This is a genomic window from Myxococcaceae bacterium JPH2 (assembly GCA_016458225.1).
GTDB lineage: Bacteria > Myxococcota > Myxococcia > Myxococcales > Myxococcaceae > Citreicoccus.
Genome location: JAEMGR010000040.1, coordinates 1 through 55,785, shown reverse-complemented (window position 1 = coordinate 55,785; position 55,785 = coordinate 1). Strand labels below are relative to the sequence as shown.

52 protein-coding genes and 1 pseudogene (1 of these 53 only partly in view) are annotated in these 55,785 nt (G+C 69.9%); 32 read left to right on the top strand and 21 right to left on the bottom strand.

The features are described 5' to 3' along the window. The 3 genes from JGU66_33755 to JGU66_33745 form a co-directional block, all read right to left on the bottom strand. Nucleotides 1–126, bottom strand: partial view of a 50S ribosomal protein L28 gene (locus tag JGU66_33755; GenBank protein MBJ6765747.1) — the 5' portion only. It extends 66 nt beyond the left edge of the window; the window shows 126 of its 192 coding nt (coding positions 1–126); it begins with the start codon at nt 124–126; its stop codon lies off the left edge, out of view. Between the two features lie 103 nt (nt 127–229). Continuing rightward, nucleotides 230–1,759 (bottom strand): desaturase, encoded by a 1,530-nt coding sequence (locus JGU66_33750; protein ID MBJ6765746.1) that lies wholly within the window; start codon nt 1,757–1,759, stop codon nt 230–232. Between the two features lie 92 nt (nt 1,760–1,851). Continuing rightward, a complete protein-coding gene (locus JGU66_33745; GenBank protein ID MBJ6765745.1) occupies nt 1,852–2,538 on the bottom strand; it encodes an HAD family phosphatase in 687 nt (228 codons plus the stop codon). An 82-nt stretch (nt 2,539–2,620) separates the two neighbouring features. Here JGU66_33745 and JGU66_33740 point away from each other — a divergent pair, with 82 nt between their 5' ends. Then, on the top strand, nt 2,621–3,700 hold the full coding sequence (locus JGU66_33740) for an enoyl-CoA hydratase/isomerase family protein (protein ID MBJ6765744.1): 1,080 nt from the start codon (nt 2,621–2,623) through the stop codon (nt 3,698–3,700). A gap of 3 nt (nt 3,701–3,703) precedes the next feature. Here the strand turns inward: JGU66_33740 and JGU66_33735 are convergent, their stop codons facing one another. The 3 genes from JGU66_33735 to JGU66_33725 are packed head-to-tail and all read right to left on the bottom strand — an operon-like array spanning nt 3,704 to nt 5,900. After that, a complete protein-coding gene (locus JGU66_33735; protein MBJ6765743.1) occupies nt 3,704–4,141 on the bottom strand; it encodes a DUF523 domain-containing protein in 438 nt (145 codons plus the stop codon). A 59-nt stretch (nt 4,142–4,200) separates the two neighbouring features. Next, entirely contained in the window at nt 4,201–4,866 is a 666-nt protein-coding gene (locus JGU66_33730; protein ID MBJ6765742.1) for a phosphoribosylglycinamide formyltransferase, read from the bottom strand. After that, nucleotides 4,863–5,900, bottom strand: a complete 1,038-nt coding sequence (locus JGU66_33725; GenBank protein ID MBJ6765741.1) for a phosphoribosylformylglycinamidine cyclo-ligase — start codon at nt 5,898–5,900, stop codon at nt 4,863–4,865. Before JGU66_33725 ends, JGU66_33730 begins: the two co-directional genes overlap by 4 nt. Before the next feature lie 73 nt (nt 5,901–5,973). On the opposite strand from JGU66_33725, the gene JGU66_33720 reads away from it, so the two are divergent. The 13 genes from JGU66_33720 (at nt 5,974) to JGU66_33660 (ending at nt 22,243) form a co-directional block, all read left to right on the top strand. Next, nucleotides 5,974–8,358: an adenylate/guanylate cyclase domain-containing protein gene (locus JGU66_33720; GenBank protein ID MBJ6765740.1), complete on the top strand. Its 2,385-nt coding sequence runs from the start codon at nt 5,974–5,976 to the stop codon at nt 8,356–8,358. Between the two features lie 79 nt (nt 8,359–8,437). Continuing rightward, on the top strand, nt 8,438–9,088 hold the full coding sequence (locus JGU66_33715; protein MBJ6765739.1) for a Crp/Fnr family transcriptional regulator: 651 nt from the start codon (nt 8,438–8,440) through the stop codon (nt 9,086–9,088). A 1-nt stretch (nt 9,089) separates the two neighbouring features. After that, on the top strand, nt 9,090–9,845 hold the full coding sequence (locus JGU66_33710) for a 3',5'-cyclic-nucleotide phosphodiesterase (protein MBJ6765738.1): 756 nt from the start codon (nt 9,090–9,092) through the stop codon (nt 9,843–9,845). A gap of 57 nt (nt 9,846–9,902) precedes the next feature. Continuing rightward, nucleotides 9,903–10,757 carry an acetyl-CoA carboxylase carboxyltransferase subunit beta gene (locus JGU66_33705; protein ID MBJ6765737.1) on the top strand — a complete coding sequence of 285 codons (855 nt, stop codon included), beginning with the start codon at nt 9,903–9,905 and terminating at the stop codon, nt 10,755–10,757. A 15-nt stretch (nt 10,758–10,772) separates the two neighbouring features. Then, complete coding sequence (locus JGU66_33700; GenBank protein MBJ6765736.1) at nt 10,773–12,080, top strand: bifunctional folylpolyglutamate synthase/dihydrofolate synthase; 1,308 nt, start codon at nt 10,773–10,775, stop codon at nt 12,078–12,080. A gap of 9 nt (nt 12,081–12,089) precedes the next feature. Then, nucleotides 12,090–13,361: an alpha/beta fold hydrolase gene (locus JGU66_33695; protein MBJ6765735.1), complete on the top strand. Its 1,272-nt coding sequence runs from the start codon at nt 12,090–12,092 to the stop codon at nt 13,359–13,361. A 91-nt stretch (nt 13,362–13,452) separates the two neighbouring features. After that, nucleotides 13,453–14,898, top strand: a complete 1,446-nt coding sequence (locus JGU66_33690; protein ID MBJ6765734.1) for an AMIN domain-containing protein — start codon at nt 13,453–13,455, stop codon at nt 14,896–14,898. 42 nt (nt 14,899–14,940) lie between these two features. After that, complete coding sequence (locus JGU66_33685) at nt 14,941–17,691, top strand: LPS-assembly protein LptD (GenBank protein MBJ6765733.1); 2,751 nt, start codon at nt 14,941–14,943, stop codon at nt 17,689–17,691. Between the two features lie 62 nt (nt 17,692–17,753). After that, nucleotides 17,754–18,104, top strand: a complete 351-nt coding sequence (locus JGU66_33680) for a helix-turn-helix transcriptional regulator (GenBank protein MBJ6765732.1) — start codon at nt 17,754–17,756, stop codon at nt 18,102–18,104. 147 nt (nt 18,105–18,251) lie between these two features. Continuing rightward, complete coding sequence (locus tag JGU66_33675; protein ID MBJ6765731.1) at nt 18,252–19,790, top strand: hypothetical protein; 1,539 nt, start codon at nt 18,252–18,254, stop codon at nt 19,788–19,790. An 86-nt stretch (nt 19,791–19,876) separates the two neighbouring features. Continuing rightward, on the top strand, nt 19,877–20,575 hold the full coding sequence (locus JGU66_33670) for a TetR/AcrR family transcriptional regulator (GenBank protein ID MBJ6765730.1): 699 nt from the start codon (nt 19,877–19,879) through the stop codon (nt 20,573–20,575). Beyond that, nucleotides 20,524–21,306, top strand: coding sequence for an enoyl-CoA hydratase/isomerase family protein (locus tag JGU66_33665; GenBank protein ID MBJ6765729.1), 783 nt, complete (start codon nt 20,524–20,526; stop codon nt 21,304–21,306). The genes JGU66_33670 and JGU66_33665 overlap by 52 nt, the downstream gene beginning before the upstream one ends. 43 nt (nt 21,307–21,349) lie before the next feature. Next, complete coding sequence (locus tag JGU66_33660) at nt 21,350–22,243, top strand: 3-keto-5-aminohexanoate cleavage protein (protein MBJ6765728.1); 894 nt, start codon at nt 21,350–21,352, stop codon at nt 22,241–22,243. Here the strand turns inward: JGU66_33660 and JGU66_33655 are convergent. Further along, complete coding sequence (locus tag JGU66_33655; GenBank protein MBJ6765727.1) at nt 22,220–23,209, bottom strand: M23 family metallopeptidase; 990 nt, start codon at nt 23,207–23,209, stop codon at nt 22,220–22,222. The two genes, JGU66_33660 and JGU66_33655, sit on opposite strands and share 24 nt — an antisense overlap. Nucleotides 23,210–23,435: 226 nt before the next feature. Between JGU66_33655 and JGU66_33650 the strand changes: the two genes are divergently transcribed. The 8 genes and pseudogenes from JGU66_33650 (at nt 23,436) to JGU66_33615 (ending at nt 27,687) form a co-directional block, all read left to right on the top strand. Continuing rightward, nucleotides 23,436–23,882 (top strand): hypothetical protein, encoded by a 447-nt coding sequence (locus tag JGU66_33650; GenBank protein ID MBJ6765726.1) that lies wholly within the window; start codon nt 23,436–23,438, stop codon nt 23,880–23,882. A gap of 16 nt (nt 23,883–23,898) precedes the next feature. Continuing rightward, on the top strand, nt 23,899–24,663 hold the full coding sequence (locus tag JGU66_33645) for an endonuclease/exonuclease/phosphatase family protein (GenBank protein ID MBJ6765725.1): 765 nt from the start codon (nt 23,899–23,901) through the stop codon (nt 24,661–24,663). 142 nt (nt 24,664–24,805) lie between these two features. Beyond that, the gene (locus tag JGU66_33640; protein ID MBJ6765724.1) at nt 24,806–25,282 is read left to right on the top strand and encodes a phage holin family protein; all 477 of its coding nucleotides are present in this window, start codon (nt 24,806–24,808) and stop codon (nt 25,280–25,282) included. Beyond that, entirely contained in the window at nt 25,272–25,505 is a 234-nt protein-coding gene (locus tag JGU66_33635; GenBank protein MBJ6765723.1) for a DUF3618 domain-containing protein, read from the top strand. Before JGU66_33640 ends, JGU66_33635 begins: the two co-directional genes overlap by 11 nt. 51 nt (nt 25,506–25,556) lie before the next feature. Then, a complete protein-coding gene (locus JGU66_33630) occupies nt 25,557–25,757 on the top strand; it encodes a hypothetical protein (GenBank protein ID MBJ6765722.1) in 201 nt (66 codons plus the stop codon). Nucleotides 25,758–25,771: 14 nt separating this feature from the next. Then, nucleotides 25,772–26,128, top strand: a pseudogene (locus JGU66_33625) (hypothetical protein). Nucleotides 26,129–26,240: 112 nt separating this feature from the next. Further along, nucleotides 26,241–26,540: a YtxH domain-containing protein gene (locus tag JGU66_33620; protein ID MBJ6765721.1), complete on the top strand. Its 300-nt coding sequence runs from the start codon at nt 26,241–26,243 to the stop codon at nt 26,538–26,540. A 214-nt stretch (nt 26,541–26,754) separates the two neighbouring features. After that, on the top strand, nt 26,755–27,687 hold the full coding sequence (locus JGU66_33615; protein ID MBJ6765720.1) for a hypothetical protein: 933 nt from the start codon (nt 26,755–26,757) through the stop codon (nt 27,685–27,687). Between the two features lie 166 nt (nt 27,688–27,853). On the opposite strand, the gene JGU66_33610 is transcribed toward JGU66_33615, so the two are convergent. Further along, nucleotides 27,854–28,723, bottom strand: coding sequence for a hypothetical protein (locus JGU66_33610; GenBank protein ID MBJ6765719.1), 870 nt, complete (start codon nt 28,721–28,723; stop codon nt 27,854–27,856). On the opposite strand from JGU66_33610, the gene JGU66_33605 reads away from it, so the two are divergent. After that, nucleotides 28,722–31,361, top strand: a complete 2,640-nt coding sequence (locus JGU66_33605) for an adenylate/guanylate cyclase domain-containing protein (GenBank protein MBJ6765718.1) — start codon at nt 28,722–28,724, stop codon at nt 31,359–31,361. The two genes, JGU66_33610 and JGU66_33605, sit on opposite strands and share 2 nt — an antisense overlap. Nucleotides 31,362–31,372: 11 nt before the next feature. On the opposite strand, the gene JGU66_33600 is transcribed toward JGU66_33605, so the two are convergent. The 7 genes from JGU66_33600 to JGU66_33570 form a co-directional block, all read right to left on the bottom strand. After that, entirely contained in the window at nt 31,373–31,738 is a 366-nt protein-coding gene (locus tag JGU66_33600) for a (2Fe-2S) ferredoxin domain-containing protein (GenBank protein ID MBJ6765717.1), read from the bottom strand. Nucleotides 31,739–31,962: 224 nt separating this feature from the next. Beyond that, on the bottom strand, nt 31,963–32,712 hold the full coding sequence (locus tag JGU66_33595) for an NADH-quinone oxidoreductase subunit I (GenBank protein MBJ6765716.1): 750 nt from the start codon (nt 32,710–32,712) through the stop codon (nt 31,963–31,965). Nucleotides 32,713–32,760: 48 nt separating this feature from the next. Continuing rightward, entirely contained in the window at nt 32,761–34,194 is a 1,434-nt protein-coding gene (locus JGU66_33590; protein MBJ6765715.1) for an NADH-quinone oxidoreductase subunit H, read from the bottom strand. Between the two features lie 2 nt (nt 34,195–34,196). Beyond that, the gene (locus tag JGU66_33585) at nt 34,197–35,963 is read right to left on the bottom strand and encodes a (2Fe-2S)-binding protein (GenBank protein ID MBJ6765714.1); all 1,767 of its coding nucleotides are present in this window, start codon (nt 35,961–35,963) and stop codon (nt 34,197–34,199) included. Further along, nucleotides 35,960–37,213 carry an NADH-quinone oxidoreductase subunit D gene (locus JGU66_33580; GenBank protein MBJ6765713.1) on the bottom strand — a complete coding sequence of 418 codons (1,254 nt, stop codon included), beginning with the start codon at nt 37,211–37,213 and terminating at the stop codon, nt 35,960–35,962. The genes JGU66_33585 and JGU66_33580 overlap by 4 nt, the downstream gene beginning before the upstream one ends. A 10-nt stretch (nt 37,214–37,223) precedes the next feature. Continuing rightward, on the bottom strand, nt 37,224–37,742 hold the full coding sequence (locus JGU66_33575; GenBank protein MBJ6765712.1) for an NADH-quinone oxidoreductase subunit C: 519 nt from the start codon (nt 37,740–37,742) through the stop codon (nt 37,224–37,226). Between the two features lie 176 nt (nt 37,743–37,918). Then, nucleotides 37,919–39,163 carry an adenylate/guanylate cyclase domain-containing protein gene (locus JGU66_33570; GenBank protein ID MBJ6765711.1) on the bottom strand — a complete coding sequence of 415 codons (1,245 nt, stop codon included), beginning with the start codon at nt 39,161–39,163 and terminating at the stop codon, nt 37,919–37,921. A gap of 127 nt (nt 39,164–39,290) precedes the next feature. On the opposite strand from JGU66_33570, the gene JGU66_33565 reads away from it, so the two are divergent. Next, complete coding sequence (locus tag JGU66_33565) at nt 39,291–41,429, top strand: sulfatase-like hydrolase/transferase (protein ID MBJ6765710.1); 2,139 nt, start codon at nt 39,291–39,293, stop codon at nt 41,427–41,429. Next, nucleotides 41,314–41,787: a PaaI family thioesterase gene (locus JGU66_33560; GenBank protein ID MBJ6765709.1), complete on the top strand. Its 474-nt coding sequence runs from the start codon at nt 41,314–41,316 to the stop codon at nt 41,785–41,787. Before JGU66_33565 ends, JGU66_33560 begins: the two co-directional genes overlap by 116 nt. Before the next feature lie 84 nt (nt 41,788–41,871). Here JGU66_33560 and JGU66_33555 read toward each other — a convergent pair whose 3' ends face one another. Both JGU66_33555 and JGU66_33550 read right to left on the bottom strand, forming a co-directional pair. After that, complete coding sequence (locus JGU66_33555; protein ID MBJ6765708.1) at nt 41,872–42,435, bottom strand: NADH-quinone oxidoreductase subunit B; 564 nt, start codon at nt 42,433–42,435, stop codon at nt 41,872–41,874. A gap of 6 nt (nt 42,436–42,441) precedes the next feature. Continuing rightward, entirely contained in the window at nt 42,442–42,810 is a 369-nt protein-coding gene (locus JGU66_33550; protein ID MBJ6765707.1) for an NADH-quinone oxidoreductase subunit A, read from the bottom strand. A gap of 245 nt (nt 42,811–43,055) precedes the next feature. Between JGU66_33550 and JGU66_33545 the strand changes: the two genes are divergently transcribed. From JGU66_33545 to JGU66_33530, 4 genes are all read left to right on the top strand, one after another. Then, a complete protein-coding gene (locus JGU66_33545; protein MBJ6765706.1) occupies nt 43,056–44,600 on the top strand; it encodes a HAMP domain-containing protein in 1,545 nt (514 codons plus the stop codon). 96 nt (nt 44,601–44,696) lie between these two features. Next, nucleotides 44,697–45,962 (top strand): ABC transporter substrate-binding protein, encoded by a 1,266-nt coding sequence (locus JGU66_33540; GenBank protein ID MBJ6765705.1) that lies wholly within the window; start codon nt 44,697–44,699, stop codon nt 45,960–45,962. Beyond that, nucleotides 45,956–46,873, top strand: a complete 918-nt coding sequence (locus JGU66_33535) for a sugar ABC transporter permease (protein ID MBJ6765704.1) — start codon at nt 45,956–45,958, stop codon at nt 46,871–46,873. Before JGU66_33540 ends, JGU66_33535 begins: the two co-directional genes overlap by 7 nt. Next, a complete protein-coding gene (locus JGU66_33530; protein ID MBJ6765703.1) occupies nt 46,870–47,697 on the top strand; it encodes a carbohydrate ABC transporter permease in 828 nt (275 codons plus the stop codon). The genes JGU66_33535 and JGU66_33530 overlap by 4 nt, the downstream gene beginning before the upstream one ends. Here JGU66_33530 and JGU66_33525 read toward each other — a convergent pair. Next, the gene (locus JGU66_33525; protein MBJ6765702.1) at nt 47,672–48,508 is read right to left on the bottom strand and encodes a PHP domain-containing protein; all 837 of its coding nucleotides are present in this window, start codon (nt 48,506–48,508) and stop codon (nt 47,672–47,674) included. The two genes, JGU66_33530 and JGU66_33525, sit on opposite strands and share 26 nt — an antisense overlap. A gap of 151 nt (nt 48,509–48,659) precedes the next feature. Between JGU66_33525 and JGU66_33520 the strand changes: the two genes are divergently transcribed. Next, complete coding sequence (locus tag JGU66_33520) at nt 48,660–49,883, top strand: deoxyhypusine synthase family protein (GenBank protein MBJ6765701.1); 1,224 nt, start codon at nt 48,660–48,662, stop codon at nt 49,881–49,883. A gap of 29 nt (nt 49,884–49,912) precedes the next feature. Continuing rightward, entirely contained in the window at nt 49,913–50,353 is a 441-nt protein-coding gene (locus JGU66_33515) for an OsmC family protein (GenBank protein ID MBJ6765700.1), read from the top strand. Nucleotides 50,354–50,447: 94 nt separating this feature from the next. On the opposite strand, the gene speA is transcribed toward JGU66_33515, so the two are convergent. Then, entirely contained in the window at nt 50,448–52,466 is a 2,019-nt protein-coding gene (gene speA, locus JGU66_33510) for a biosynthetic arginine decarboxylase (GenBank protein ID MBJ6765699.1), read from the bottom strand. A gap of 223 nt (nt 52,467–52,689) precedes the next feature. Between speA and clpX the strand changes: the two genes are divergently transcribed. Next, nucleotides 52,690–53,760, top strand: a complete 1,071-nt coding sequence (clpX, locus tag JGU66_33505) for an ATP-dependent Clp protease ATP-binding subunit ClpX (GenBank protein ID MBJ6765698.1) — start codon at nt 52,690–52,692, stop codon at nt 53,758–53,760. A 61-nt stretch (nt 53,761–53,821) separates the two neighbouring features. Here clpX and JGU66_33500 read toward each other — a convergent pair whose 3' ends face one another. Together JGU66_33500 and JGU66_33495 are read right to left on the bottom strand one after the other, a co-directional pair. Continuing rightward, complete coding sequence (locus tag JGU66_33500) at nt 53,822–54,571, bottom strand: CvpA family protein (protein MBJ6765697.1); 750 nt, start codon at nt 54,569–54,571, stop codon at nt 53,822–53,824. A gap of 29 nt (nt 54,572–54,600) precedes the next feature. Continuing rightward, nucleotides 54,601–55,422, bottom strand: a complete 822-nt coding sequence (locus tag JGU66_33495) for a DnaJ domain-containing protein (protein MBJ6765696.1) — start codon at nt 55,420–55,422, stop codon at nt 54,601–54,603. Nucleotides 55,423–55,785: the final 363 nt, after the last annotated feature.

The window sequence follows — 55,785 nt, the reverse complement described above, 5'->3', positions numbered from 1 at the left end:
GCCCTCGACGTTCGCCCGAAGCTTCTGCAGGTTCGGCAGGGTCCGCTTCTTCGTCTTGTTGTTCGCGTGGCTGACGTTGTTACCCACCAGCGGACGCTTCCCACAGATGTCGCACTTCCACGCCATGACTGCTAACTCCTTGAAAACTGGGGCGTTCGACGCCTGCCCATAAAAGAGCGGCGGAACCTACCAGAAACAATCCGAAAATCCAGCCGGATCCGTCCTGCGATCAGCCCTTGAGGGGATCTTTCTTCTTGAGCATCTCCTGGACGAGCCTCGCCGCTCGCATTCCCGCGAGCAGTTCGCCCTCCAGCCCCAGGCCCGGCAGCACCTCACGGCCCGCCAGGATCACATTCTTGGCGGGCGTGCGCTGCTTGAGGCCGGTGATGCCGAGGAACGCCTCGGTCTCGAACGCGTAGAGCGGATGGGGCATGAGCCGGCTGCCGCGCACGCCTCCGGCATCCAGGTAGGGCGCCGAGCGCAGGGCCCGGTGCTGGACGGTGAAGGGCATCAGGCGCTCCAGGTGCCCATCGATGCGTGCGGCGAGCCCCTGGAGGTGCTCCTCGCCCAGGTCGCGAGCCGAGGCCGGGACGAATGCGCCCGCGCAGATGACTCGCACGCCCTCGACGTCCTTGCTCTCCTTCGTGGCGCCGCCGGGCGCGGTGCGAGCGGGGTGCTGCTGGACGAGCAGTGGACCCAGCTCCGTGTCCTGCGTGTCCACGAGCGCGAGTTCACCCAGGCCTCGCGGCAGGGCGGCCTCGGGGACGACCCAGTTCACGGCGAAGAGGATGGACTTGGGCGTCGACTGATCCAGGTGCTCGAGCAGGGCGCGGTGGTGCTTCTTGTCCGTCACCAGCCGCCGCAGCGCGCCCGTGTCCGTGGCCGCCACCAGGCACGAGGCGCGGTACAGCGTGTCCGAGCGCATCAGCTTCACGCCCGCGAACTTGCTGCCGTCGAACGAGAGCTCCTCGACGATGAAGCCCGAGGCGTTGTCGCGGGAGAGCACGTCGCCGCCCAGCTCCGCGAGCCGCCGCGTGAGCGCCTCTCGCAGGGCGTCCATGCCTCCGGGGTACGTCGAGGGCGCGGTCAGCACCTGGGACAGCGGGCGGGTCTGCGCCAGCGGCGAGCTGGGCTTGTCCAGGTGGACGAGGAAGGGCAACAGCCCTCGGACCAGGGACACCGCCGGGTCGTCACCGCCCAGGCGAGGCGTGGCCTCCAGGCCGGGATGGTTCTTGATGAGGCTCTTGAGTCCCCAGGCCTCGAAGAATCCGTCGGGCGGGAGCTGGGGATTGGCCTTGAAGAAGGCGTCGGTGGCCTCGTGCTGCGCGGTGGCTCCGGCCAGCGCCCCCAGGACTCCCTCGGCCGTGTCTCCGAACTCGCGGGCCAGTTCGGCTCGACGCCGGTTGGGGTCCGCGGAGAGGTCCACGCGGTGCCGGGGCATGACGAGCTGAAGCTCGGGGACGTGCGGGCGCAGGGCTCGCCCGACATGGGTGGCGAGGCCCAGCTCGGTGAGGGCCTCCTCCACGGCGGGCATGGCCTTGAGCGGCGGCGCGACGAAGGGGGCGTACGGCAGGAGGAAGCCGTCGTGCTCGTAGCCCGGGCCCATGCCGTCGTGCTCCACCAGCAGCACGCGGTGGTTGCGCTTGGCGAGGAGGGCGGCGGTGAGCGCGCCCCCCAACTGGCTGCCCAGCACGATGACGTCGTACACGTGCCGAGAGGGGCCCGAGGAAAGCTTGAGTTTGGCTGTGGACGTCGCCATGGGGCGGGAACACTACACAACGTCCCGCGGTCTGGCGCCCTTTTGGCGCATCCCCCGCGCGGATCCATGCGCGGGGGAGGGGAGCCGGTCCGTCACCCTCGCGAGGCGAAGAGGCGCGCGAGCAGCGGCTCGGGCAGCGAGGCGAAGTCGGGGGCGGTGTACTGCGCCCCCGCGCGAAGGAGCTGCTCGGCGGAAGTCGTGGTGGTGATGCCCACCGTCACCATCCCGGCGGCTCGGGCGGACAGCACGCCGTTGATGGCGTCCTCGAAGGCAATGCACGACTCCGGGGGCACCGCGAGGGCCTTCGCCGCGGCGAGGAAGATGTCCGGCGCGGGCTTGCCCCGTGTGACCTCCTCGGCGCCCACCACCCGCTCGAAGCGGGCGCGGATGGCGAGCCCGTCCAGGACCAGCTCGCGGTTGCCCTGCGGCGCGGCGGTGGCCACGGCCAGACGGATTCCGGCCGCACTCAGCCGAGCGAGGAACGCGTCTGCCCCGACGTGCAGCGCGAGGTGGGGGCGGTACAGGGTGCGATAGTGGGACTCCTTCTCGTCGGCGAGCGAGGCCAGCTCCTCGGCTGAGAGCGGACGCCCGAGCAGCTCCGGGAGGATCTCCTCGTTCTTCTTGCCGGCGAACTCCGTCTGGAAGCGCTCGGCGGTGGTGTCGAGCCCCAGTCGCCGGGAGAGGGCCACCCAGGCGCGGTTGTGGAAGTCCATGTTGTCGATGAGCGTGCCGTCCATGTCGAAGACGGCGGCGCGCAAGGGGGCCGTGGCGAAGGTCATGGCCCTCCCATACCGCGTTCTCTCCCCGTGTCATCCCTGGAATGGCGGCCCCGGTTTCGCTCGGGCCTGATATCCCCGCGCCATGAGCGAGGACGTGCTGCTGGAGACGCGAGGCCCGGTGGGGCTCGTGACGCTGAACCGCCCCCAGGCGCTCAACGCGCTGAGCCTGGGGATGTGCCGAGCGATGGACCCCCAGCTCCGAGCCTGGGCCGCTGATGACCGAGTGCGCGCCGTGGTGATTCGCGGCGCGGGGGGACGGGCCTTCTGCGCGGGAGGAGACGTGCGCGCGGTCGCCGCCTCGCTCTCGGGGCCGTCGCCGGTGGAGGGTGAGCCGCTGTCGCGCGCGTTCTTCCGGGCTGAGTACGCCCTGAACCACCTCATCCACCACTACCCCAAGCCGTTCATCGCGCTGGTGGATGGCGTCTGCATGGGTGGAGGGCTGGGGCTGTCTGCGCATGGCGCGTTCCGCGTCGTCACGGAGCGGCTGATGCTGTCGATGCCCGAGACCGCGATCGGCCTGTTCCCCGACGTGGGCGGAAGCTGGTTCCTCCCGCGGTTCCCGAGCGAGATGGGGACGTATCTGGGGCTCACGGGCGCGCGCTGCGATGCGGCGGATGCGCGGTGGCTCGGCTATGCGACGCATCAGATTGCGGCCTCGCGGCTGGAGGGCGTGGTCGATGCGCTGGTGAGCGCCGACTGGAAGGGGCCCGCGATGGAGGTGACGTCGCGAGTGCTGACGGGCTTTGCCGCGGACTCGGGTGAGTCGCCCTTGAGCGCTCGGGCCGAGGCCATCGCGCGGTGCTTCGCGGCGGACCGTGTGGAGGACATCCTGCGCGCGCTGGAGGCGGAGCGCTCCGAGTGGGCGGAACAGACGCGGGCGACGCTCGCGCGCATGTGCCCGATGAGCCTCAAGGTCACGTTGCGGCAGCTTCGAATGGGCCGAGGCCGCGACTACGACGCGATGGTGCCCGTGGAGTACCGACTGAGTCAGACGCTGACGGCGCGAGCGGACTTTCGCGAAGGCATCCGCGCGGTGCTCATCGACAAGGACCAGAAGCCGCGCTGGAGCCCGGCCTCGCTCGATGCCGTGTCGGAGGATGCTGTGGACGCGTGTTTCGCGGCGGATCCGTCGGACTCGTTCGAACTGACTGCAGGGCGCTGAGGGCTACAGCTCTTCGTCGCTCACCACGACGACGCCGTGCTCGCGCAGCAGCGCCGCGGTGATGCCCTCGCCTGGGCGCAGCACGCCGTCGGTGTAGACACGCTGGCTGCCGCAGGAGGGGCTCTTTTCCTTCAGGAGCGCGACGGTGGCGCCGAAGCGCTGCGTCGCCTCCAGTGCCATGCGCGCGCCGAGCTGGAATGCTCCTGTCCGATCGACTCGTGCCTTGCGCTCCACCGCGCGGGCGCGCCCAGCCCAGACGTCCACACCCGTGCCTCCGCTCAGGTCCACGGGCGGACGGGGGATACCCAGGCCCGCTCCCGTCTCGGGGCACATGGGGATGACCTCCTTGCCCTCCAGCGTCGCGAGCACTCGCTCAGAGCGCTGCGAGCGGCCGTCGTACCGACAGGCCTCGCCGAGCAGGCACGCGCTGACGAGAATCACTTTCGCGCCGCGCAGCGCTTCCAGTCTCGCCTCGCGCCCGGAAGGCTCCGGAGCGTTCGTCACCGCTCCATCCCTGGGCTGCGCAGCGCGAGTGGAGCCGTGGTCGCCTGGGCATCCACACGCGTGCGCGCGCCGTCCTGGGTCACCTTGCCCGTGACGGCCAGACGAACCGCGAGCGGATAGAGTTGGTGCTCCTCCACGAGGATGCGCGCCGCCAATGACTTCTCGTCATCGTCCGGCAGCACGGGCACCGCGGCCTGCGCGATGATGGGGCCCGAATCCGTCCCCGCATCCACGTAGTGCACCGTGCACCCGGCGACCTTCACGCCGCGCTCCAGCGCTTGCCTCGGCGCATGCAGTCCCGGGAAGGACGGCAGGAGGGACGGGTGGATGTTGAGCACCCGCCCTGGGAAGTGCGCGAGGAAGTCCGCGCTCAACAGGCGCATGAAGCCCGCCAGACAGACCCATTCAACACGGGCGTCGCGCAGCACGTCGCGCAAGGCGCCCTCGAAGTCCGTCTTGGCGCCGAAGGCCTTGTGGTCCACCACCTCGGCGCGCACGCCCGCCTTGCGCGCGCGCTCCAGCGCGAACGCCGTGGGGATGTTGGACACCACGCACGCCACCTCGGCCGGGAAGCCCTCGCGCGCGCACGCGTCGAGCAGCGCCTGGAGGTTGCTGCCGCTTCCGCTGACGAGCACTCCCAGCCGGGCCCGCCCCTGGCTCATGGGTCGATGACCGCCGTCGCCTCGCCCTGGCCGGCTTCCACGCGCCCCACCTCGGACGCCTGGACTCCCCGCGCCTTGAGCACGGACAGCGCCTGGGCCACGTCCTCCTTCGCCACCACGACGATGAGGCCCAGGCCCATGTTGAACGTGCTGAACATCTCGTCGCGCGCCACCGCGCCCGTCTTCGCGATGAGGTCGAAGATGGGCGGCTTCACCCACGTCTTCTCGCTCAGCACCGCGCGCGTCCCGTCCGGCAGGCACCGAGGCAGGTTGCCCGGGATGCCGCTGCCGGTGATGTGGGCCATGCCCTTCACCTTCACCGCCTGGGTGAGCGCGAGCGCATCCTTCACGTAGATGCGCGTGGGCTCCAGGAGCGCGTCGCCGAGCGGGCGGTCCAGCCCCTCGGGCACCGCGTCGAGCGCGAGCTTCGCGTCCTCGAGCAGCACCTTGCGCGCCAGCGAGTAGCCGTTGCTGTGCAGGCCCGACGAGGTGAGCCCGATGAGCGCGTCGCCCGGACGCACGCTCTTGCCATCGATGATGGCCGAGCGCTCCACCACGCCCACGCAGAAGCCCGCGACGTCGTACTCGCCGCGCGCGTAGAAGCCGGGCATCTCCGCCGTCTCGCCGCCCAGGAGCGTGCAGCCGGCCTGTTCGCAGCCCTGCGCGATGCCCTTCACCACCTCGGCCGCGGCGTCCACCTCCAGACGCCCCGTCGCGAAATAGTCGAGGAAGAAGAGAGGCTCCGCGCCGCAGGTGAGGATGTCGTTCACCGACATGGCCACCAGGTCGATGCCCACCGTGCCATGGCGCCCCGCGAGGAAGGCCACCTTCAGCTTGGTGCCCACGCCGTCCGTGCCCGCCACCAGGACGGGCTCGCGGTACTTGCCGGGCGGCAAGGCGAAGAGACCGCCGAATCCACCCACCCCGGCAACCACCTCGGGGCGCATGGTGCGCGCGGCATAGGGTTTGATGCGCTCGACGAACGCGTCGCCGGCCTCGATGTCTACTCCGGACTGCTTGTAGGTCGTCGCCACGGGGCGGCCTTCTACCCGGCCCGTGGGCCCTTGTCTCGGGCCTCGGCGCGCGGGTGTCGGGTTTACGGCTACCATGTCCGACGGGATGCACTCCTACCTCTCGCGCCGCCGCTTCGAGTTGCTCTCGTTGGCCCTCGCGCTGGCCGCGTGTGGCCTGCACGCCTGGGTGGAGTCCACGCCCGCCATCGGCCTGCTCTCCGAGGGCTCGGACGCCATCCCCCTGGTCGCTCGGCTCGTGCACCAGGTGGAGGGTCGCATCACGGACGTCCAGTTCCACCTGCGCGGCGTGCGCCCGCCGCATCCAGACGTGCTGGTGGCCGCCGTGGACGAGAAGAGCGTCCAGGTCCACGGGCGGTGGCCCTGGCCCCGCGAGAAGCTGGCCCAGGCCGTAGACCACCTGCGCGAGGCCGGCGCCGCGGCGGTGGGCCTGGACATGGCCTTCGCGGATGAGGACGCCAACGACGCCGCCCGTGCCTATACCGAGGCGGGCCACTCGTTGGACAAGGTGCTCAGCGAGATGTCCGAGGGCTCCCCTGGGGTGCACCCCCTGCTCGCGGCCTACCGGGCGGAACTGTCACGCCGAAGTTCCGCACGAGGAGACGCCGCGCTGGCCGCCGCGCTCGCCCGTTCGCCGCGCGTCGTGCAGGGCGTCATCATCTACCCTTCGAAGGACCGGGCTCGCTTCGCGGCGCAGGAGGAGGCGCGCGCTTCGCTGCTGGAGCCCCACCTGCTGCGGCAGTACTTCAGCCCGCTCACCCCCGGGGCCGCCATCGCGCGCGACTTCGAGCAGGTGCCCGGTTGGCGCAATCAGTCGGTTCAGCTCCCGCTCCCGGAACTCGCGCGCGCCAGCCCGCGGCTCGGGTTCTTCAACACCGTCCCCGATGCGGACGGCCCGCTGCGCCGTCAGCCCATCCTGGCGAAGCTGGAGGGGCCGCGGGGCTTCCTCGCGTCGCTCGATGTGCAGACGGCGGCGGCCTACTTCGACGCCGAGGCGGTGGAGCCCGTGGTGGACTCCGATACCGGACGGCTGGAGGGCGTGCGGCTGCGTCGCCGCGCCGGTGAGCACCTGCTCATCCCCATCTCCGAGTCCGAGCCCTTCACGCTGATCAACTACCCCGGGCCCGCGAGCGCCTTCCCCACGCTGAGCCTGGGCGACGTGGTGGATGGCACGTTCGACCCCGCCACCGTGCGCGGCAAGGCCGTGCTGGTGGGCCTGACGCTGACGGGCAACTTCGATCAGCGCGTCACGCCGTTCAGCGAGTTCGAGCCCGGTGTCTTCGTGCGCGCCGCGTTCCTCTCCAACATCCTCGGGAGGGACTTCCTGGTGCGTCCGCTGCTGGCGCGCTGGCTGGAGATGGGCTTCATGCTGGCCTCGGCGTGGCTGCTGGCTCGGCTGCTGCCTCGGGTGCGGTACGCGTGGAAGCTGGGGACGGTGGCGCTGCTGATGTTCGCGTACGCGGCGGTGGATCAGTTCCTCTTCGGTTGGGGTGTGCAGGTCGCCACGGCGGTGCCGCTCGCGACGGTGGGCGCGTGCGCGTTCGCGGTGTTGTTCCTCGGCTACCGGTCCGTGGACCAGGAGAAGGCCCGCCTGCGTCACGCGTTCCAGCACTACCTGGACTCGAGCGTGATGGAGCAGGTCCTCGCGCATCCCGAGCGCCTCAAGCTGGGCGGTGAGCGGCGCGAACTCACGGTCCTCTTCAGCGACATCCGAGGCTTCACCACGCTGTCCGAGCAGCTGACGCCCGAGCGCCTCGTCTCGCTCGTGAACGAGTACCTCACGCCCATGACGGACGTGGTGTTCGCGCACGGCGGCACGCTCGACAAGTACATCGGCGATGCCCTCATGTGCTTCTGGGGCGCGCCCGTCGCCCAGCCCGACCATGCGCTGCGCGCGTGTCGAGCCGCCCTCGGCTTCCTCGAGGCGCTCCAGCGCTTGAACGCCGGGTGGCGCGCGGCGGGGCTGCCCGAGGTGGACATTGGCGTGGGCCTCAGCACCGGCCCCATGAACGTGGGCCACATGGGCACGCACGGGCGCTTCAGCTACACCGTGATGGGAGACGCGGTGAACCTGGGTTCACGCCTGGAAGGGCTCAACAAGGAGTACGGCACCCGCGTCCTCATCTCCGAGCAGACGTGGCTCCAGGTGCGCGAGCATGTCACCGCGCGGCGCCTCGGCGCGGTGCGCGTCAAGGGCAAGCACGCGCCCGTGGGCGTCTACGAACTGCGCGCGCTCGGGCTTCCCACGGGGAAGGATGCCGAGGCCGTGGCCGCCTTCGAGGCCGGCGTCGATTCCTTCCTCGCTCGCGACTGGACTCGCGCGCAGGAACGCTTCGAGCGTGTCCTCACGCTGTGGGCCGATGACACCCCCTCGCGCCGCTTCCTCGATGCCATCGCCACGTTCCAGCTCCAGCCCCCGGGCCCGGACTGGGATGGGGTCTTCACCGCCACGACCAAGTAAATTCGGCGGCTTGACTCAGCGCGTTATCGCGCTGGGTTATTTGACCGAGGGGGAGGGGGCTGATTGACTCACGGGCCAGATGGGCGCCGAGGAAACCCTCTTTCAACGTTTCGGCAAGGAATTCCCGAAGGGCACCGAACTCTTCCGCGAGGGAGAGCCCGGCAAGGAGATGTTTGTCATCCAGTCCGGGAAGATTGCCATCTCCAAGCATGTGCGTGACGTGGAGAAGATTCTCGCGGTCCTAGGGCCGGGAGAGTTCTTCGGGGAGATGGCCATCATCTCCAACAAGCCACGCAACGCCTCCGCCACCGTCAACGAGGACGCCAAGCTTCTTGTCATCGACCCGAAGACCTTCGAGGCGATGATCCGCGGCAACTCGGAGATCGCCGTTCGGATGATCAAGAAGCTCTCCGAGCGACTGTCCGAGGCCGATGCGCAGATCGAAAACCTCCTGATGTCGGATCCGGCCAGCCGGGTCGTGCACCAGATCATCCAGGCCTGCCAGACGCGCGGCCGTCCCATGGAGGAAGGGATCGAGATCGATTTCATGGTGCGCGAGATGCCGCGCCTCATCGGCGTGGGCGAGCCCGCCGTTCGCAGCATGCTGGATCGCCTGGAGCGCGCCGGCCTCGTCGAGCGCAGCGGTGACAGACTGACCGTGTATGACTCAGCCAGACTTCACGACTTCCTCCATTACCTGGAAATGAAGTGGAAGTTCGGAGACCTCTAGCGTGAAGCTGAACGTCCTGGGTTGCCATGGAGGCGAGCTGCCCACGTGCAGGAGCACCTGCTTCCTGGTGGATGACGTGCTCGCGCTGGACGCGGGCGCGCTCACCGGGACGCTGTCGCTCGAGCAGCTCTGCAAGGTGGACCACATCCTCGTGGGCCATAGCCATTTCGACCATGTGAAGGACTTGCCGCTGCTGGCGGACCTGGTGATTGGCCGGCGGGACAAGCCCGTCACCATCCACGCGTCGCGCGAGTGTGCCAAGGCCCTGCGCGACAACATGTTCAACAACGCGCTGTGGCCGGACTTCACCCGCATCCCCACGCGGGCCAAGCCCGTCCTGCGCATCCAGTCCTTCCGAGCGGGCAGCACCTTCGAGGTGGGCCCGTACACCGTGCGCAGCGTGCCGGTGAGCCATCCGGTGGAGTCCTGCGGCTTCATCGTGTCCAAGGGCGGCGCGGCCCTGGCCATGAGCGGGGACACGGGCCCCACGGACAAGCTCTGGAAGGCGCTCAACGAGACGAAGAACCTCAAGGCGCTCTTGCTGGAGGCCAGCTTCCCCAACAGCCTCCAGCCGCTGGCGGACATCTCCGGGCACCTGACGCCCCACACGGTGGCGTCGGAGCTCCAGAAGTTCGACCGCCGGGGTGCCTCGGTGCTGCTCTACCACCTGAAGCCGGCCTTCGTGTCCCAGCTCAAGAAGGAGCTGGCCGGCCTGCCCGTGGAAGTCCTGGAGCTGGGGGACACCTTCGAGTTCTGAAGGGCGGGTTCCGAAGGAGTTGACGGGCGCGGGCGGCCGGACTAACCCGGCGCGTCCATGGCCTGGTTCTCCAAGAAGCCCCGCATCGCCGTCGTCCCCGAGCCCGCCACCGAGCCGCCGCAGCCCTCGCGCATGCAGGGCCTGTGGGCCAAGTGCGAGACCTGTGACGAAATCATCTACCGCCAGGAACTCGAGAAGAACTGGATGGTGTGTCCGCACTGCGAGCACCACCACGCCTGGCCGGCGCGCGCGCGACTGAGCGCCCTGTTGGATCCGGACAGCTTCGAGGAGTTCGACAAGGAGCTGGAGCCGCAGGACCCGCTCGGGTTCAGCGACTCGAAGAAGTACAAGGACCGCCTGAAGTCCTCGCGCAAGAACCTGGGCGAGAACGACGCCTTCATCTCCGGTGTGGGCCGCATCGACGGGCACCAGGTCTCCGTGGGCTGCTTCGTGTTCGAGTTCATGGGCGGCTCCATGGGCTCCGTGGTGGGTGAGAAGGTGGCCCGCGTCTTCGAGCGCGCCCACGAGCTGAAGTGCCCCGCGCTGGTGTTCTCCGCCTCGGGCGGCGCGCGCATGCAAGAGGGCATCTTCTCGCTGATGCAGATGGCGAAGACGTCCGCGGCCATCGCCCGCTTCCGCACCGGCAACAAGCCGTACGTCTCCGTGCTGCTCAACCCGACCACGGGCGGCGTGGCCGCGTCCTTCTCGTGGCTCGGCGACGTCATCCTCGCGGAGCCCAAGGCGCTCATCGGCTTCGCGGGTCCGCGCGTCATCGAGCAGACCATCCGCCAGAAGCTCCCCGAGGGCTTCCAGCGCTCCGAGTTCCTCCTGGAGCACGGCATGCTGGACGCCATCGTCCACCGCAAGGACCTCCGCGCGAAGCTCGGGCAGCTCTTCGGGCTGGTGGGGTAGGGCGGCGCCATTCGCATGAGCGCGCCCCGCACCCCCGAGGAAGCGCTCGCCTTCCTCGCGCAGCTCAACCCCTCGGGCATCAAGCTGGGGCTGGAGCGGGTGCGCGAGGCGCTGGAGGCGCTGGGCCATCCCGAGCGTCAGGCGCCCGTGCTGCACGTGGCGGGCACCAACGGCAAGGGCAGCACGTGCGCCTTCGCCGCCGCCGCGCTCCAGGCCGCGGGCCATCGGGTGGGGCTCTACACGTCGCCGCACCTGGTGCGCGTGAACGAGCGGATCCGCGTCAACGGCGAGGACATCCCGGACGCGCGCTTCGGCCAGCGCATCCTGGAGGTGCTGGAGCGCTATCCCTCGGCGCTGTCGGACCCGATGACGTACTTCGAGTTCGGCACCGTCGTGGCGCTCTGGCACTTCGCGCAGGAGCGCGTGGACGTGGTGGTGCTCGAGACGGGCCTGGGCGGGCGCCTGGACGCGACCAACGCGGCGCTGTCCACCGTCACGGCCGTCACCCCCATCTCGTTCGACCACATGGAGTACCTGGGCCACACGCTCGGGGCCATCGCGGGCGAGAAGGCCGGCATCTTCAAGCCCGGCGTGCCCGCGGTCGTCTCGCGCCAGGAGCCCGAGGCGCTGGAGGCCATCTCCCGGCGCGCGGCCGAGGTGGGCGCGCCGCTGCTCGTCGAGGGGCGCGACTTCGCGCTCGAAGGAGAGGCCAACGGCGCGCTGTCGTATCGCGGGCCTTCATGGCGCCTGTCCGGGGTGTCGCTCGCGCTGCGCGGGCCGTATCAGCGGCAGAACGCGGCCATGGCGCTGGCGTGCCTGGAGTCGCTCGCCGCGCGCGGGGTGGCGGTGTCACCCGAGGCGGCGCGAGAGGGACTGGCCACCGCTCGATGGCCTGGTCGGCTGGAAGAGGTGGGCCAGTCGCCCACGGTCGTGGTGGATGGCGCGCACAACCCCGCGGGCGTGCAGGTGCTCCTGGAGGCGCTCCGGGCGCTGTATCCGGGTCGGCGGCTGCGGCTCGTGTTCGGCGTCGTGGCGGACAAGGACCGGGGGCCGATGCTGCGAGCGCTCTTTCCGCTCGCCACCTCGGTGGACCTCACGCCGTTGGAGACTCCGCGCTCCCTGGCGCCCGAGCGCTATGTGGACGAGGCGCGCGCCCTCTGCCCCGAGGTTCGGGTCCATGGCTCGCTGGTGGACGCCTTGGCGACTGCCCGCTCCCGAAGTGGCCCGGATGACGTCGTGCTCTGCACAGGTTCCCTGTTCCTGGTGGGGCGGGTGAAGGCCCTTCCCAAGCGAAACCTTGGCGCGCTGCATCAGGCGCCGTAGATTCCAAGCATGCGCCTGCCGGACTGGAGATCGGCGATCCCCGGGCCTCCGATGCCCACCATCGACGAAGTCGATTTCCGGGCGCTCTACACCAAGACGAAATACGTCGTGGAGACCGCGGACGGGTGGTCGCTGGTCATCAGCCGCTATCGGCCGGTGAAGCAGCCCTTTGCCCAGCCGCTGTTCGGCGAGCCGCTCCTGCTCGTGCACGGTTTCTCGCAGAACCGGCACACGTGGACGAGCGGCCAGTTCGTCAAGAACCTGCTGTTCTTCGGCGTGGACATCCACATCCTGGAGCTGCGCGGGCACGGCAAGAGCTCCATCGCGTTCCAGAAGGAGCGCGCGGAGCGCTTCAAGCGCCCGCTGCCGCCGGACCTGGACTACGGCTGGGACCTGGACAGCTACTTCCTCTACGACCTGCCCGCCGCTGTCTCCGGCGTGAAGCGCATCACCCGGCGCGAGCGCATCTTCTACTGCGGCCACTCCATGGGCGGGATGCTGGGCTACGGCTACGCCGGCATCCATGACGACTTCGAGGGCCTCATCACCATCGGCTCGCCGGCGGACCTGGGCCGGGGCTTCATGCTGCTGCGGCTGTTGGCCTACAGCGCGCCCGCGGTGGCGAGCCTGGTGGACGTGGGGCTCGCGGGCTTCAACCTGGAGCGGCGCGCGGCGGACTCGGGGAGAGCGCTCCTGTCGCGCGGCGCGGCGCTCTTCAGCCCCGCGCTGAGCCAGCGCCTGCGGTCCGAGTCACGCGAGGCGGTGCGCTTCACCGCGGTGCCGGTGGACGCGGTGCTGAAGTTCCTGGAGCGGCAGCTCGTGCAGGCCGAGGACTCGCCGCTGTACAAGCGCCTCACGCAGCGGCTCAACCGGCTGGTGAACACGGAGCGGGTGAGCGGCGAGGACATCCGCTGGCTCTTGCGCGAGGGCGGCGAGCGCGAGCCGCGCAAGGTGCTGGAGCAGTTCGCGCGGTGGATCCGCCGCGGCGAGATGGTCTGCTACCGCACCGACTACGACTTCAAGCGGGGCTTCGAGAAGATCCATGTCCCCATGGCCATCATCTTCGGGGACCTGGATCCGCTGGCCTCGGTGGAGTCCACGCGCAGCGTGTATCGCGCGGCCCAGAGCGAGTATCTGCTGTGGCGTCCGGTGAAGGGCAACAGCCACATCGAGCTGACGATGGGGCACGACATCCGGCAGATCTGCTACGACATCAAGAACCTCATCGAGTATGCCCGGACGCACCGGACCCGTTCGCCCGTCCTGCCGCGGATCCGCTGACGTCGCTCGTGGCGTGAGCCGCAAAAAGTTGGAGCCAGGGGAGCGCGTGTTAGCATTCGCCCCCTGTGAATTTTGTGAACGGGAGTGGTCGATGAAGGCCCTGGCGGTGTCGCTGCTCGGATGGGTGCTCGTGCCCGCGCTGGCGCTGGCGCAGCCGGCCGCTGACCTCAACAGCATCACGAACGTGCGCGTCAATGGCGGCACGGTGGAGATCTCCGGCTCGAAGAAGCCGAACTTCACCACCTTCACCATGACGGATCCGCCGCGCCTCGTCATCGACATCGCCGAGGCCACCTTCTCGGGCGTGCCCGAGGAGCAGCAGGTGGGCAACGGCGTGGTGACGGGCATCCGCACCGCCAGCTACGGCTCGGACTCCTCGGCCATCGCCCGCGTGCTCATCGGCTATGAGCGCGAGGTGGAGACCGACATCCAGGCCTCCGGCAACAACCTCGTCGTCAAGGTGACGGGTGGGAACGCGGTCGCCGCCGCGGAGAAGCCCGCCGCCGCCGCGGAGAAGCCCGCCGCCGTGGCCGAGTCCGCGCAGACGGGGGCTCCGGCCAACTCGCCCGCGGGGGTCAGCGCCGCGGACGCCACGCGCGCCGCCAACGAGGAGCGCCAGCGCCAGGAGCAGGCCGCCGCGGCCGCCGCCGAGTCCGCCCGTGCCGAGCGCGCGGCCCAGGAAAAGGCCGCCGCCGAGGCCACCGCCCGTGCCCAGGCGGACGCCGAGGCCGAGCGCAAGCGCCAGGACGAGTCGCGCGCCGCAGCCCAGCGTCAGGAAGAGGAGACCCGCGCCGCCGCGCAGGCCGCCGCCGAGGAGCGCAAGCGCCAGGAGGCCGATGCCCGGGCGTCCGCGCAGGCCGCCGCCGAGGAGCGCAAGCGGCAGGACGCGGATGCTCGCGCCGCCGCGCAGAAGACCGCGGAGGAGGAGCGCCGCGCCGCCGCGCAGGCCGCCGCCGACGAGAAGCGCCAGAAGGTCGAGGAGGCCCGCGCCGAGGCCGAGGCCCGCAAGCAGGCGCAGGCCGAGGCCCGCGAGGCGGCCGCCGACGAGAAGCGCCAGAAGGCCGAGGAGGCCCGCGCCGAGCGCGAGCGCCGTCAGCAGGAGGCCGTGGCCGCCGCCGAGACGCGCTCCCGTCCCAGCCAGGGCAGCCGCGCCGCCGAGTCGCGCCACGAGGCCGCGTCCTCTTCGCAGGGTGTCTCGGAGGTGTCCTCGCGGCGCAAGACGATGACGCTGGTGGGCTTCCAGCAGCAGCAGGGCGCCTCGCGCGTCTTCGTCCGCACGAACGAGCCGGTGCGCTACACGGTGAGCGAGCAGGACAAGCAGGTGGTGCTGGAGCTGGAGAACACGCGTGTCGAGTTCACCAACAACACCCGCCCGCTGGACACGCACTTCTTCGCCACCGCGGTGGCCAAGGTGGAGGCGGATCCCGGCGCCAATCGCACCGTGCGCGTCACCATCCAGCTCAAGGAGTCGGCGCGCTTCGAGACGCGCCAGGACGGCAACCTCATCACCCTCGACTTCCAGCGCCCCGCTCGCTGAGGTCCCGGGTGCCGCCCCGGCCCGGCGCGCACCCCGTCCAGCATGACTTCCCTCGTCCCGGTCGCCCTCGCGCTGCTCGTCTCCACGCAGCTGCCCCTGGCCACCCAGGTGCAACTGCCGTCTGGAGAGACCGTCGAGCTGGCGGCGGACTACGTCGTCTATGACTCCGACGCGCAGCACCTGACCGCGCGCGGCCACTGCGAGCTGCGCAGCGGCGACAACCTGCTGCGCGCGGACGAGGTGACGTACGACGAGGCTGCCCAGGTGGCTACCGCCTCCGGCAACGTGATGTTCGTCAGCGGCGGCATGGCCGCGGTGGCCGAGTCCGTGCGCATGGACCTGGCGGCCAACGAGGCCGTCGTGCAGGGTGGCCTCTTCATGCAGAAGAAGGGCGTCACGCTGGAGGCCCTGCTCGCCGCCAAGACGCCCGAGGAGCTGCGCGCGCTGGGACAGACGCCCGTCCTGATGAGCGGCACGCACATCAAGCGCACGGGCCCAAATGCCTTCGTGGTGGACGACCTGGCCTTCACCCCGTGCGAGTGCGGCCCGGGCGAGCCGAGCTGGCGCGTGGAGGCCAACGAGGCCAGCGTCGTCATGGGCGAGCGCGCCATCCTCACGTGGCCCGTGGTGTACGTGCGCTCCGTGCCCGTCTTCGCGCTGCCGTGGCTGTATCTGCCGCTGTCCTCGCGCCGGACGGGCTTGCTGATTCCGCGACCCACCACGTCCAGCCTCAATGGCTTCGCGCTGGACGCGCCGTTCTTCATCACGCTCGGCGAGAGCTACGACATGACGCTCACGCCGGGCTACTTCTCCGGCGGCAACGTCGTGAAGCGTGACCTGCCCGCGCGCATCGTGGGCACCGAGAACTTCCTGACCGTCACCCGTCGCGAGCCGCGCATCAACGGTGTGAAGGGACCTCGGCTGCTCACCGAGTTCCGCTACGTCCCCAGCGAGCACACGCGCGGTCGCGTCACGCTGGGCTTCCTCCAGGACTCGCGACCCCGCGTGGATCCGCGGTTCGATCCGCGCCTGAGCGGCGGAGACTTCTTCCGTCTGGACGAGACGGAAGGCGGGCTCGTCGTTCCGGAGTACATCAACGAGAAGCGGGGCCTGCGCGGCGAGGCCTCGTGGCAGCACACGCAGGACCTGGGGAGCGGCTGGCATGACCGCGTGGATGCGTCGTTTGTGTCCGACGGCTTCTACACGCGCGACCTCACGGCCGACGTCATCGCGCGCGAGCAGAACTACCTGCGCAGCACCGGGGTCATCTACCAGCGCCAGGACGAGCTCTACGCGGGCCTGGACGTGTCGCTGCGCCAGGACCTGCGCTGGCCCTTCCGCTTCATCCAGGACAACCGCCTGCCGGCGGCGTTGGACCCCGAGCGACCCGAGATTCCCGGCCCCAGCACCTTCCAGCGCCTGCCGGGCCTGACGTTCGTCCTGCCCGAGCGACCCATCTGGGGCGGCCTCGTGAGCGGGCTGCGCATGGAGTACAGCCGGCTCACGCCGATCCTGTCTCGCTATGGCGACTTCGGTGTGGATGGCCAGTACACGGCGACGGGGCGCTACCGTCCAGCGGGTGACCTGCTGACGCTGGACCCCAAGCGGCTGCCCGTGGATCCAGGCCAGTCCAACGGCGTGTTCGACACACAGGATCGCGAGGCGCGCGACCGGTTGGATGTCAACCCGCGCCTCACCGGCTCATTCGACCTGAGTGGTGTCGCGCGCGTCACGCCGTCGTTGGCGCTGCGGCAGGACTTCTTCATCGGCGAGCAGTCGGGGCGCACGCAGCAGCGCGGCTATCCCATCGCGAACCTTCGGCTCGACTCGCAGCTGGCGCGCACGTTCGCGGGGCTCACGCCCAAGTCGACGTCGACGTATCGCCACACCATCGCGCCCTCCGTGGAGCTGCGCTACGTGCCCATCGGCTGGGGACGCGTGCCCGCGGCGGGGGCGTCTCCGTCCGGTGCGCCGCAGCGCTACGACGAGATCGACTCCGCGGTGCCGCTGCAGTCGGATGGTCACGTGCGCGGCTTCCTCCAGGCCGTGGTGGCGGTGGACCAGGCGTTGAGCGTGAAGACGGGCAACTTCATCCGCGAGCCGCTGCGGCTGCGGCTCGGGCAGGGCTTCGATCTGTCTCGCTACGCGCCCGTCGCGGGCCGCTCGGAGCTCACCCGCGCCATCGCCGACGGCACGATGACGGGCTCGGTGCTGCGCGACTCCTTCGCGCGTCTGAGCGCCAGCGCGGGCATCCTCACCGCGGGCGCGCTCGTGCGGCTCGATCCCACGACGGGCGACATCACTCAGCTCGCCGCCGACTTCTCCATCGACAACGGCAAGGGCGACGGCCTCTACGCGCGCTACGACGACTTGCTCGCGGTGCGCCCGCTCGCCATCGAGCGCGGACTCGATCCGCTGGCTGTGGGGCCAGACTCGGTACGTCGGGGAATCGACATGCTGGTCGGGGAAGCCTCGCGTTCCCTTCCCGAAGTTCCTGACTTGCCCGATCGCTCTGCGGCCGAACGGGCACAGGCACTCACTGCAGGTACGCGAATCACGCTCGGATTTGGGCTCGGGTTGCGGTACGAAGCGTTGGTGCAGCCTCTCTACCGGGATCCAACAACTCAAGAATCGCAGCCCCTCGCTCAGCAGACGTTCGCCGTGTCTTACGGCCCGGCGTGCAACTGCTGGCGTGTCGAGGGGGTGATGATTCTTCGTCGAGGCCAGTCGCTGGAGTTCGCAGGCGTCAACCTGAGCATCGCCGGGTTCGGATCCTTCGGTTCAGGGGGCTAGGAATCACGGGCCGTACGCAGTGGTTTCACCAACCTCGAACATCCCCCCAGGAGAAGTCTTTCGTGTCGGACCTCGGAAAAAGAATTGGCCAGCGCATCCGCGAGCTTCGCACGCAGCGGCCCGAGCGGTGGACGCAGGAGGAGCTCGCGGAGCGAGCCCAGATCAGCGTCTCCTTCCTCTCCATGATTGAGCGGGGTGAGCGTGTTCCTCACGTCGAGACGCTTGCTGCCCTCGCGAACGCGTTGGGCGTGAGCCTGGGCGAGTTGTTCACGGGCACGGAGCAGACCCTTGCCCAGACCGAAGACCTGCTGCGCCCGCTGTCGGATTTCGCCCGCGCCCGGGGCTTGACGTCGCGGGACGTGGATCGGCTGCTGGGCGTTGCCCGGGTGATGTTCAGCGGCTCGGCTGCCTGAGTCCCCCGCCGGGAAACGCAAGGGGACGCTCGTCCCTGTTGTCGTGTCCTTGACGGGATGGCAGGCGGCCCGGGAAGATGGAGGGGAGTGCTGTGTGGCGACGGAACACAGCACTGCCCCTTCTTCGTCCTTAAGGAGTTCCCGCCGATGCGTCCGGTCCTGGCCTCGTGGGTGGCTTTCGCGAGCGTGCTGTTCGTGGCGTGCTCACCGCCGCCTCCCGCCACGCTGGAGTTCGTGGATCAATCGCCACTCCAGCCCAAGCTGGGTGAGATCACCACACTCCGCTTTCGTGCGGTGGACACCCGTGGCCAGCCTCAGGCCGGCACAAAGGTGACCTTCTCGCTCCAGCCGCAAGTCCCCGGCATGGAGTTGTCGCCCTCTGAGGGCACCACCAACACCGGAGACGGCTCCGTCTCCGTTCAGCTTGTCGCTCGGGGGGGCCGCGTGGCCTCCGTGGTCGTGGTCGCCACGGCCGAGGACAAGACGGCGCTGAGCCCGGTGGTCAGCTTCGCTGGCACCGCGTCCAGCTCGCGCCAGTTCACCTTCCAGTGCGGTTCGTTCTCTGGCGCCGGCTCCGGTGCCCACCACGCCATCGGCGCGTGGGACGAGACGCGCAACCTCATCGCCGGCGTCAAGGTGCGCTGCATCGCCCACGTGGCGGATCGCAACGGCGACGGCATCGTCGGCGCGCAGGTGTCCTTCCTCACCGAGGCGGGAACCATCGCGCCCTCGGGCGTGTCCGCCACCAACGTCGTGGGCAACGCCGAGGTGCTCTACAAGAGCTCGCTGCCCCTGCCGGTGGACGTGGAGCCGGGCGTCTTCACCTGGAACCCCACCAAGGACGCCACCCACACCGGCGAGTACCTGGCGCCCCTGTGGATGCACCCGTTCCTCTGGTCCGAGAACCCGCTGGCCGACTACGGCGTGGTGCCGCAGCCCCAGAATCCCCGCCCCGAGCCCCGCCGCGAGGACCCCATCCGGCCCGGCAAGGTCAACAACCCGCGCGACAACCTCGTGAGCCTCATCGCCATCACCAGCGGCGAGGAGCAGTTCTACGACGACAACAACAATGGTCAGTACGACCAGGGTGAGGCCTTCGAGGACACCACCGAGCCGTTCGTGGACTCCAACGACAACGGCACGTGGGACCCGAGTGAGCGCTTCGTGGACACCGACGGCAACGGCCGTTGGGACGGGAAGAATGGCAAGTACGACTCCAACACCACCATCTGGGTGCAGGAGCGCATCCTGTGGACGGGCTGGCCGCACGCGCTGGACCGCAGCGATCCGGTGAACCCCGTCGTCCGGCAGATCACCCCGCCGCCCCCCGCCACGGCCGTCGTCGTGGGCCACTTCGCCACCGTGGGCGCCTCCTTCCTCCTGTCCGACCCCTGGTTCAACCAGCTCGCGCGCAACGGCGGCGATGACGGTTGCGCCGGTGGCGCCATCGGTCCAGTGAAGGTGGATCCACTGGAGAAGGGCATCGCCTTCACGTACCCGCCCTTCCAGGTGGAGTCGTACACCATCGCGGACGTCCACGACCCCGCGGCCGAGCCGCCCCCGGGCCCCTTCCCCGACCCCGGCCTCGACTTCACCGTGAACGCGGTCTGCAAGTACACCGCCGCTCAGCTCGAGGGGCACAAGGTGTTCATCAACGCGCCGGCCATCAGCGGGAAGGTCAAGTAACCCCCGCGAGGGGATTGACCGCCAGCCGCCACGTTCGTAGGGTCCTCCCCGGCTGATTCTTGAATCAACCGGCCGGTGGAGGACGCGTGGGTCAGCAGAAGACGGCGGCGGAGGGTGGGACGCGCGAGAGTGAGCGCCGCCGCACCATCCTTCGCGCCGCCATCGATGTATTCGCTCGCAAGGGCTACCACGGCTGCCGCATCGCGGACGTGGCGCGCGAGGCGGGCGTCGCCTACGGGCTCGTCTACCACTACTTCAAGAACAAGGACGAGCTGCTGGAGACCGTCTTCGAGACGGGGTGGACCGGCTTCGTCACCCGCGTGGCCGCGGTGGCGGACAGCGAGGGCTCCCTGGTCGAGAAGGTGCGGGGCATCGCGGATGTGGCCTTCGAGGCCTACCGGGTGGACCCGCGAGCGGTGAAGGTGCTCATCCTGGAGATTGCTCGCAGCCCGGCGGGCGCTCGCATCAACCGCCAGACGGCGTTCGTGGACGTCATCCGCTTGAGCTCGGAGATGTTCACCCGCGCCAAGGCGGCGGGAGAGCTGCGGCCGGACGTGGATCCGCTGCTGGCCTCGGCGCTCCTGTTCGGCTCCATCGAGATGGGGCTGACGGCCTTCGTGGTGGGGCTGGCGGACGCCCGCGACACGCAGATGCTCGAGCAGGCCAAGGCGCAGATCGCCGACTCCTTCCTTCACGGCGTCCTGGCCGACGCCCCCGGTGCGGAGGTGCCTGCATGGAAGCGGGAGAAGTCCGGTACGAAGTCCAAGGCGCCCAAGCGCACCTGACCATCGATCGCCCGGGGGCGCGCAACGCCTTGTCCCCGGGGGTGGTGCAGGGATTGTTGGAGGGCCTCGGCCGCGCGGACGAGGACCCTCGCGTGCGCGTGGTGGTGCTCACTGGCGCGGGCGAGAAGGTCTTCTGTGCTGGCGGCGACCTTGGACAGCTCGCGGGCGAGGCGGGCTTCCTCGCCACGCATGACGGGCGGCGCGCGTACGGGCGACTGCTCACTTGCTTCCAGGACGTGCGCAAGCCCACCGTGGCTCGCGTCAACGGGCACGCGCTGGCGGGAGGCCTGGGCCTGGTGCTCGCGTGCGACCTGGCGGTGGCCGTGGAGGGCGCGGGCTTCGGGACGCCGGAGATCGACGTCGGGTTGTTCCCGATGATGATGATGGCGCTGCTCCAGCGACACGTGGGCCGCAAGCGCGCGTTGGAGCTGGTGCTCACCGGGGAGCGACTGACGGCGCGGGACGCGCTGGCGCTCGGGCTCGTCAATCGCGTGGTGCCGGCGGCGGAGCTGGATGCCCAGGTGGGCGCGCTGGCGGACAAGCTCGCGGGGAAGAGCCAGGCGGTGCTCGCGCTGGGCCGTCGCGCCTTCTTCACGGCGGAGGACATGCCCCTGCCCGCGGCGCTGGAGTTCCTCGCGTCGCAGCTGTCCCTCAACGTGCTGGCCGACGACGCGGCCGAGGGCGTCACTGCCTTCCTGGAGAAGCGTCCCCCGAAGTGGAACGACCGCTGAGCTCTACAGTGTCTCCCGCAGTCCCTTCTAGGAGGAGAGCTTCATGGCCCTGGTGCAGGACAAGGTCATCGTCACGTGCGCGCTGGACGGCGTGCTGACCAAGCGCGAGCAGTGCCCGTACATCCCGTACTCGCCCGTGGAGATCGCCGAGGAGGCGCGCCGGGCCTATGAGGCGGGCGCGGCCGTGGTGCACATCCACGCGCGCGAGCCCGACACCGGAGATCAGTCCTGGAGCACGGACATCTACCGGCAGATTCGCGACGAGGTCCGCAAGCGCAGCCCCATCATCATCAACTTCTCTACCGGTGGCTTCAACATGGGGGTGGAGGGGGAGGACGAGAAGCGCGCGCGCATCGGCTACGTGAACGAGACGCGGCCCGAGATGGCGGCGCTCAACATGGGCTCGATGAACTACGCGAAGTACTCCGAGAAGCGGAAGGGCTTCGTCTTCGACTTCGTGTTCCCCAACCCGTTCTCGGACATCATCATCGCCGCCGAGGCCATGCGCGCGGGCGGCTCCAAGCCGGAGCTGGAGTGCTTCGACGTGGGGCACATCCACAACGCGCAGCCGCTCATCGCGATGGGGCTGCTGAAGCCGCCGCTCCAGTACAGCTTCGTGCTCGGCGTGTTGGGGGGCGTGGCTCCGACGATGGAGAACCTGGCGCACATGGCGCGGCAGGTGGGCCCCGAGGACACCTGGGAGGTGATTGGCATCTCCAAGGTGCAGTGGCCGCTCGTGATGGGCGCGCTGGTGCTCGGCGGCAACATCCGCGTGGGCCTGGAGGACAACTTCTACCTGGACACCGCGGGCCGCGAGATGGCGAAGGGCAACGGCCCGCTGGTGGAGAAGGCCGTGCGCCTGGCGCGCGACGCGGGCCGCGAGCCCATGACGCCCGCCGAGGCTCGCGCGGCGCTAGGGATTCCCCAGCTCGGGTGAGCCGTGCGCGAGGTTCGGTGCCGCGAGGCTGGGTGACGCGAGCGGGGCGGGGAAGAAGTCCAGCTTGAGCAACGACTGGCCATCCACCCACAGGTCATCCACCTTCACGCCCCAGTGGAGGTGGGGGCCCGTCACGCGGCCCGTCTTGCCCACGAGGCCGAGTCGCTCGCCCTGCTTCACCCGCGCGCCGTTCTTCACGAGGATGCGCGACATGTGGAAGTAGGTCGTGAACAGGCCGCCGCCGTGATGGACGATGACGGTGTTGCCGGCGGCCTGGTTCTCGCGCGTCATCACCACCACGCCGTCGTTGGCGGCGAGGATGGGCTCGCCCGTCGCGCCGTCCAGGTCCGTGCCGAAGTGCTGGCTCTGGAGCTTGCCGTTGAACGAGCGGCGGTCTCCGAACGGCGCGGTGATGGTGGCCGGGCGCGGCCACGCGAAGTTCTGTCCGAAGAACGGCGCCTGGAGCGGCTGCGCGAAGGCGATGGCGAACGCGCGGCGATCCGCCTCCATGCGCGCCTTCACGTCCTTCGGCGGATCCACGTACTTCGAGGCCACGCGCAGCTCTCGCTCGGGATAGCCGGGCGGGACGACCTCCAGGGTGCCGCTGAGTTCCACGGGGGCCGTGCCCGCTGACGCGGGGACGGTGACCTTCACGTCGACGCGTCCGGGGGCCAGGTCCACCGAGAGGCCGGAGATGGCCATGGCGCCGCCCTGCCACGGGACGAAGCGCAGGGCCTTGCCCCCCAGGGTGCCCGAGGGCAGGCCCGCGAGCCCGCGCACCGTCACCAGCACGGGGTCGCCGGGCTTGGCCGTCCCGGGCTGGAGGATGAGGTGGGGCCGCGTCTCGGGGGCGCTCTGGCGGGTCGGCTCCGCCGGGGGCTTCTCGGACGTGGGGGCGGGTTGCGCCGCGACGGCCTCGATGCAGGTGGCGAGCAGGGCGACGAAGACGAGGCGAGGCGCAGGCATGGGCCGTTCATACACCACGCGCCTCGGGTTGCTGCCCTCCCGGCTCGCGCCGTGCCGGTTGCCCGCTGGGAGTCCTCGCGCGCTCGGCCCTCTGAGGCGGCTGTCGCTGACTGCTCGGTTGGGAGGGAGGAGGGCGGACAAGGGCCCGCGGGCCCTGTCGTGCCGGAGGAAGCGGTGGCTTCCTAGGTTCTGCTCGGACCCGATTGAGTGGATGGAGAGTGCGGATATGCCTCGCTCCTACAGCTTCGATCATTTCCAGGTTCCCAAGACCCTTCCCCAGAGCCGGAGCGAGCGCCGCCAGGACAAGGCGCACCTGGCTCGCCCGCGCACGCGCCCGGAGCAGGAAGGCGAGGGCATCCACTACGGCCGAAGCCACGCGGAGACCGAGGAGCTCTTCCAGGAGCACCAACTGGACGCCCGACGGGCCGGGGCGTCCCGCAAGCGCAAGGCGCCGACCGTGCCGGGGCGTCGTCCCACGGCGCCCATTGGCTCGCTGCCAGCCACGCGCGAGTCCGCGCCACCCACGCGCTTCCCCGAACTGGCGGAGGAGGCGGGGCGCCACCTGCGCTCGCTCCGCTCCAGCCTGTCCGATGCGGTCCGGGCCGCGGGGCGGCTGATGACGCTGCCGCTGACGGGCATGCGCCTGGCCGCCCGGCGCCTCCGGCCCGCGTGAGGGGTGGGTCGTCCGCGTGGAGCTGACGCTCGTCTCGTACAACATCCACAGCGGGATCGGCCTGGACGGCGTATTCGACCTGGACCGTGTGGGGCAGGTCCTGCGCGAGGTGAACGCGGACATCCTCGCGCTCCAGGAGGTGGGCGACTTCCGGGGCCAGACGCCGTGCGAGGACCAGCCCGAGCACCTCGCGGAACTCCTGGGCATGCACCTGGCGTTCGGGCCCAACGTGGTGCTCAACGGCCGGCGCTACGGCAATGCCATCCTCACGCGGCTGCCCATCTGTCGCTCGAAGAACTACGACCTGAGCGTCCCCCGGCGTGAGCCGCGTGGGGCGCTTCGGTGCGACCTGGACCTGGGCGCGGGGCAGTTGCTGCACGTGTTCAGCCTCCACATGGGGCTGTCCGTGGGAGAGCGGCGCCGGCAGGAGGCGCTGCTGCTGTCGGCGGACATCCTGAGCGACGCCGTGCGCAAGGACCCGCTCGTCGTGTGCGGGGACTTCAACTCCTGGGGCCCAGGGCCTGTGCCCGCGTTGGTGCGCCGGGCGCTCCACGACGCGGCGCTGGCCCTCCGGGTCCCGGCGCGCACCTATCCCACCCGCTGGCCGCTCTTGCGATTGGACCGCATCTACGTGGATGCCGGGGTGAAGCCGCTCGCGCTGCACCCCCACCGAACGGCCCTGAGTCGTCAGGCCTCGGACCACCTGCCGCTGGTGCTGCGCTTCCAGGCTCCCATCGTGGTCGCGACTCGGCGCTCTCCGCCCGTGCAGCTCATCGGCTAGCGTGGGGGGCGCTGGCGGTGCGTTGGGTGGCCGACGCTTGCGAACGCCAGACACATCCGTTGTGACGTAGTTGTCGTGACGGAGGCGGGTGCCTAGGTTGGCCCCGCCCGGAGCGCGGACGCGAGCGACGGTCGGAGAGTGCATGCACGTGGGGAGTGAACAGACGGAACGCGGCATCACCGCGCTCGTCGGGCGCATGGCGGAGGGCTTCAGTCGGCTGGTGTCGCAGCACCTGCAACTCGCTCGGATGGAGCTGTCCGAGGATGCGCGCGCCATGGGCCTGGACGTGGCGAGGATCGCCGTGTTCGTTCCCTTCATCCTCGTGGGCTACGCCTTCGTGTGCGGCGCCCTGGCCGCGGCGCTCGTCCCCTGGACGGGCTGGGCGGGTGCGCTCGCGGCGGTGGGGTTGCTCAACCTCGTGGGCGGCGGACTGGGTGTGGCCCATGCGGTGTCGCGACTGAAAGCGCGCCAGATGATGGATGATACGTCCGATGAGCTGTCGCGCAGCATGGCGGTCTTCACGCGGCCGCCGCCCCGGCCTGCTCCGGCGGAGTCGGGAGTGAATACCCTGCGCGAGTCCTCGCCATCGCCCTTCCAGGAGCCGCCGCATGGCCGCTAGCAACGAACAGCCCAAGCCCGTGCGCCCGCGCACGAGCGCGGCCCTGCGCGCGGAAATCGAGCGGACGCGGGCCGACCTGGCCACCTCGGTCAGCGCGCTGCGCGAGGAGGTGGCGGTGGCCACCGATTGGCGAGGCTGGGTGCGCCGCCATCCGTACACGTGCGTGGGCGCCGCGTTCCTCGTGGGCTATGTGCTCGGTTCGCGGCGGGGTGGCGAGCGCTGAGCGCTCGGCGGGCCCGGAAGCTTCGACTCAACCCTGACAGGAGAAGGTTCGATGGAGATGAATCCGCAGCAACTGGCAGACCGGGCCCGACAGCTCCAGGACCAGGTGGTGCCGCAGCTCGACGAGGCTCGGCAGAACCTGGTGGACCTGAACCAGCGCGTGGTGAGCTTCATCCGCGCCAACCCGGGGACGTGCCTGCTGGGCGCGGTGGCGGTGGGCTTCCTCGTGGGGCGCCTGGCGTCCCGCCGCTGAAAGCGAGAACGACGATGACGACCTATCCAGGCGATTCGAGCGGCCGAGTGTCCTCGACGGGCGACGAGGGGCGGGGCTTGGGCGAGAAGGTGGACCACTTGGGCGCCGACGCGCAGCGCCTGTTCACGGATGCGCGCGACGCGGCGTCCGAGCTGGGCCAGACGCTGGACCTCCGGGGCCGCGTGGAGCGCAACCCCTACGGGATGATGGCGGCGGCGCTGGGCATTGGTTACGTGCTGGGCGGTGGGCTGTTCACGCCGCTGACGGCCCGGGTCCTCCGCCTGGGCATGAAGCTGGCCGCGCTGCCCTTCGTGAAGGACGAGCTGATCGGCATGGCCGAGGCGGCCGTGCAGGGCTATCAAACGGGACGGAGCAGCCAGGCCCAAGCGCCCGCGCGAGCGACTCCCGCATCGAATCCGTCGCGCCCGGAGAGCGCCTAGCGCTCACGGTTTCCACCCACCTCGCAGTTCATCGGAGACGCGCATGTTGAGCTTGAAGGACATCAAGAAGCTGGACCGAGACGACGTGCTGGAGCTGATCGGGCTGGAGTCGCGCCGCGGCCCCGTGGAGCAGTTCGCGCCCGTGCTGGGCGCGTTCGCCGCGGGCCTCCTGGTGGGCGCGGGGCTGGGTCTGCTGTTCGCGCAGAAGCCGGGGGATCAGCTCCGGGGAGACCTGCGCCAGCGCCTGCAGAGCGGCCAGGACGCGCTGTCCAACGCCATCAACGGCTCGCGGGGCGAGGCGTCCTCCTCGCAGCAGGTTCCTCCCGCTTCTCGCACGGCCTGAGTTCCGCCTGGCGGCGCCGAGGTGCTGCCCCGGCGGGTGACGGGCGCCTCGGCGCGGTCGGGAACGCTGGGTGTTGGGCGCGGGCGCCCCTATCATTCCCGGGCCGGGATGGTTCGCATCCCGTCGCCTGGAGGGTGTCGTGAGCGGGGAGAAGAAGGGGACGACGGGACGAGGCCGCAGGGATGCGCTCCTGCGCCACGACACCCCGGTGGACATGCCCGCGGTGACCGCGCCCCCCTCGCGCGAGCCGGCCCCTGCTTCCCAGAGCGAGCCCTCGGGCCCAGATGAGGCCCTGGCGCGTCTGCGCGGCCTGGAGACGCTGGAGGCCGCCTACGAGGCCTGGAGCGACCTGCGGCGGCACCAGGCGGCCGCGCGGCAGCGCTTCCGCGAGGAGCGCGAGCGGCTCTCGCACCAGGGGGACTTCTTGTTGGGAGCGGTGCGGGCCGCTGGGCTGATGGTTCCGGAGGGGGCTGCTCCGGCGCTCGTGCCTTCCGCCACATCGGACGCGCAGGGATTCATGCGCGACGCGGAGGCTCGGCTCGGCAAGACGCGGGACGCGCTCGCGGAGCGGGAGGCGGACAGTGAGGCCCGTTACTCCGAGGCGATGAAGGAGATCCGCGCGACGCTGCTGGACCGCGTGCAGCGCTACGTGACGGTGAGCCGTCCGGGGCTCACGTTGGTGCTGCGCCGAGTGGGAGCGGAGCGCGCCATCCTCCATGTGTCACGGGTGGCTGCCGATGCGTCCGTGCTGCTGTGCTACCAGCTCACGGGGCGTCTCCCCACGCGCTACGGCTTCCTCGCGGATGACTCGACGGAGGACGTCGCGCTGGCACCGGCTCCGCTCTATCCCGACGAGGACGTGCCGGCGGATGCGGTGCGGCCGGGCGCACGTGCCCTGGTGGAGCGCATGCGGGCTCCCGGAGTGGCGCTGCCGCTCAAGGGCTTCCTCCCGGTGTTCGTGCCTCGCGCGGATGGTGGCGAGGACTTCTTCCGCCTCCTTCAGCGTGGGCCGGTACTGGAGGTGGAACTCGCCGATGGCGATGCGTTCCGTCACGTCCTCGCCCGCGATGAGGCGGAGCGCTTCGCTGGCCATCTGCTCCGGCTCAAGCTCGAGGGCCGCATCGGGCTCGACATCGAAGCGGGCTGAGCGCGCTGACCCTGCTTCGCGCGTGACGCTCGGCAGGGTGGTGTTTCGAGGCCCGATACCTTCTTCGGGCTCGTGCTTGCTGCTCGGGTCTCTCGCCCGCGGATCCGCGAGGCGAACCGCGTGCTCCGGAACGGAGGTCCTGGAGCGCGTGGGCGCGGCCTGGCGCTCAGTTCGTTCGGAAGATGCCGACTTCCGCGGTCCCAGCGAGGAGCGCGCTTCCGAGGAACAGGTTGTCGGTCTCCGCGCCGCCCATGCGCACGGCCTGGAAGATGACCAGGTAGGTTTGCGCTGACTTGGGGAACGCCGTCGCGGGAATCGTCACCCGGGCCTCGCGGAACGTGGCCGGCACCGCGACGAGCTGGAGGAACTCGACCGGCGAGGTGGGGACGTTGGAGTACGTCGGCTGGCCCTTCTGCCCATCCGAACTCAGCGGCACCACCGTGACGAAGCCCAGCGTGCGGTCCTTGCCCGCGGGCGCCGCGGCGCGGTCGAAGCTGAACGCCGTGTTCGCCGCGAGCCGCACGAAGCCCTCGGGAGGATGGAAGGCCGTGATGCTCTCCTTCGTCGGCGAGTCCTCGACGTGGCCCACGTAGCGCGTGCCGCTCTCCGTCGCGACGAACTGGTACGTGGCACCGGACTGGTACACCAGCCCCGTCTCTCCGTTGCTGCTGCGGCTGTAGCTGCCCGCGCCATCCGAGGTGAGCGCCACGCCCGGCTCGCTCCCGGTCTTCAGCTCCACGCTGGCCCCCGACACCCCCGAGGGCGAGGCGTTGGCTCCAGACTTGGTGCCGAAGAAGACGAAGGCCGCCGTCTGCGCGGGCAGGGAGATGACATCGGCCCCGCCGTCCGCGCCGCCGAAGGTGCCCGCGTCGTACCCCGCCATCGCGGACGCGGAGACGTCCACTCGGGGAGTCGCCAACAGGGTGCCCACCATGACGTGGTCGGCGGAGAGCTGGTTTCCGGCCTTCTCCAGGTCGCAGGCCAGGGGCGCGAGCAGGGAGGCGACGGCTGCGGCGGACAGGAGGAGTCGTTTCATGGGCGCAGGAGCATACCAAGGCGCCGGCCGGAGTATCCTCTGCCCGTCCGTGCAAGGTCTCCGAGCCCATTCCGCTGGTCGGCGTTTCCTCAAGCGCCTCGGCTTTTCACTCCTGCAGGCGGCCCTCTTCGGCAGCTTGATGGGGCTGCTCGTGTCGCAGCGCCCGCAGCGCGTGTCCTCCGCGGAAGAAGCGCCGAGCATGTTGTCACCCACGGGGCTGGTGGAAGCGGCCTCGCGAGGGGTGGACTCCTGGGAGCGCGTCTTCTACGACTGGCGCGCGCGCAAGCTGGGCGAACGCTCGGCGCGCTCGGACCAGGTCGTGGTCGTCGCCGTCGATGACGAGACGCTCGCCGAGGCCCAGCAGAGCGTTCGCCCGGGCATCGCCGCGTACCCCTGGCCCCGCCAGGTGGTGGGCAGCATGGTGCATCGGCTGGTGGGGGAGGGCGCCTCGCTGGTGGTGCTGGATTCGCTGTATCCCGAACTCAGTCCCCGCGCCTGCACCGTGAGCCCCAAGGCGGGGCGCTCGGCGCTCTCCGAGGACGACGACGCGTTTCGCGAGCTGCTCGATCAAGACCCCGGCCACTCGGTGCTCGCGTTTGGCTGGGGCTCAGAAGGCGCGCGGACGTTGCCACTCGCCGGGCGGCTCTGGCCCTATCGCGTCCGACTGGGCAGCTACGTCGCGTTGGCCGAGGCCCGCGTCCGAGCCCAGACCGTCCTCACCCTGCGTCGGCCCGCCTTCGTCATCCCCGCCGGGAGCGCGATGGAAGTCTGGGCCGGGGTGGCGGACGAAGGAGAAGGCCGCCTCCTCGGCGCGCAGCTCGGTGAGGCGCAGCCCGCGGTCCAGGAGCGCCGCGCCACGGATGATGCGTACGCCCTGTCGTCCACGGACCTCTTCGTGGCGATGACGGAGGTCGTCGTCCAGGGGCTCGACCCCGAGAAGCTCGTGGAGGTGCGCCAGCTCCAGCACCCCGTGACGCCCCTATTGGGCGCGGCGAGCGCATATGGGGCCGCGACCCTGTCAGCGGATCCAGATGGCGTGGTGCGCGGAGTGCCGCACCTGGTGCTCTACAGCCCGCGCGGCGGTGAGCGCCACGTGCTGCCCTCGTTGCCCCTGGCCGCGGCGATGCGACTGGCGGGCACGCGACAGCTCCGCTACGCGCAGGGCCGGCTCTACATCGGCGACGCCTACTCGGTGCCCATGGATGAGTCGGGCTACAGCCTGGTGCGCTGGGACTCGCCCGTCGCGGGGCGCGGGACGCGGGGCTCGCTGGGGCGCTCTGTCCGCGGCTGGAACGTGCTCGTCAACCTCTTCGACGCGCAGGACGAGCGGCCTCCGCGCTTCGAGAACGACGTGAAGGGGCGCGCCGTCATCCTCACCAACACGACGAGCTATGCCCCAGAGGGCCGTGACACGCCCATCGGTCGGGGACTGCCGGGGGGCGCCATCCTCGGGCAGGCGCTGGCGAACATCCTCCAGTCGGAGGGCATCACGCGCGCGCGGACGGACCTGGACCTGCTGCTGACCGTGGGGCTCGCCTTCCTCGGGGCGTTCCTCGCGCTGTCCATCAGCTGGCTGTTGCGCTCGCTGGGTGGCGCGCTGCTGTACGTGGGGGGCCTGGGCGCGGCCGCCGCGGGCTACGTGGTCCTCTCCGGCTACGTCTTCGTCGAGGACCACCTGTGGATCGCCGTGGCCGGACCGCTCCTGGCCATGGCCTTCGCGTTCGTCTCCACCACCGTCTACGCCTTCCGCAACGAGCAGGACGTGCGCGACTTCGTCCACAGCGCGCTCGGTCGCTACGTCAGCCCCGAGGTCGCGCGGCTGGTCGCACGGGACGTCAGCCTCATGCGGCCCGAGCGCCGGAAGATGACGGTGTACCTCTCCGACATCGATGGCTTCACGCGCCTGTCCGAGCAGATGCCGCCCGAGCAGCTCGTGCAGTTGCTCAACGCCTACCTCACGGAGATGACGGCGGTGGTGCGCTCGACGGCGGGGCAGGTGGACAAGTACGTGGGCGACGCGGTGATGGCGTTCTGGGGCGCGCCCGTGCGCACGGACCGGCACGCGCACCTGGCCTGCGAGGCCGCGCTGAAGATGCGCGCGGTGCTCGCGGAGAAGCAGCCCCTCTGGGAGAAGAAGTTCGGCCACCGCCTCACCTTCCGCGCCGGCCTGGACACGGGCGAGGTGCTGGTGGGCGACATGGGCAGCGAGCTGAAGTCCAACTACACCGTGATGGGCGAGGCGGTGAACATGGCCAGCCGCCTGGAGGCCGCCAACAAGGCCTACGGCACCTACGTGCTCGCGGGCGAGGCCACCGCGCAGCTCGCCAGCGACAGCTACGTGTTCCGCGAGGTGGACCGCGTGCGCCTGCGCAACCGAGCGCAGCCCCTGCGCCTGCACGAGCTGCTGGGGCGGCGCGGCGACTTCACCGCGAAGATGCAGGAGGGCCTCACGCTCTACGAGAAGGCCCTCACCGCGTACCACCAGCGCCGCTTCATGGACGCGCAGGAACTCTTCCGCCGCTGTGCCACCGAGTACGGCGACACCGTGGCCGCCGTCTACGCCGAGCGCTGCCAGGGCCTCATCCTCATGCCTCCGCCCGAGGAGTGGGACGGCGTGCATCCCCTCGGCGAGCAGTGAGCAGAAGGGCGCTACTCCTCGCCTGAGTCCGAGTCCGGCTGACCGAACAGCTCGCGCACGGGTGTGTCCTGCTGGATGTGCTCGGCCACCACGCGGCGCATCTTCTCCGCCGTCATGGCCGAGTAGTAGACCTCGCCCTCCCAGCCCATGAGTTGGTAGTCCTCGGGCGAGAGCGGGTCCTTCTTGCGGCCGGTGTCCTCGCGCACCACCACGTTGGGCCCCATGTGGCAGAAGCCGTAGCAGCCCCCGCGGTACAGCTCGCAACGAGGCACCAGGCTGCGGGCACTCAGCTCGTCTCGCGCCGCGGCGTGGACGCTGTCCGCTCCACCCGCCCGACAGCTGGAGCCCTTACACACCGAGAGGCGGTAGCGCTTCATGGAGACCTCCACGCTAGGGAGGTGGAGTCCCCCACCGGAAGGCCCTTGCGCGCTCGGCTGTCGACCCGCGCGCACTCCGCGCCTGCGCGTGTCCACCCGGGCCGCTCGGCGCTAGCTGCATTGAAGAGCTTCACCGTCACCACACGCACCCGGAAAAGACACCGGCCCGCCGAACCGTGACTCACGGTGCGGCAGGCCGGGAAGAAGCAGCAGGGGACGGCGGGCTACTTGAGGAAGCGCGTCACCTGGATGGGGCCCTGCTGCGTCACCACCGTCTGGGAGCCGTGCGCGGGCGCCTTGCCGTGGCCCGCGCCGAGCTGCGGCGTCTTGAGCTGCACCAGGCCCTCGCCAATGCGCGTGTGGGCCTCCTTGTGGACGTGGTGCGGCTCCTCGGAGCCCTCGCGCTTGTTCCACGGATCCGACGGGTGAGACACCGCCGGCCCCTTGAGCAGCTTGGGGATGTCGTAGACGAAGTTCTGCCGGCTGTACTCGGAGGGCGTGTGCGTGCCGGTGTCCATGCGGATGGCGTCCTTGGGGCACGCATCCACGCAGAGGCCGCACACCACGCAGCGCAGCTCGTCGATGACGAACTGGGTGGGGAACTTCTCGATGACGCGCGACTCGGAGTCGCTCGTCTCGGTCTCGTACTCGCCCGCCTCGATGTAGATGCACTGCGCCGGGCAGATGGTGGCGCACATGTAGCAAGCCACGCAGCGCGGCTTGCCGTCCTCGCGCGGAACCAACCGGTGGAGGCCACGGTACCCCTCGGGGTAGATGGGCTTCTCCTCCGGGTACTCCACCGTCGTCATCAGGCTGAGGCCCTTGCGGTCCACCACCTGAGGGTTGGTGTCACGCGTCCCGAACATGTTGCGGAAGAAGTGCCGGGTCGTGATGGCCAGGCCGCGCAACAGCTCGGGGATGTACGTCCGCTCGCGGAGGTCCGTCCGGGGATCCTGGGTCGCCTTGTACGCCATGTCGTGTCTCGCTTGCGGCGGCCGTGCTGCGCCGCCGCCCTGGCGGGCTTAGTGCGCGCCCGCCGCAGAGGGATGGGGATCCGCATGGGCGCCAGCCGGCGCCGCGTGCCCGTGGTCATGCCCGTGCCCGTGCGCGTCGCCGTGCGCACCGGCCTCCGACTTCTCCTTCTTCGACAGCGTCAGGGCCATGAAGACCGCAATCTCCAGGATGCCCACCACGCCCAGGGCGCGCAGCGACGGATCCCACAGCACCAGGGCCGCCGTGACGAACACGTTCACCAGGCCCACCGGCAGGAGGATCTTCCAGCCGAGCGACTGGATCTGATCGTACCGGAAGCGCGGGAAGGTCCAGCGGATGACCAGCTGCACCCAGATGAGGAGGAGGACCTTCAGCCAGAACACCGTGCCCAGGATGGTGCCGTAGACCCAGCCGTGCTCCTGCATGAAGGCGTTGTTCGCCAGCGCCTCGCCGAAGACAGGCAGGTTGTGCCCACCGAAGAACAGCGCCGTCGTCACGCCGGCCAGCACCACGACCTCCACGAACTCGGAGATCATGAACATGCCGAACTTCATGCCGGAGTACTCGACGAAGTAGCCGATGATCTCCGACTCGCCTTCCGGCACGTCGAAGGGGGCGCGCTTGGTCTCGGCGAACGACGCGACGAAGAACCCGATGAAGCCCAGCGGCTGGATGATGAAGCCCCAGGCGGGGATGCCGATGTCCAGCCCGAACACCTGCGTGCTCCACAGGTACTTGCCCTGACCGGTGGCCGGCGACAGGGCGCTGGCCACGTCACCCACCAGCGCGGGGAGCTGCACGGAGGAGAAGGTCAGGAACAGGCCCACGAGCGACAGGCCCAGCGCGACCTCGTAGGAGATCATCTGCGCGGAGGCGCGAACGCCGCCCAGCAGCGCGAACTTGTTGTTGGAGGACCAGCCGGCGAGCGCCGTGCCGTACACGGCCAGCGACGCGATGGCGAACAGGTAGAGGATGCCGAAGTCCGGCGTGGCCACCACCATGTCCACCTTCTGGCCGAACACCGACACCGTGGGGCCGGCGGGCACCACGGCGAACAGCGCGAACACCGGCGCGAAGGCGAGCAGGGGGCCCAGGTTGAACAGGAACTTGTTGGCAAGCCCCGGGACGAAGTCCTCCTTCGTCAGCATCTTCAGCACGTCGGTGATGATGTGCGGGATGCCGCCGAGGGAGCGGTTCTTCAGGCCCGGGATGCCCAGGCGCGCGCGGTTGGGACCCACGCGGTCCTGCATGAACGCGCTCCACTTGCGCTCGGCGAGCGTGAGCAGCGTGGCGATGATCATCACGAAGACGAGCATCAGGAAGATGATGTTCGTCAGCCGGCTGGCGCCCGTGAACAAGTGGGCCTCTGCCAGACCACCCACCACGTACGCCGTCGCGACGCCGCCCGCGAGGGCGACGACGATGGTGGCCATGGCCACCAGCATTGTCAGGATGCGACTCATCGCTAGATACCCCTCACTCGCGGCGCGCCGAACTCACGGTACCCGGGCGGACGGCCATCGGCTCCGGACGGCAGCGGGTTGATGCCCGGCTTCTCCCGGTCCGGCGGAGAGGCCTTGTCCCAGTTGAACTCGGCGAACGCGGCCACCTTGCCGGAGAGCGCGCGCCACACGTCCCGCGCGGACGCCCAAGCGGCCTCGCCGCCCAGCTCGCGCGTCAGCTCCGCGGCCCACTTCCAGTGCGGCACCGCGTCCCCCTTGGAGGGGTACGCCTTGCGGAAGCGCTGGGTGATGCCGTCCTGCTGCGTGAACGTGCCCTCGTCCTCGATGTGCGCGCTGGCCGGCAGGAGCACCGTGGCCTGCGCCGTGACGGGCGACTCGTTCTGCGCCTGGGCGACGAACACCTCGAGCTTCGCGAAGGCGTCGGCGTTGCCCGGCACCTCGGTCCCGATGGCGTACACGCCCGTGACCTTGCCGGACTGGATGGCGGCCGAGAGGTCCTCGAAGCCCTTGACGGCGAGCCCCAGCCCCTGGGCGATGGTCTCCAGGCCCTTGCGGTTGGGGTTCTTGTCCGCCGTCATCAGGAAGTGGTCCGCCGCGCCCTGGGGGCGGCCGCCCACGTACACCGCGCTGACGCCCAGCACCGTCTTGGCGAAGGACAGGCCCGCCAGCAGCGCCTCGTTGGAGGCGACCGGCGAGGCCAGCACCGCGAGCTTCGCGCTGCCCACCAGCGGCTTGAGCTGCTTGGCGGCGGCCTGCGCGGCCTCCTGCCGCGTCAGCTCCGGACGCGCGCTGCCCTTGGCCTGGGCGGCCTCACGGCCCACCAGCGGGAAGAGCACGCGGTCCGTGTTGAGGTCCTTGTACGAGAGCCGGCCCTGGTCGCACATCCAGCTCTTGTTGATCTCCTCGTTCTCCCGCGGGCGGTAGCGGTAGGTGTCCTGGGACATCCAGTCCGCGTACGTGGTGCAGCCGCGCGAGCAGCCCGTGCACACCGACGGGGTGGCGGAGAGGAACCAGGCGCGCGCCTTGAAGCGGAAGTCGCGGCTGAGCAGCGCGCCCACGGGGCACACGTCCACGGTGTTCAGCGAGTAGTTGCTGGACAGGTCGTTGCCCGGGAACACGTCGATGCGCTCGTGGCTGCCGCGGCCGAACACGCCGAGCTGCGACTCGCGCGGAATCTCGTTCATGAAGCGGACGCAGCGCGTGCACATGATGCAGCGCTCCTGGTCCAGGACGACGCGGGGCCCCAGCACCTTGCGCTTGTTCTTCAGGGCCTTGCCGCCCTCGAGACGCGAGGGGCGGTAGTCGTACTTCATGTAGTAGTCCTGCAGCTTGCACTCACCGGCCTGGTCGCAGATGGAGCAGTCGACCGGGTGGTTGAGCAGCAGGAACTCCATCACCGCGCGCTGCTGCTCCTTGACCTTGGGGGTCGTCGTCTTGACGGCGACGCCCTCGGCCAGCGGCGTCTGGCACGCCGGGACGAGCTTGGGCGCGTTGGACGCCTCGATGAGGCAGATGCGGCAGTTGGCCGCGATGGAGAGGCGCGGGTGGTAGCAGTAGTACGGGATGTCCGAGCCGACCTGCTTGGCCGCCTCGATCATGTTCGTCCCCGGCTTCACGACGACTTCCTTGCCGTCGATGGTGCAGGTGACGAAGCCCGGGTTCTTGGGCTGTGGCTTGGGCGGCGGGCCCGGCGGGGGCGGGGCGGGGGGCTTCGGGGACGCCACGGCCACGGCATCCCCAGTGGGCTTCTTCGTGTCGTTGTCGCTCACTGCTCGACCTCGCCGCCGATCATGTTGATGGTGTCAAAGGTGGGGACGAGATCCGGAAGCATCTTGCCCGTGATGATGTGCGGCAGGGCGGCCAGGACGGGGAAGCCGGGGGCGCGCACGTGCACCTTGTACGGACGGCCGCGGCCGTCGCTCACCAGGTACCAGCCGAGCTCTCCGTTGGAGGCCTCGGTGGAGTCGTAGACCTCGCCGGGGGGCACCTGGATGCCCTCCATCACGAGCTTGAAGTGCGCCATCACGCCTTCGATGGTGCCGTAGACCTCGGGCTTGGGCGGCAGCGCGATGCGCCAGTCGTCCACGATGATGGGGCCGGCGGGGATGGTGTCCATCGCCTGCCGCAGGATGCGGATGGACTGCCGCATCTCCTCCAGGCGGACGAGGTAGCGGTCGTAGTTGTCGCCGTGCTCGCCCACCGGGACGTCGAAGTCGAACCGCTCGTAGACCCAGTAGGGGCGCACCTTGCGGATGTCGTAGTCCACGCCGCAGGCGCGCAGGGCCGGGCCCGTCCAGCCGTAGTCGATGGCGTCGTCGGCGGTGATGACGCCCGTGCCCTTGGTGCGGTCCACGAAGATGCGGTTGCGCGTGAGCAGCCCGTCCATCTCGACGAGCAGCTCCTCCGTGCGGGTCAGCGACTTGTGGACCTTGGCGATCCAGCCCTCGGGCAGGTCGCGGTTGATGCCACCCACGCGGCCAAAGCTGGTGGTCAGGCGCGCGCCGGTCAGCTCGGTGACGCGATCCTGGAGGAGCTCACGGGCCTCCATGCCGTAGAGGAACGGAGCAAAGCCGCCCATCTCCAGGCCGGTGGCGCCCACGCACGTCAGGTGGTCGGTCAGCCGGTGCAGCTCCGAGCCGATGACGCGGATGTACTGAGCGCGCTCGGGGATCTCCAAGCCGATGAGCTTCTCGACGGCGTTGAGGAACCCGAAGTTGTTCATCATCGCGGACAGGTAGTTGAGCCGGTCCGTGTAGGGCAGGCACTGTGTCCACGTGACGTTCTCGCAGCTCTTCTGGAAGCCGCGGTGGAGGAAGCCGATCTCCGGATCGATCTTCGTGATGGTCTCGCCATCGAGCTCCACCTTCAGCCGCACGGTGCCGTGCGTGGCCGGGTGGGAGGGGCCCATGTTGATGACCATGCTCTTGGTCTGAAGATGGGCTTCCAGCTCGGACTCGTGCGCATACGAGTCGATGTCGGGATTGGGAGCGTGGGCTTCGGGCTTGGCGCTGTCGGCCATGGTGTCCTCGTCAGGCGATGCCGCTGGTGCCGGGGCCGCGGAAGATGTCCTTGATGGGGCGCTCGGGGATGAGCGGCTGCCGGTCGCGCAGCGCGTAGTCCTTGCGCAGCGGGTGGCCCTGGAACTCCTCGTACAGGAGGATGCGTCGCAGGTCCGGGTGCCCCGTGAAACGGATGCCGTAGAAATCCCAGACGAAGCGCTCCCACCAGTCCGCGCCACGGTACAGCGGCGCGAGCGAGGGAACCTCCGCCTTGGTCTCCGAGACGCGCACCTTCAGGCGCACGTGCTCATGGCGGGTGAGGGAGTAGAGGAAGTAGACGACCTCGAAGCGCGGGTCGTTCTCGGCGAGGTGCAAGCGATCCACGGCATCCGCGGAGCCGAACAGCTTGAAGTTCAGCTCGGGGTCGTTCTTCAGGAACGCGGCGACCTTCGGCAGCCAGTCGGCATGGATGACGGCCCAGGCGCCGCCGGCGCGGTCGACGTAGCGCTCCGCGACCGCCTCGGGAAATTGGGCGGTGACCCTGTCCAACGCGAAAATGCTCAAGGGGTAGCCTCGATGACGGCAGAGGAATCGGCGGCGTTATAGGGACCGTCCCCAGGGGGCGTCAACGTAAACCCTCAGGCATGTAGGCCACTTAGGCGAGCCAGAAGCGGACAGGTGGATCCGCCCCGCCGCTGGACGGGCGGGCGACCCGTCCCGAGGGGTCACGCCGCCGCGTTCGAGCCGCCCGAAAGGGCCGGCGCGGGGATGAAAGTGGCCACGGGCTGGCTCTTGCCGGGGACGGACGTCACGGGGGCCGCCGCCCACTCGAACGCCGAGCCGGCCTTCTCCCGGGTGGCCTGCGACGCGAGCGCCACCACGCCCAGCTGCTTGGTCAGCCCCTCGATGCGGCTGGCCAGGTTCACCGTGTCACCAATAGCGGTGTACTCCATGCGACGGGCCGTGGAGCCGATGTTGCCCAGCACCACGGGGCCGGTGTGGACGCCGACCCCCATCCGGAGGCCGGGTTCGCCCCGGCGGGCGCGCTCGGCGTTGACGGCCTCCAGCTCCTTCACCATGTCCAGGGCGCACCGCACCGCGCTCCGGGCGTGGTGCGGGTCGTCCAGGGGGGCGCCGAAGTACACCATCAGTGCATCGCCGATGAACTTGTCGAGCGTTCCATTGTGGCGGAACACCACCTCGACCATGCGCCCGTAGTACTCGTTGAGGAGTTCGACGACCTGGCCGGGGGGCAGCCGCTCGCTGAGCGCCGTGAAGTCGCGGACGTCGGCGAAGAGCACGGTGACCTCGCGCAGCTCCGGCAGGGGCGAGGCGAAGTGCTGGAGGCGCTCCGCGACAGCGGGGGAGAAGTAGCGGCCGAGCCGGGCGCGCTTGAGTTCCTCGCGGCTGACGGCGGCGGAGAGCGCGCGCACGCGCTGGAGCAGCCGGCTGGCTCCGGCGGCCGCCACGGCGAGCATGACGAGCGCGGCCACCTGCGCCCCGATGCCGATGTGGGCCTCCTGCTGGAGCCGCATCTCCGCCAGGGCGCTGATGGCCGTCACCATCGCCGTCACCGCGCGTCGCAGTCCCAGCGCGGACAAGAGCACCAGCACGACGAAGATGCCCAGCGTGAAGCCCGCCACGCCGCCCGGAGAGGGCGACACGGGCAGCGCGAGGTGCTGGAGCCAGAACACCGCGGGCACGTCGATGAAGGCGATGGACAGGCCCGCCCACTGCGCGGCCCTCCGAGAGGTCGCCACCGCGACGCCCACCGCGGCGGTGCACATCCAGTAGACCGCGAAGGGGCCCAGGTAGACCTCCCAGTCCGCGAGTCCCCGAGCGTGCCCCAGGTAGAACACCACGCCGAACAGGAGGCTGACCGCGCCCAGGCGCACCCACGCCATGTGGCGGCCGTTGGCCCAGCGCTCGCGTCCGAGCGCGCGACCCACCGATTCGTCCATCCCCTCCATGTCGCTGGCCTGCACGCGCCTCCCCTTACCCTGCGGGGCGGTCCGGTTCCACTCCCCGGTGTCCCGCGTCGCCCTGGGAGGGCCGCTCGTCTTGGCGTGCGTGTGCCATTCGGTATAGAGGCGGCGCATGCCTGCTTCCCCCCCGTCCGGCCTCCAGCGTCTCGTGTGTTGGCACCTGGCTCTGGGTGTCCTGGGAGGGCTGGCGCTCTTCGGCGCGGAGACGGCGGGCCTGCTGCGCGCGGGCGCGGTGGGCGTGGACATCCCCGTGGACGGTCCCTATGCGGCGCTCGCCGCCGTGGTCCGTCCGCTGCTGCCGGAGCTGCTGCTGCGCGTGGCGACCGTGTATGCGCTGGCGGGGGCGTTGCTGTCGCTGGGCGCGGGGCTTCTCGCGCATGCGTGGGGGGCTCGCGGCGGGGTGCGGGCGCTCGTGACGATGGGGCAGGGCGTGGTGCTCTTCGGTCTGCTCACGTGGGACCGCGCCATCGCGCGCCCGGCCTTGTTCGATGACCTGCCGTCGATGCGTCCCGTGCTGGCGTGGCTCGTGGACCATGGCCAGCCCTGGCACCCTCGCGGTGTCGCGCTGGCGTGGGTCCTTGTGCATGCGGTCCGGCTGGCGCCGCGGGTGCGCGCCGTACCTCGCGCGGTGTCGCTCGGCCTCGTCGCGGCGGGTGTGGCGGCGGTCGGGTTCTGGAGCTGGGCGCCCGCGCGGAAGGCCGGGGCGAAGCAGCCGCCCCTCGTCGTGCTCATCGGCATCGATGCCTTCCGGCCGGATCGCTTGGAGGCCTCCAGGCGCGGAGTGGCGCCGAACGTCGCGCGCTTCCTCGAGGACGCCACTCAGTTCACCCACGCGTACACGCCCATTGCCCAGACCGAGCCCGCGTGGCGATCGATGCTCACCGCGCGGTGGCCCACGCGAACCGGGGTGCGCTATCCGCTCACGGCGGACTCACGGATGGTGCCCGCGGAGACCTTCGCGTCCGCCTTCACCGAGGCGGGTTGGCGCACCGTCTTCGCCACCGACTGCTCGCGCTTCCACCACGAAGGGCCGGCTTCGGGTTTCGCCACCCGGTTGCAACCGCCACACGGTGCCATCAACTTCGCGCTGGAGAAGCTGCGCTACCGCGCGCTCGGGATGTTCGCGGACAACGCGCTCGGCGCGGCGTGGGTGCCCGAGTTCATTGACAACCGCGCGCTGGCGGGCATCCACGATCCGCTGGGCTACGCGTCGCGACTGTCCGCGCGGTTGGGCAGCGAGGCCGCTTCCGGCCCCACGCTGTTCGCCTTCCACGCCACCGCCGCGCACTTCCCCGGCGACCCGGTGTACCCGTTCTACCGTCGCTATGTCGCGGCCAGCGAGCCCCTGGAGCGCCGGCTCCGCATGCACTTCGCTCCGGTGTCGCCGGGGGCCAAGGGCGGGTGGAATCGCGAGGGCGCGGAGGCGCTCTATGACGAGCTGCTGGCTCAGGCGGACGCGCAGGTGGGGCGGCTGCTGGAGGACCTGCGGCGCACGGGGCGCTACGACGACGCGCTCATCGTCCTGTTCTCGGACCACGGCGAGAGCTTCCATGCGGACCGCCCGGACCTGGCGGGGGCCACGTCCGTGCACGGCGCGCGGCTGACGGACGAGGAGAACCACATCCTGCTCGCGGTGAAGCCGCCGCGTCGGTGGGGTCGCGGCCCCGGGGAGGTCGAGGCCCTCGTGCGATTGGTGGACGTGGGGCCCACGCTGCTGGAGTTGTCCGGGCTGGTGGTGCCTCGGGACGTGGATGGGGTGTCCTTGGCGCCGCTGCTTCGCGGCGAGGAGCGTGAGCCCACACCGCTCTACGCGGAGACGGGCTACACGCACGTGAGCCCCGAGGTTTTCAGCCCGGGCCACTGGCCCGGCGCTCCGCGCGACTTCAACGCGTATCGGATCCTCCCGGACGGCGTGGTGGAGATGAAGGACGTGGCGGGCGACGCGGTGCTCAAGGAGAAGGACCGGGGCGCCTTCGACGGACAGCGCTGGGTGGTGGACCGCCCCCAGGCGGACGGCAGCGAGCTGCGCTCATGCGAGGGCGACTGTGAGGGGCCGGACGCGGACGCGCTGGCCGCGTGGCTGGATGGCGTCAGGGAACGCGCACCCGAGCGCGGCTGGCGTAAGGTGGCGGGCCATGTCGACGACAGACTCCCCGAGCCTTCAGGAAACCTACGCCCCTCACAACGCCTGCTTCGGTTGCGGCCCGGCGAACCCCCAGGGACTGCGAATCCGCAGCCGCGTGGAGGGTGACCTCGTCGTGGCGGAGTGGACTCCGTCCGAGCACCACCAGGCCTTCCCCGGCGTCCTCAACGGCGGAATCATTGGCGCGCTGCTGGACTGCCACTGCAACTGGACAGCCGCGTACCACTTGATGAAGGCGCAGGGGGCCTCGTCGCCTCCGTGCACGGTCACCGCGGACTACGCCATCACCCTCAAGCGCCCCACGCCCATGTCTGGACCGGTGCGCCTGGAGGCCAAGCCCGTGCAGGTGCAGGGAGATCGCGCCGTCATCGAGGGCACGCTCACCGCGGGCGGCAAGGTGACCGCGCTGTGCCGAGGCACCTTCGTCGCGGTGAAGGAAGGCCACCCCGCCTATCACCGCTGGTAGGCCCGGAAATGGCGCGGGCCCCAGCTCCTCTCCGAAGGGGAGAGGGGCAGGGGCCCGGGACCTTGGCGCGAACGACGCGCGGAGCTACTTGCCGGCGTTGAGCATCCGCTCGTGGTGCGCGGCGGTGGCGTTGGGCTGGCCGCGATCCGCGATGCGGTGGACCTGCGAGCCAATCTTGTCCTGGAGCATCATCAGGCCGTCGAGCACCTGCTCGGGGCGCGGCGGGCAGCCGGGGATGTACACGTCCACCGGGATGATGCGGTCGATGCCCTGGAGCACCGCGTAGTTGTCGTAGAAGCCACCCGACGAGGCGCACACGCCGAAGGCGACGACCCACTTGGGCTCGCACATCTGCTCGTAGACGCGCTTGAGGATGGGGGCCTGCTTCAGGTTGATGGTGCCCACCACCATGAGCAGGTCCGCCTGACGCGGCGAGAACCGGGGGAACTCGGCGCCGAAGCGGGAGATGTCGTGCCGGCTGGCCGCCACGGACATGTACTCCATGCCGCAGCAGGCGGTGGCGTACGGGTAGGTGAAGAGAGAGTACTTGCGGGCCCAGCCGAGCCCCTTGGAGACCATGCGCTGGAAGAAGCCCATGGCCTCTTCGTGACGGGTGGTCAGAATCGGTGCGATGTCGCTATCAGCCATGATTGCTCAGCTCTCCCAGTCGAGAGCGCCCTTCTTCCAAACGTAGATAAGGCCCACGATCAGCGTCGCCGCGAAAACCAGCATCTCGACGTAGCCGAACCAGCCGAGCGCTTGGAAGTTCACTGCCCAGGGGTACAGGAACACCGCTTCCACGTCGAACACGATGAAGAGCAGCGCGACCACGTAGAACTTCACCGCGAAGCGCTGACGTGCAGGGCCGCTCGACTCGGAACCCGCCTCGAAGGGGGACGACTTGATGGCGCTGGGGCGCTTCGGTCCCAGCCGAGTGGTCAGCTGCGGGATGGCCATCGCCATGAGGCCGGCCAGCAGCAGCACCACTGCCAGCGGCAGGTACGGTGCGAGGGGAGTAATCATCGGGCGCGGACCCTAATGACACCCTCCGCGCCGTGTCAAAGGGAAAGTCCCCAGCTGGGCGCCCCAACCCCTTGAGAAGACGGTGGAAAGAGCAATCGAGGCCATCAGTCGCGCATGCGTCGCCCGGCCGCTCGGGTCGCACCCGGTTCGGGCCGTGATTCGTGGGGGACGGGGTGCGAGTTTGACGCTGATGTCGCACAGCGCCTAGCGTCCCCGGCACGGATCATCCAGAGGGGAGCCGCTGCATGTGGGGGCGTCTGAGCTTGCGGGTGCAGGTGGCGATCGCGGTGCTCGTTCCCTGCCTCGCGGTGGTCCTGTTCAGCGGCGGGTACTTCCCGGCACGGCAGCGCGCGGCGGGACTTCAAGTGCTGGACCAGCGCGCACGCGCGGTGGCCTCGCTGGTGGCGAGTCATCCCGCGGCGGTGGGAGTGGATGGCTCCGACACCGCTCGGGCTCGGCTCGACGAGGTGTTCTCCCGGACGGAAGCAGGCGGTCTCGGGGTGCGCTTCCAGGGCGTGCTTCAGCGGGATGGCTCGGTCATCCACGCGCGCGGTCGCGTCCCGGGTGACGTGCTGGCCGCGGGGGAGCTGCCCACGGAGGCGTGCGGCGTCGAGCGAAGGGAGAGCCTGGTGGTGGTGCGCTGCCCGGCGGGCGCACACGTCTATGTGGCGGGGTTCGGCACGGACGACCTGGAGCAGGCGCTCGGGAGCGTGAGGGGTTACTCGCTGCTGGGATACCTGTGCGCGACGCTGCTCGGCCTGGGCCTGGCGGTGGTGATCAGCCGAGCCATCTCCGCGCCTGTCTCTCGCGTGGCGGAGGTCGCGCGCGAGGTGGCTCGGGGCGAGCTGGCGCGCGGCGAGCTGGAAGTTTCCGCGTCCGGCGAGGTGCGGCGCATGGCGCACTCGTTCAACGAGATGCTGGGCACGCTGCGCACCACGGTGCTGGAGTTGGTGTCCCGCACGGAGCAGCTCTCCACCGCGTCGCGTGGGCTGCTGGGCGCCTCGGCGGATCAGGAGCACGTCATCAGCCAACAAGCGGCGTACGCGCAGCAGATCGCCGCGACGTTCGAGGAGCTGAGCCGCACCGCCGAGCAGATCTCCAGCTCGACCGAGGTGGTGGAGTCCAGCGCCCGGCGCACGCACGAGGCCGTGGCCGAGGCGATGGCCGTGGTCGCGCAGGTGGTGCAGGGCATCAACGACATCCGCATCGAGTCCAAGGGCGTGGCCGACGCCATCGTGGGCCTCAACCAGGACCTGCGGCAGGTGTCGAAGATCGCGCAGGTCATCAACCAGGTGGCGGAGCGCTCGGACCTGCTCGCGCTCAACGCGGCGCTGGAGGGAACGAAGGCGGGCGAGGTGGGGCGCGGCTTCTCGCTGGTGGCCGCGGAGATGCGCAAGCTCGCGGAGAACGTGTCCGCGTCCGCGCGCGACATCGCGCGCATCGTGGAGAAAGTGCAGGACTCGGGCGAAGAGGCCGTGTCGAAGTCGCGCATGGGCATGGCCACGAGCGACCGAGGCGTGGAGGTGGCGGAGCAGGCCTCCTCCGTCTTTCAGCGCATCGTCGAGTTGGCGCGCGGAACGAGCGAGGCCGCGCGGCAGATCACCATCGCCACGCGCCAGCAGCGCCAGTCCAGCGAGCAGGCCGTGCAGGGCGCTCGCAATGTGGCGGAACTCGTGAAGCAAGGCGTGGACGCCACGGGGCGCACCACCCGCATCGCGCAGGACCTCCAGGCCGTGGCCGAAGGCCTGACCATCGTCACGAGCCGCTTCAAGGTCGAGCCCCGCGGCTGAGCGCGCCGCGCTTCGGCCGATACCCGACAGTGCCGCATCGGACCCGCCGAGGTCTTCGCGCGCGCCGTGCTAGCGCGGGGCGTGGAGGGACCTCCGATGTCCATGGTACGGATGGGACGGATGCTCGCCCTGATGCTCTTCGTCCCGGTGGCGGCGGGAGCGGCGCGGCTGAACATCGCGTGCGGGAGCGTGGGGCAGGAGCAGGAGCTGTGTCGGCAGGGCGCGGAGGCGTGGGCGCGCCAGACGGGGAACGAGGTGTCGCTCGTGTCCGTGCCCACGGACGCGGGCCAGCAGTTGACGATGTTCCAGCAGCTCCTCGCCGCGGGCGGCAGCGACATCGACGTCTTCCGGATCGACGTGGTGTGGCCGGGCATCGTGGGCCCGTTCTTCATCGACCTGCGGCCCTACTTCCCCGAGGCGGAGCGCGCGGCCTTCTTCCCCGCGCTCATGCGCAACAACACCGTGGACGGGCGGCTCGTGGCCATCCCCTGGTTCGTGGACGCGGGCCTGCTCTACTACCGCAAGGACCTGCTGGAGAAGTATCAACAGCGTCCACCTGATACGTGGCAGGCGCTCGCGCGCACCGCGAAGGGGGTGCTGGAGGGCGAGCACCGCGCGGGACAGGTGAGGCTCACGGGCTTCGTGTTCCAGGGCAAGGCCTACGAGGGGCTGACGTGCAACGCGCTCGAGTGGGTGGACTCGTTCGGCGGCGGCACGTTCGTGGATGCACAGGGACAGGTGACGCTCGACAACCCGCGAGCGGTGGAGGCCGTGTCCTTCATCGCGTCGCTGATGGGCAACGTCGTTCCTCCAGGCGTGCTCAGCTACGAGGAGGAGGGGGCTCGCGGCGTCTTCCAGTCGGGCAACGCGGTGTTCATGCGCAACTGGCCGTATGCGTGGGCATTGGCGAACTCCGCAGAGAGCCCCGTGCGCGGCAAGGTGGGGGTGATGGCGCTGCCTCGGGGCGGCCCGGAGGGGCGGTCCGTGGGGACGCTGGGCGGTTGGCAGCTCGGTGTGTCGCGTTTCTCCACGCAGCCGGAACTCGCGGTGCAGCTCGTGAAGTTCCTCACCAGCGCGGAGGAGCAGAAGCGCCGGGCGCTCGTGGCGTCGTTCAATCCCACGCGGGTGGCGCTGTATCGCGACCCGGACATCCTTCGCGCCAATCCCTTCATGGGCAGCCTGGCGGAGACCTTTGCGAACGCGGTGGCTCGGCCCACCGTGACGGGCGCGAAGTACAACCAGGTGAGCGCGGATATCCGCAACGCCGTGCACGCCACGCTCTCGGGCCGAGGCTCCGCGCAGGAGAACTTGCGGAAGGCCCAGCAGAAGCTCGTGCGGCTCAGTCGAGGAGGGCGGTGGTGACGGCAAGCCACCGCGGTGGCGCCTCTGTTCTCGCGCGTCAGCGTGCGCGCGCCGCGTGGGTGTTCTTGCTTCCCACACTGGTGGGCATTGCCCTGGTGGCTGGTTGGCCCCTGGCTCGCACGGTGGGGTTCTCGTTCACGGATGCGCGGCTGACGGACTTGAGCGCGGCGCGCTTCGTGGGCCTGGAGAGCTTCCTGTCCGTGCTGGAGGATCCGGACTGGTGGACCGCGGTGTGGACGACGGTGCGGTTTGCCCTCGTGTCCGTGCTGTTGGAGTCGGTGTTGGGGATGGGCATCGCGCTCGTGCTCCATCGGCGCTTCGCGGGGCGCGGGCTCGTGCGTGCGGCGGTGCTCGTGCCTTGGGCCATTCCCACCGTCGTGTCCGCGAAGATGTGGGCCTGGATGTTTCATGACGTCTACGGCGTCATCAACGCCGTGCTGCTGCGGCTGGGCCTGCTCTCCGAACCGTTGGCGTGGACGGCCGAGCCGTCGCTCGCGTTCTGGGCCGTGGTGATGGTGGACGTGTGGAAGGCGACGCCGTTCATGGCGCTGTTGCTGCTCGCCGCGCTCCAGCTTCTTCCGGAGGATGTCTATGAAGCCGCGCGGCTCGACGGCGCGGGCCCCCTCCTCGCGTTCTTCCGCATCACGTTGCCGCTCGTGAAGGGGCCGCTGATGGTGGCCGCGCTGTTCCGCCTGCTCGATGCGCTGCGCGTGTTCGACGTGTTCTACGTCCTCACCGGCGGTGGCTCGGAGACCCAGCCCATGGCCGGCTATGCCCGCCAGTGGATGTTCGAGTTCCAGGAGCTGGGCGTGGGCAGCGCCGCGGCCACACTGCTCGTGCTCCTCATCGCGCTGCTCACCGCGGTGTATCTCGTGCTGGGCCGAGTTCGGCTGGACGTGGGGGAGTCATGACGCGCGTCCTTCGCCGTGTGGCGTTCGCGGGGCTCGTCGCGCTCGTGCTGCTGTACACCCTGTTCCCGTTCTACTGGGCCATCGCCTCGTCACTCACGACGGGGAGCGCGCTGTTCGAGCCGCGCCCCTGGCCCGCGCATCCCGCGTGGAGCAACTACACGCAGGTGTTCGCGCAGCAGCCCTTCGCGCGCAACATCCTCAACTCCATCCTCGTGTCCTCGGGGGTGGTGGGGCTGTCGCTCCTGCTCGGCGTGACGGCGGCGCATTCGCTCGGCCGTGTGTCGTTCCGAGGCCGGCGCACGCTGCTGCTCGCGCTCCTGGGCGTGTCCATGTTCCCGCAGGTCGCGGTCCTCTCCGGCATGTTCGAGCTGGTTCGAGGACTCGGGCTCTACAACACGCTGCCCGCGTTGGTGCTGTCCAACCTGGTGCTCACCTTGCCCTTCACCGTGTGGTTGCTCACCACGTTCATGCGCGAGCTGCCCGTCGAGCTGGAGGAGGCCGCCGTCGTCGATGGGGCCACGCCCTGGATGGTGCTCACCCGCGTGTTCCTTCCGCTCCTGGGGCCCGCGCTGGTGACGACGGGGCTCCTGGCCTTCATCGCGGCGTGGAACGAGTTCCTCTTCGCGCTGACCTTCACGCTCACGGACGCGAAGCGCACGGTGCCGGTGGCCATCGCGCTGTTGAGCGGTGGCTCGGCCTACGAGCTGCCCTGGGGGCTCATCATGGCGGCCTCGGTCATCGTGACGGTGCCGCTCGTCCTGCTGGTGCTCGTGCTCCAGCGGCGCATCGTCGCGGGGCTCACCGCGGGCGCGCTGAAGGGATAGCCGCTCGGGCGCGCAGCTTCTGGAACAGCTCCGGGGCCATGGCGGCCGAGCCCAGGCGCTGATCCGGGACGACCTTCTCGCCATGGAAGTCGCTGCCCGCCGTGGGGACCAGGTCGAACTCCGCGGCGAACCCGAGGTACTTGCGCTGCACGCTCGGGTTGGGGTCCGAGTGAGACATCTCCAGGCCCGCGAGCCCCGCCTGGGCCAGCGCGCGAATCTCCCCTCGCTCCAGCCTCGAGGAGGCGGGGTGGGCCAGCGTCGCGGTGCCGCCCGCATGGCGGATGAGCTGAATGGCGTCCGCACCGTCCAGCTTGAAGCGCTCCACCCAGGCCATGCGGCCCGTGCCCAGGAACCGGTCGAAGGCGTCCTTCACGTCGCGGCACCAGCCCTGGTCCACCATCACCCGCGCCAGATGGGGGCGCCCGAGCTGCGCGTCTCCCGCCACGGCTCTCACGTGCTCCATCCGGATGGGGTAGCCCAGCTCGCGCATGCGGGCCACCATCGCCTCCATGCGGTCGTCTCGCTCCTTGCGCAGCCGCTCCTCGAAGAGGGAGAGGGCCGGGTCCTCGCGGTTCACGAAGTGGCCCAGGATGTGGGCCTCTCGCCCGAGGACGAAAGCGGACAACTCGATGCCCGGCACCAGTTCCACCCCGTGCGCGCGGGCGGCCTCCTCGGCCTGGGCGAGCCCCGCCACGGTGTCGTGGTCCGTCACCGCCAGCACCGTCACGCCCGCCGCCCTGGCGCGGCTCATCAGCTCCTGAGGCGTGTACTGGCCGTCACTGGCCGTGGTGTGGGAGTGCAGGTCAATCAAGGATGAGGCCCTCCAGGGGGACGCAAGACGCTGCTCATATGCCACCCGGGCCCTCGGGGGGAACCGTTGGAGGCGTCCGGAGCGCGACAAGTCGACAGGGTAGAAAGGCGACGCTCCCCTTGACCGGCTGGCGGTGCTAGATCGCCGCGCCATGGCCAAGACCTCCTCGAGCCCGAAGAAGTCCCTGCGTCACGCCTACTCTGGCGCGCGCAAGGCGGACCCCCGCCCCATCACTGGCAAGGAAAAGCCGGCGGAGCTGCTCGCCCACGCTTTCAGCGCCTACGTGGGGCGCCAGGAGCGCACCGCGTTCGAGCTGATGTCCAAGTCGATGGAACAGGACGCCTCCATCTTCCTCACGCTGTCCGGCGCGATGACGCCCGCGGGGCTGCACCAGAGCTGCCTCATCCCGCTCATCGAGAAGGGCGTCATCTCCGCCATCACCACCACGGGCGCCAACCTCTACCACGACGCGCACCGCATCATCGGCCACGCCATCCGCGAGGTGAACCCGAACGCGGGTGACCTCCAGTACCGGCTGGCGCGCATCATCCGCATCTACGACCTGGGCTTCTGGGAAGAGGCGCTGCTCGACACGGACCGCCTCTTCTCCGCCATCATCCGGGGCCCCGAGTTCCAGCGGAAGATGACCACGCCCGAGTTCCACTACCTGCTCGGCAAGGCCATCCACGGCATCGAGAAGCAGCTGGGCGTGAAGCAGCCGTCGCTGTTGTCCACCTGCTACAAGCACGCGGTGCCCATCTGGGTGGGCGCGGTGCAGGACGGCTCCATCTTCCTGAACATCGTCAAGCTCAAGCGGCTGCTCGGCGATGACTTCAAGTTCGAGTTGGACATCAACGACGACGTCTACTCGATGGCGGCGATGCAGCACTTCTGCCGCCACAACTTCTCCAAGCGCCTGGCCATCTGGATCCTCGGCGGCGGCGTGCCCAAGAACTACACGCTCCAGGGCGAGCCGCTGTTGGATCAAATCCTCAACGTGCCCACCACGGGCTTCGACATCGACGTGCAGTTCTGCGTGGACCCGGTGGACAACGGCGCGCTGTCGAGCTGCCCCGCGGGCGAGGGCCACACCTGGGGCAAGGTCTCGGTGGAGGCGGTGGAGACCGGCTCGGTGTACGTGCACTGCGACGTGACGGCGGTGTTCCCCTGGCTGACGCACGCGCTGCTCAACGAGCCGAAGAACAAGCGCAAGCCCATGCGGCTCATGGACAAGATGGGCGAGGCCCTCGCGTTCCTGGACGGGGACGTGCGCAAGCGCAGCAAGGCGCTCATGAAGACGCTGGACTGGAGCATCGAGGAAGCCGAGCCCGCCACGAAGAAGGACGCCGGCAAGCACGAGGCCTACGTCCGCTGAACGCCCCTTCCTCGAAACAGGAGTCCTCGATGAGTCAGCAGCCCGTGGTGCCCAGTCCCGGCGTGGTGATGACCCTGGTGAGCGCGCCGCAGTTCAAGACGCAGCTCACCCATGGACCTTCCGGGACGGCACTCCAGACGGAAGCACCGCGCGACAACGGAGGCACCGGGGGCAGCTTCTCGCCCACGGACCTCTTGGCCGCGTCGCTCGCGTCCTGCGCGGTGACGACGATGCAGTTGATGGCCGGGCGCGAGAACATCCCGCTGCACGGCGAGGTGCGCGCGCGCGTGGAGAAGCGGATGACGCCGCCGCCGCGCCGCGTGGGGGAGCTGGTGCTCGACCTCCAGATGCCCGCGGGCCTGTCTCGCGAGCATCGCGCCCGGCTGGAGCAGATTGCCCACGAGTGCCCGGTGGCGCGCAGCCTGCATCCGGACGTGAAGGTGCCGATGACCTTCACCTACCCGGACTGAGGCGCGCGGCTGTTCCGGGAGGAGCCGGAGGGCCTACGTTGCCCTCCGGCGTCCGCCCCGCCTGCGTGAATCGGCGGGGCGGAAGGCGTGTGGCTCAGGTCCCCGAGGGGGACACGTCGCCGCCGTTGTTCGGTCCGCGCGTGGCGTCCGGCAGCGGCACCAGGCGAAGCTGGCTGGCGGAGGTGAACTTCGCGTCCACCTCGCGCTCCAGGTAGGTGTACCCGGAGAGGCCATCCTCGTAGATGCGCAGCAGGTTGCGCGACTCGTCCAGGGTGATGCGGCCGTTGCGCAGCGCCGCCTCGGTGAACCGGCGCAGCTTCGCGACCAGGTCATCCTTGTTGTAGCTGACGTAGTTGAGCACCTCGGTCACCGTGTCACCGGCCACGACGTGGTCGATGAGGTAGCCACCGTTGGGCGCCAGCGACACCTGCACCGTGTGCGTGTCTCCGAAGAGGTTGTGCAGGTCGCCGAGGATCTCCTGGTACGCGCCCACCAGGAAGATGCCCAGGTAGTAGTCGTCGTCGTTGAGCGCGTGCAGCTCCAGCGCGTCTTTCACCTCGCGCTTGTCGATGAAGTGCTCGATCTTCCCGTCCGAGTCGCAGGTGATGTCCGCCAGCGTGGCGCGCCGGGTCGGCTTCTCCGCCAGCCGGTGGATGGGCATCATCGGGAAGAGCTGATCGATGGCCCACGAGTCCGGCAGCGACTGGAACACGGAGAAGTTGCAGAAGTACGTGTCGCTGAGCTGCTTCTCCAGCGACTCGAGCTCCTCGGGGATTTCGCCCGCCTCGCGCGCGATGCGGAGGATCTTGTGGCACGTGGCCCAGTAGATGTTCTCCGCGGCCACGCGCTGCTCCAGCGACAGGTGGCCGAGTGAGAAGAGCGTGAGGCTCTCTTCCTTGGCGTCCTGGGCGTCGTGGTACGCCTCGATGAGGTTCTTGTTGGTGACCTCGCGGAAGGTGGACGCGAGGTTGCGCACGACGGAAGGCGCCTTGTCCTCCACCTTGTCGTGGACCTGCGCGGGGTCGAACTCGCTGGTGCCCAGCACGTCCACCACCAGCACGGCGTGGTGCGCGACGATGGCGCGGCCGGACTCGGAGACGAGCGTGGGGTGCGGGACGCCGGCGCGGTCGCACGCCTCCATCACTCCGAACACCACGTCGTTGGCGTACTCCTCCGTCGTGTAGTTCATGGACGAGGAGAAGTTCGTCTGGGAGCCGTCGTAGTCCACGCCCAGGCCGCCGCCCACGTCCAGGTACTTCAGCGGCGCACCCTGGCGCGCCACCTCCACGTAGAAGCAGCCCACCTCGCGCAGCGCGTTCTTCACGTTGCGGATGTTGGAGATCTGGCTGCCCAGGTGGAAGTGCAGAAGCTCGAAGGAGGGCAACAGGCCCGTGTCCTTCATGAAGCCGATGCAGCTCATCAGCTCGGAGGAGGACAGGCCGAACTTGGAGCGATCTCCACCGCTGGCCTCCCACTTGCCGGCGCCGCGGGTGGACAGCTTCACGCGCACCCCCAGGCGCGGGGTGATGCCCGTGCGGCGCGCCACCTCGGCGATGAGGGGCAGCTCGCTGGGCTTCTCCACCACGAGGATGACCTTGCGGCCCAGGCGCGAGTAGAAGAGCGCCGTCTCGATGTACTCCTCGTCCTTGTAGCCGTTGCAGATGACGAGCGCGTCCTCGTTGTCGAGCAGCGCCATCACCGCGAGCAGCTCGGGCTTGCTGCCGGCCTCGAGGCCGTAGTCGTAGCCCTTGCCCGCCTCGATGATGGTCTCCACCACGTAGCGGTGCTGGTTGACCTTGATGGGGAAGACGCCGCGGTACGGGCCCTTGTAGGCCTGATCCGCGATGGCCTTGCGGAAGGCCTCGTTGAGGTGGACGACGCGGTGGCGCAGCACGTCCGTGAAGCGGATCAGCAGCGGAAGCCCGATGCCTCGGCGGCGCACCTCATCCACCAGCTCCTTGAGGTCCATGCTGGGGGCCGTGGGCCCGTCCGGGTGGACGCACACATGGCCCTTTTCGTTGATGCCGAAGTAGGGATTGCCCCAGTTCCGGATTCCGTAGAGCTCGTGGGCATCGGCGAGGGACCAGCGGTGCTGAGTGGCGGGTGCGGGCATCGGCGGTTCTATGCCTCCGGAGAGGGGGTGGCTCCACGGAACAGTGGAGGGGCGCCGGAAGTATCGGAAACCCCCCCTGCATTCAAGTCTCCGCCAGCACGGGGAGTGGGCGAGCAGGCGTCGGTGACGTCGGCGTGGCATCGCCCGTACGGGCCGCCTCGCCATCGGATTCCTAAACTTCTTCCGCAGAGAGGGAGGTCGCGTGGACAGAAGGGGAGGTTACATGGAGTCGTCCGCACGCAAGGAAGACACACTCCTGACGCCTCGGGAGATCTACGAGCGCCTGGGCCGTTTCGTCATCGGGCAGGACGCGGCACGGCGCGCGGTGGCCATCGCGGCGCACAACCACTTGAAGCGTGTGCAGGCTCGCTCGCTGCGTCGACAGTCGCTCATCCAGAAATCCAACATCCTGATGGTGGGGCCGACCGGGAGTGGAAAGACGCACATCGCGCGCAACCTGGCGGACATCCTCCGGGTGCCGTTCACGACGGTGGACGCCACCGAGTACACGGAGGCCGGGTACTACGGGAAGGACGTGGAGGTGATGGTGTCCGACCTGCTCTTCAAGGCGAACCACTCGCTGGAAGACACCGAGCGCGGGATCATCTTCATCGACGAGGTGGACAAGATTGCCCGGCGCTCACAGGGCGCGCGCAACGGCGCGGGCAGCCGCGACATCGGCGGTGAAGGGGTGCAGCAGTCGCTCCTGAAGATGCTGGAGGGCCGCGAGCTCTTCGTCCCCATGAACGTCACCCAGGCGTTCAACAAGGGGGACTTCGTGCAGGTGGACACGCGCGACATCCTCTTCATCTGCGCGGGCACGTTCAGCGACCTGCACGAGGGGCTGGAGGAGGGCGCCAGGGCCATGGGCTTCGGCTCGGACGAGGCGGCGCGGCGCGCCTCCCGGCGCGTCACCACGCGGCAGTTGGTGGACTTCGGCATGCTGGCCGAGTTCCTGGGGCGCCTGCCGGTGATGGTGCAGCTGGAGCGGCTGGCGGAGCCGGAGCTCTTGCGCGTGCTCACCGAGCCGCCGGACGCCATCACCCGCGAGTTCAAGGAGCTGCTCGCGCTGGACGACGTGGCGCTGGAGTTCCCTGAGTCGGGGCTGCGCGAGGTGGTGCGCTACGCGGAGCACCGAGGCCTGGGCGCGCGCGGGCTGCGCTCCATCATGGAGCACGTGCTGGCGGACATCCTGTTCGAGGCGCCGGAGCGCAAGCACCGCCGCGTCAGCGTGGACGCGGACTACGTGCGCGAGCGGCTGCGCGGGCTGGATGCCTCGTGGCTGGACGCGTGAGGCTTGGGACGGGGTCGCGGGGGCCATGCTCCCGCGGCCCTCGGGCACGCGCGAGGGGGCGTTATGGGCGCTGCGACGCGCGGGCCGCGGCGCCGAGGCGGGCCGCGATGTCCGGGTCCTGGACGAGCTGGAGGATGAGGTCGTTGCGGAGCAGGGCGCGCGTGTCTCCGCGGGCCAGGGCCTCGCGCAGCTCCTTGTCCTGAAGGGCGCGCTGGAAGCGCGGGTCCTTGCGCAGGGCCTTGAAGGCAGGGTCGTCCTGGAGCTTCGCGGCGCGCTGGGGATCCGTCGAGGCCTGCGCCACGCGGACGAGGTCCGCCAGGGGCGCGAACTGCGTCATCTCGAACAGGTTGAAGCGGCGGGCGAGCTGGAAGGAGAGCGAGTCCTTCGGCGCGACGCCCAGGTGCTTGCCCGCGACGACGACGTGCTGCTCGAAGAAGGTGAGGGCGCTCAGGGCCACCCAGATGATGGCGGTGACCTTCGCCCCGCCCAGCGCGAAGCCCAGCGCGCGGTCCGCGCCGCGCTCGTCCGGGCGGTTTCCCGAGAGGAACCGGAGGATCAGCGCGCCCAACGCATAGCGCACGGCCAGCCACACGCAGACGAAGACGAGCACGGTCGCGGTGAGGGTGCCCGCCAGGAGCGGCACGCCCATGGCCGTGGCCACTTTGGGGCCCAGCACGGAGGCGAGCTGGCGCGAGGTGAAGTACCCGAGCGCCAGGCCGGCCGCGTTGGCCACCTGCTTGGCGGCGCCCGATGCGGCCCCCAAGAGGCCGAAGAAGAGCACCAGTCCGAGGATGGTGAGGTCGATGCCCATGCGAATGCGGCTCCCGTCGTCGTTGGCCGTCAGCGAATCTTGAACGACTCGCCCTTGTTCTTGGCCTCGTCCGACAGTCGCTTCTGAACGTCCGCCAGACGCTCCTTGTAGCGCGCGTTGGCGGGCTCGTACGTGAGCGCCATCTTCAGGTTCCGCTCGGCGGCGGAGGGGTTGCCCGCGTCGAGGTCCTTCTGCGCCTGTTGGTAGAACTGGCGCCCCTTGGGGTGGGTGCCGATCTGCTCTTCCTGCTCCTTCTTTTGGGCTGCCTTGGATTCGGCTTCGGACGCCTCGGTGTATCGGAGCTTCTGGGCGCGCTCGGGGCCTGTGATGTCCGCCGTGTACTTCTTGCGCTTCGTGTCGTCGCGCAGGACGTAATAGGCCTCGGTGACGCGCTTGTAGAGCTCGTTGACCTGCTCCTTCAGCTCCCTCGAGTCGAGGTGGAAGAAGCGGTCCGGGTGATAGGTGCGGCTCTCCCGGTAGAAGGCCTTCTTGATGTCCGAGGGGCTCGCCGCCTTCTCCAGCAGGAGCACCTCGTAGTAGTCGAGCTGGTCCAGCTTCGCGCAGCGCGACGCGAGGTCCGCGAGCTGGGCCGCGTCGAGCCCGGGGCCGCGCGCCTGGGGCGGGGGAGGCGGAGGCGCTCCGACCGTGGTGGAAACGGCGGGCGCGATGGCGGGCACCACGGGCGCGACCGAGGGGACCCCGACCGAGGGAACCGCTGGGGGGCGAGCGATGGGCGGAGGGGTGAGCGGGCGCGCGGCGGGCGTGGTGAGGGCCGGCAGCGACGCGGTGGGCCTCGACGGCGGTCGCGTGGGCGTCGGCGTGGGCTGCGTGGCGGGGCCCGCTGCGCCCACGGCGAGGACGGGGGGCGGTCGCGGCGCTGGAGCCGCCTCGGCGGGCGGTCGCGGTGGGATGGCCGCCGCGCCCGGAGCGACGCCGGCCACCACGGGCGGAATGATGGGCGCGCGCGGCGCGGCTCCAATCGTGGGCGCCTGTCCCGAGGGTGGGCGCGCAGCCGCGGGGCCCGAAGCCGAGGGCACGCGAGGCGGAGCGCTCACCGAGGGGAGTCCGCTGGACGCGTCACGCGGTGGAGGCGGCGGAGCGACGGGCGGGATGCCGGGGACGGTCTCGCGTTGAGAGGCGCTGACCGTGGGGCTCACGGGCGGGATGCCGGGGACTGTCTCGCGTTGAGAGGCGCTGACCGTGGGGCTCACGGG

Excerpts from the sequence above, each read along its gene's own strand:
- JGU66_33750 (MBJ6765746.1), bottom strand. The coding sequence starts at position 1,759 with ATGGCGACGTCCACAGCCAAACTCAAGCTTTCCTCGGGCCCCTCTCGG.
- JGU66_33745 (MBJ6765745.1), bottom strand. The coding sequence starts at position 2,538 with ATGACCTTCGCCACGGCCCCCTTGCGCGCCGCCGTCTTCGACATGGAC.
- JGU66_33740 (MBJ6765744.1), top strand. The coding sequence starts at position 2,621 with ATGAGCGAGGACGTGCTGCTGGAGACGCGAGGCCCGGTGGGGCTCGTG.
- JGU66_33730 (MBJ6765742.1), bottom strand. The coding sequence starts at position 4,866 with ATGAGCCAGGGGCGGGCCCGGCTGGGAGTGCTCGTCAGCGGAAGCGGC.
- JGU66_33720 (MBJ6765740.1), top strand. The coding sequence starts at position 5,974 with ATGTCCGACGGGATGCACTCCTACCTCTCGCGCCGCCGCTTCGAGTTG.
- JGU66_33715 (MBJ6765739.1), top strand. The coding sequence starts at position 8,438 with ATGGGCGCCGAGGAAACCCTCTTTCAACGTTTCGGCAAGGAATTCCCG.
- JGU66_33705 (MBJ6765737.1), top strand. The coding sequence starts at position 9,903 with ATGGCCTGGTTCTCCAAGAAGCCCCGCATCGCCGTCGTCCCCGAGCCC.
- JGU66_33700 (MBJ6765736.1), top strand. The coding sequence starts at position 10,773 with ATGAGCGCGCCCCGCACCCCCGAGGAAGCGCTCGCCTTCCTCGCGCAG.
- JGU66_33695 (MBJ6765735.1), top strand. The coding sequence starts at position 12,090 with ATGCGCCTGCCGGACTGGAGATCGGCGATCCCCGGGCCTCCGATGCCC.
- JGU66_33690 (MBJ6765734.1), top strand. The coding sequence starts at position 13,453 with ATGAAGGCCCTGGCGGTGTCGCTGCTCGGATGGGTGCTCGTGCCCGCG.
- JGU66_33685 (MBJ6765733.1), top strand. The coding sequence starts at position 14,941 with ATGACTTCCCTCGTCCCGGTCGCCCTCGCGCTGCTCGTCTCCACGCAG.
- JGU66_33675 (MBJ6765731.1), top strand. The coding sequence starts at position 18,252 with ATGCGTCCGGTCCTGGCCTCGTGGGTGGCTTTCGCGAGCGTGCTGTTC.
- JGU66_33665 (MBJ6765729.1), top strand. The coding sequence starts at position 20,524 with ATGGAAGCGGGAGAAGTCCGGTACGAAGTCCAAGGCGCCCAAGCGCAC.
- JGU66_33660 (MBJ6765728.1), top strand. The coding sequence starts at position 21,350 with ATGGCCCTGGTGCAGGACAAGGTCATCGTCACGTGCGCGCTGGACGGC.
- JGU66_33655 (MBJ6765727.1), bottom strand. The coding sequence starts at position 23,209 with ATGCCTGCGCCTCGCCTCGTCTTCGTCGCCCTGCTCGCCACCTGCATC.
- JGU66_33650 (MBJ6765726.1), top strand. The coding sequence starts at position 23,436 with ATGCCTCGCTCCTACAGCTTCGATCATTTCCAGGTTCCCAAGACCCTT.
- JGU66_33640 (MBJ6765724.1), top strand. The coding sequence starts at position 24,806 with ATGCACGTGGGGAGTGAACAGACGGAACGCGGCATCACCGCGCTCGTC.
- JGU66_33635 (MBJ6765723.1), top strand. The coding sequence starts at position 25,272 with ATGGCCGCTAGCAACGAACAGCCCAAGCCCGTGCGCCCGCGCACGAGC.
- JGU66_33630 (MBJ6765722.1), top strand. The coding sequence starts at position 25,557 with ATGGAGATGAATCCGCAGCAACTGGCAGACCGGGCCCGACAGCTCCAG.
- JGU66_33620 (MBJ6765721.1), top strand. The coding sequence starts at position 26,241 with ATGTTGAGCTTGAAGGACATCAAGAAGCTGGACCGAGACGACGTGCTG.
- JGU66_33615 (MBJ6765720.1), top strand. The coding sequence starts at position 26,755 with ATGCCCGCGGTGACCGCGCCCCCCTCGCGCGAGCCGGCCCCTGCTTCC.
- JGU66_33605 (MBJ6765718.1), top strand. The coding sequence starts at position 28,722 with ATGGGCGCAGGAGCATACCAAGGCGCCGGCCGGAGTATCCTCTGCCCG.
- JGU66_33610 (MBJ6765719.1), bottom strand. The coding sequence starts at position 28,723 with ATGAAACGACTCCTCCTGTCCGCCGCAGCCGTCGCCTCCCTGCTCGCG.
- JGU66_33600 (MBJ6765717.1), bottom strand. The coding sequence starts at position 31,738 with ATGAAGCGCTACCGCCTCTCGGTGTGTAAGGGCTCCAGCTGTCGGGCG.
- JGU66_33595 (MBJ6765716.1), bottom strand. The coding sequence starts at position 32,712 with ATGGCGTACAAGGCGACCCAGGATCCCCGGACGGACCTCCGCGAGCGG.
- JGU66_33590 (MBJ6765715.1), bottom strand. The coding sequence starts at position 34,194 with ATGAGTCGCATCCTGACAATGCTGGTGGCCATGGCCACCATCGTCGTC.
- JGU66_33580 (MBJ6765713.1), bottom strand. The coding sequence starts at position 37,213 with ATGGCCGACAGCGCCAAGCCCGAAGCCCACGCTCCCAATCCCGACATC.
- JGU66_33570 (MBJ6765711.1), bottom strand. The coding sequence starts at position 39,163 with ATGGAGGGGATGGACGAATCGGTGGGTCGCGCGCTCGGACGCGAGCGC.
- JGU66_33565 (MBJ6765710.1), top strand. The coding sequence starts at position 39,291 with ATGCCTGCTTCCCCCCCGTCCGGCCTCCAGCGTCTCGTGTGTTGGCAC.
- JGU66_33560 (MBJ6765709.1), top strand. The coding sequence starts at position 41,314 with ATGTCGACGACAGACTCCCCGAGCCTTCAGGAAACCTACGCCCCTCAC.
- JGU66_33555 (MBJ6765708.1), bottom strand. The coding sequence starts at position 42,435 with ATGGCTGATAGCGACATCGCACCGATTCTGACCACCCGTCACGAAGAG.
- JGU66_33550 (MBJ6765707.1), bottom strand. The coding sequence starts at position 42,810 with ATGATTACTCCCCTCGCACCGTACCTGCCGCTGGCAGTGGTGCTGCTG.
- JGU66_33545 (MBJ6765706.1), top strand. The coding sequence starts at position 43,056 with ATGTGGGGGCGTCTGAGCTTGCGGGTGCAGGTGGCGATCGCGGTGCTC.
- JGU66_33540 (MBJ6765705.1), top strand. The coding sequence starts at position 44,697 with ATGTCCATGGTACGGATGGGACGGATGCTCGCCCTGATGCTCTTCGTC.
- JGU66_33530 (MBJ6765703.1), top strand. The coding sequence starts at position 46,870 with ATGACGCGCGTCCTTCGCCGTGTGGCGTTCGCGGGGCTCGTCGCGCTC.
- JGU66_33520 (MBJ6765701.1), top strand. The coding sequence starts at position 48,660 with ATGGCCAAGACCTCCTCGAGCCCGAAGAAGTCCCTGCGTCACGCCTAC.
- JGU66_33515 (MBJ6765700.1), top strand. The coding sequence starts at position 49,913 with ATGAGTCAGCAGCCCGTGGTGCCCAGTCCCGGCGTGGTGATGACCCTG.
- speA (MBJ6765699.1), bottom strand. The coding sequence starts at position 52,466 with ATGCCCGCACCCGCCACTCAGCACCGCTGGTCCCTCGCCGATGCCCAC.
- clpX (MBJ6765698.1), top strand. The coding sequence starts at position 52,690 with ATGGAGTCGTCCGCACGCAAGGAAGACACACTCCTGACGCCTCGGGAG.
- JGU66_33500 (MBJ6765697.1), bottom strand. The coding sequence starts at position 54,571 with ATGGGCATCGACCTCACCATCCTCGGACTGGTGCTCTTCTTCGGCCTC.